The organism is Alcanivorax profundi, from assembly GCF_003597125.1.
Lineage (GTDB): Bacteria > Pseudomonadota > Gammaproteobacteria > Pseudomonadales > Alcanivoracaceae > Alcanivorax > Alcanivorax profundi.
Genome location: NZ_QYYA01000003.1, coordinates 517,940 through 575,610 on the forward strand (window position 1 = coordinate 517,940; position 57,671 = coordinate 575,610).

The window sequence follows — 57,671 nt, forward strand, 5'->3', positions numbered from 1 at the left end:
CAGTTCCTGGAAGAGTACCGGATGATCGTGTTTGGCCCGCTGCTGGTGGTGCTGGTGATCTTCTTCCCGCGTGGTGTGGTGGGGTCGTTCCTTGGCTGGCGTGCCCGCCGGATGGCGGCGGCACAGGATGCTGGAAAATCACAGGAAAACGCTAAAAAAAAATCCCCGACCAGCCCGGTAGCCACCAACAGGGAGGCAGGTAACCATGCTTAAGATCAATAACCTGACCAAGCGCTTTGGCGGGCTGGCGGCAGTGAACAACGTCAGCATTGAATTCGAAGCCAACAAGATCAACGCCATCATCGGTCCCAACGGGGCAGGCAAGAGTACGTTCTTCAATCTGGTGGCCGGCGCCATGCCTCCCACCGAGGGCACCATCGAATACCAGGGCATGAACATCACCGGCATGGCTTGTGATCGCATTGCCCGGCTTGGCATTGCCCGGACGTTTCAGACCACCATGTTGTTTGAAGAGTCCACGGTACTCGACAACCTGATCGTCGGTCATCGCCTGCGAACCCAGTCGCGCCTTTGGGATGTGATCATCAATTCCCGACGACTTCGTGATGAAGAGGCCAAGTGCCGTGCCCGCGCTCAGGAAGTGCTGGATTTCGTCGGTCTGTCTCACATTGGCCATCGCATCACGGCAGACATCAGCCAGGAAGAAAAGAAGCGGGTGGCGTTTGCGCTGGCGCTGGCGACCGATCCGGAACTGGTGTTGCTCGATGAACCTGCGGGCGGGATCAACCCGGAAGAAACCGAAAACCTGGCGGGCCTGATCCGCAAGATGGTGGACCACGGGGTCACCGTCTGCCTGATCGAACACAAGATGGACATGATCATGAGTCTCGCTGACAAGATCATGGTGCTTGATCACGGTGAAAAAATTGCCGAAGGCACCCCGGAAGAAGTCCGCAACAATCCGGTGGTCATCGAAGCCTATCTGGGGAGTGATGAAGATGCTGCAGCTTAATCAAGTCGAAGCCCGTTACGGCAGCTTCAAGGCCCTGGAAAATGTCTCCATGTCAGTGGAGCAGGGCGAACTGGTGGTTTTGCTGGGTGCCAACGGTGCCGGCAAATCGACCCTGTTCAACACCATCAGTGGCTTGCTGAAACCCACTGCCGGATCCATTGCCCTGAATGGCAAGGATGTGACAGGCCTGAAACCCTCTGCGCTGGTGCAGAGCGGGGTGGTGCAGTGTCCGGAAGGCCGCAAACTGTTCCCGGAAATGTCAGTGCTGAAGAATCTGATGCTCGGCGCCTATGTGCATCGTCGTGACAAGGCGGGCATGAAGAAAACGCTGGACCAGATCCTTGCCCTGTTCCCGATTCTTGATGAGAAGAAGGACGAAGCGGCGGGTTCCCTTAGTGGTGGCCAGCAACAAATGGTGGCTATTGGGCGAGCCATGATGGGGCGCCCCAAATTGCTGTTGCTCGATGAGCCCTCACTGGGCCTGGCACCGTTGGTGGTAAAGCAGATGTTCGAGACCATCAAGGGCATCAACGAGCAGGGCACCACGGTACTGCTGGCGGAGCAGAATGCCTTCGCCGCACTGAAGATTGCCCACCGTGCCTACGTGATCGAAAACGGTCGCCTGGTCATGGAGGGTGATAAGGACGCGATGCTGGGTAACGAAGAAATTCGCAAGGCTTACATCGGAGCCTGACCCACAGCGTGTGCGCTACGACGCTACAACACAACGACACGTTACAGACGCTACAACAGTGAAAACAATAATCGGGAGAGATTCATGAGCAAAGGAACCCTTAAACGCTTCTGCCGGCTGGCCTGTGCCAGCGCCATCGCCCTGGCGGCGACAGGCGCCCAGGCTGCAGAAACCCTGAATATCGGTTTCACCGGGCCATTGAGTGGCGGTGCGGCCCTGTACGGCCAGAACACGCTGGAAGGTCTGCAAATGGCGGCCGAAGAAATCAACAGTAGTGGCGGCTTTCAGGTCGATGGTGAGACCTACGAAATCAATGTGGTGTCTCTGGATGACAAGTACGCCCCCAGCCAGGCCGCGGTGAACGGCAAGCGCCTGGTGCAGCAGTACAATGCGCCGGTCATTTTCACGCCGCACTCCGGTGGCACTTTTGCGCTGCAAGCCTTTAATGAACGCGATGGCTTTGTGGTGATGTCCTACACCTCGGTGCCCACGGTTACCGAGAAGGGCAACGAGCTGACCGTGCGTATTCCGCCGACGTTTACTGGCTATATGAAGCCCTTCACCAAAATTGCCATGGCCCAGAACGGCAAGAAAGTGGCCATCGCCAACGCCACCCATGACTACGCCAAATACTGGACCAAAGCGTTTGTCCCCACCTGGGAAGCCATGGGCGGTACCGTGGTTGCTGATAACCCCATGGACTACAACAAGTCTGCGGACTTCTACACCGGTGTGAGCAAGGTGCTGGCAGAGAAGCCTGACGTGATGTTCATCGGCGGCGCTTCCGAGCCAACCGCATTGGTGGCCAAGCAGGCCCGTGAGCTTGGTTTCAAAGGCGGTTTCGTGATCATGGATCAGGCCAAGATGGGTGAAATGGCCAAGATCATCGGTGGTTACAAGATGCTGGAAGGTTCCGTGGGCGTAGTGCCGCTGACGCTGTACGAAGAGCCCGGTGCCAAGGCGTTTGTCGCCAAGTATCACCAGCAAAACGATGGCAAGGATCCGACCACGGAAGTGGCCTATAACTACTTTGCCCTCTATTCCGTTGTTCAGGCCATGCAGGAAGCCGGCACGGTAGAAGATGCCACGGCGATTCGTGCGGCCATGGGGCAGGCGCTGAAAAACCTGGCGCCGGAAAACAACCCCTACGGTGTGACCGAGATTGATGCTAATGGCGGCATGCAGGCCGACCCCAACATTGCCACCGTGAAGGATGGCAAAGTCGTGCTGCAGCGTATTTCGGAAGTGCTGGCGGACTGATTCTCTCCGGCCGGAAGCGGGGCGCCAGGCGCCCTGTTTTTCGGCCCTTTTTAAATAATGAAATTCAATTCCAAAATAATTGAAAGTTGTCGGTAATGGGCTATAGTGTAGGGCCTGCACCGGCAGCTCCGTTCCCGTACCGGAGACACACTGCCTTTGGCGTGGTGACACGTCGCAGTCAACGAGGAGAGTCGTTATGAGTAGCCCGGTTAGCCTCTGTCGTGACAATGACATTGGCGTTATCCGAATCCATTACCCCCCCGTCAATGCACTGGGGCAGGGTGTCCGTGAGGGCCTGCAGCGTTGCTTGCAGGAGGCCCTGGCAGATGACCAGATTAAGGCAGTGATCGTGACCGGTGAGGGCAAGACCTTTCCTGCCGGCGCGGATATCCGCGAATTCGGTAAACCGCCGCAACCGCCGGCCTTGCCCGATGTGATCAATGAATATGAAGCCAGCAGCAAGCCCGTGATTGCTGCCATTCATGGCACTGCGCTGGGTGGCGGACTGGAAGTCGCACTGGGTTGTGATTACCGGGTGGCGCTGGACAGTGCCCGTCTGGGATTGCCGGAAGTGAAACTGGGTTTGCTCCCCGGTGCGGGGGGCACCCAGCGGTTGCCACGGCTGGTGGGCATTGAAGCCGCTCTGGACATGATTGTCGGTGGCAACCCGGTGAAAGCGGCGGCGGCCAAGGCGCTTGGGCTCGTCGATGAGGTCGTCAGTGGCGATCTGCTGGAGGGCGCCCTGGCTTTTGCCCGCAACGTCATTGACGAAAAGGCGCCGCTGCGTCGTCTCTGTGATCTGCCCATTCCTGGCGACAGCGGGGCTGACGTTTTTGCCCGCTTTGAGCAATCCATCGCCCGTCGCCAACGGGGATTCAAAGCGCCTTTCCATTGCATCAAGGCGGTACAGGCTGCCGCTGAGCTGCCCTTCGAGCAAGGGTTGCAGCGCGAACGGGAGTTGTTTGTCGAGCTGTTGCTGTCACCGGAATCCGCTGCCCAGCGTCATGTTTTCTTCGCCGAGCGCGAAGTGGCCAAGGTGCCGGGGCTCGACAAGGATACTCCGCGTCGTGACATCAACACGGTGGCGGTGATTGGTGCGGGCACCATGGGTGGCGGCATCGCCATGAACTTCGCCAACGCCGGTATCCCGGTGAAGATGCTTGAGGTGAAGCAGGAGGCGCTGGAAAAGGGCTTGGCTGTGATTCGTAGAAACTACGAAAACACCGCTAAAAAAGGCCGTATTACGGCCGAACAGGTGGAACAGCGAATGGCGCTGATCCAGCCCACATTGAGCTATGACGAACTGGGGGATGTGGACCTGGTGATCGAAGCCGTGTTCGAGAATATGGACGTGAAAAAGGCCGTGTTCTCCGAGCTGGATCGGGTGTGTAAACCCGGCGCCATTCTCGCCACCAACACCTCGACCCTGGACGTGGACCGTATCGCCAGTTTTACCCAGCGCCCCCAGGACGTGATGGGCATGCATTTCTTCAGCCCGGCTAACGTCATGAAGTTGCTGGAGAACGTGCGCGGTGAAAAGACCGCCGATGATGTGATTGCCACCGTGATGGACCTGAGTCGTCGTATTGGCAAGGTCGGTGTTTTGGTTGGCGTCTGTCACGGTTTTGTGGGTAACCGCATGCTGCACAAGCGTCAGGCAGAAGCGATCAAACTGGTGAACGAAGGTGCCAGCCCGCAACAGGTGGACAAGGTACTGTTTGACCTTGGCTTCCCCATGGGGCCGTTTGCCATGTCAGACCTGGCAGGCATGGATGTGGGATACCGTATCCGTGAAGAATTGCGCAAAGAGGATCCCGCCAATGCGCCCGCCCGTAACTGGACCGACGAGCTGGTGGAAGCCGGTCGTCTTGGCCAGAAAACCCAGGCTGGCGTTTTTGACTATAAAGAGGGCGACCGCACCCCTGTCCCTTCACCGGATGTCGACGGCATTATTGAACAATACCGGAGTGATAACGGCATTACCCCTCGTGCCATCAGTGATCAGGAAATCCTTGAGCGTTGTATGTACGTGATGGTCAACGAAGGCGCCAAGATTCTGGAAGAAGGTATCGCGGCGCGTCCGCTGGACGTGGATGTGATCTGGATTTACGGCTACGGGTTCCCGGTGTATCGCGGCGGCGTGATGTTCTGGGCCGACCAGGTGGGCGTGAAAAAGATCCACGACAAGATCAGCGAGATTTATCAGCAGACTGGCGATCCAGTCTGGAAACCGTCCGCGCGGCTGGCTGAATTGGCCGAGCAGGGGAAGGGTTTTAACCGCTAAAAATGTGGCAACCCGCCGTCGGTGCTTTTCCTTAAAGAGCTAACGGCGGTTGCGTAGCAAAGAACAACCTTTGAAGAGGTTTGAAGATGGATATCAACTACACCCCGGAAGAACTGGCGTTTCGAGATGAAGTGCGTTCTTTCCTGGATAACAAGCTGCCCAAAGACATCGCCAGCAAGGTGAAGAACGGTCAGCACCTGGGTAAGGACGATACCGTCCGCTGGCAAAAAATTCTTAACGAGCAGGGCTGGATGGCCATGCACTGGCCGGTAGAGCACGGTGGCACCGGTTGGTCGCCGATCCAGAAGCATATCTTCGAGGAAGAGTGTGCCGAGTACGGAGCTCCGACTGTGCTGCCGTTCGGGGTGAACATGGTGGCGCCGGTCATTATCAAATTCGGCACCGAGGAACAGAAGCAAACCTACCTGCCGAAGATCCTTAACAGTGACGTATGGTGGTGTCAGGGTTATTCCGAGCCGGGTGCCGGGTCTGATCTGGCAGGCCTGAAAACCAAGGCCGTACGCGAGGGCGATCACTACATTGTGAATGGCCAGAAAACCTGGACCACGCTGGGTCAGCACGCCGACTGGATCTTCTGTCTGGTGCGCACCGACCCGAACGCCAAGAAACAGGAAGGTATTTCCTTCCTGCTGATCGACATGGAAACACCCGGAATCACCGTGCGTCCGCTGATCACCCTGGATGGCGAACACGAAGTGAACGAAGTGTTCTTCGACGATGTGAAAGTCCCGGTGGAAAACCTGGTTGGCGAAGAAAACAAGGGCTGGACCTGTGCCAAGTACCTGCTGACCTTTGAGCGTACCGGTATTGCCGGTGTGGGCCAGTCAAAGGCCGCCCTCAAGCATCTGAAAACCGTGGCGCGCCAGGTGCAGCAAAATGGCAAACCGCTGATCGAGGATCCGCTGTTTCGCAATCGTCTTGCCGACGTGGAAATGGAATTGATGGCGCTGGAAATGACTAACCTGCGCACCGTCGCGGCGGCGCAAGCCGGTGGCGTACCGGGGGCGGAAAGTTCCTTCCTCAAGATCATGGGCACCGAGCTGCGTCAGGAGATCACCGATCTGTTCCGCCGCGCGGCGGGTCCGTACGCGCAGCCCTTCCTGCCGGAAAGCTTTGAAGCCGATTACGACGGCGAGAGTGTCGGTCCGGACTTCGCCAATACCGTGTCTGCCAAGTACTTCAACATGCGCAAGCTGTCGATCTTCGGCGGTTCCAATGAAATTCAGAAGAACATCATCGCCAAGATGATTCTCGGTTTGTAAGAGGTGAATGAGCATGGATTTTAAACTGAACGACGAACAGCGCATGCTCGAAGAAACCGTGGGCCGTCTGGTTCGCGATGGTTATCCCTTCGATGCACGTGAAAAGGCCCGCACCAGCGAGCTGGGTTATTCAACGCAGATGTGGCAGCAGTTCGCCGAACTGGGCCTGCTGGGTGTACCGTTCGCCGAAGACTTCGGTGGCTTTAATGGTGGTGGCCCTGAGCTGATGGTCGTTGCCGAAGGCTTTGGCCGTGGCCTGGTACTGGAGCCCTACCTGGCGACCGTTGTACTCAGCGGCACACTGATCGATGCGCTGGGCAACGATGCCCAGAAAGAATCCCTGATCAGCGCCATCGTGGGTGGCGAGCTGCGTCTGGCCCTGGCTGCCTACGAGCCGGAGGGCCGCTACGACCACACCCATGTGGCCACCCAGGCGGAAAAACAGGGCGACAGCTATGTGATTTCCGGTCGCAAGGCGGTGGTATTGCACGGCGACAGCGCGGATAAACTGGTGGTGATTGCCCGCACTGGTGGCGAGACTCGCGGCCGTGAGGGTTTGTCGGCGTTTGTGGTGGACGCGGATGCCAGCGGCGTATCCCGTCGCGGTTATGAAACCATCGATGGTCTGCGTGCCGCAGAGATCCATTTTGACAATGCCAGCGGCGAGCTGCTGGGTGAAGAAGGGGGCGCAGCGGACGCACTGGAAGCCTCACTCGCCCTGGGCATTGTGGCGCTGTGTGCAGAAGCGGCCGGCGCCATGGAAGTGGCATGCGACCAGACCTTGGCGTACATCAAGGAGCGTCAGCAATTTGGCGTGGCCATCGGCAAGTTCCAGGCCTTGCAGCACCGCATGGTGGAAATGCGCATGGAACTGGAAAAGGCCCGCTCCATGACCATTCTGGCAGCCTGCTCGCTGGATGCTGCACCGCAGGTGCGCGCCAAGCGTTTGGCCGCGGCCAAGGCCATTATTGGCAAATCCGGTCGCAAGGTGGCAGAAGAAGCCATTCAGCTTCACGGTGGGATGGGCATGATGGAAGAAACGGCCGTATCTCATTACGCCAAGCGTATCGTGATGATTGATCATCAGTTGGGCGATCTGGGATACCACATGCAGATGCTGGAAAGTCTTCTGGATGTGGATGAAGACGCTGCGTAACCCTGCAGACAAACAAGGCGGCCTCGGCCGCCTTTTTTGACGCTATCCTTCTTCCGGCTCTGTATGGACCGGGGGGGCGGTTCAAATGCTGTTCCTGAAACAGGATACGGGCTGTAGGCGCCTTGCTTGCAAGGCGATACCAAGCCCGGGCGAGGATAAAAACACATTACCCAACAGGGCACGGGATTAACGGAGAGCATTTCTCTGTGCCGTGTGGCTGCTGAGGTGAAAACGAAACACGGGAGAGCATTATGACAAGTAATCGCCAGATTATTCTTGCGAATCACCCGGTGGGAATGCCCACGGCTGAGGATCTGCCCTTGCAGGAGTCGGCGTTGCCTGAACTTCAGGACGGGCAGCTGCTGATGAAAAATATCTATCTGTCACTGGACCCTTACATGCGTGGCCGCATGAGCAAGGCGAAATCCTATGCTGCCGGGGTGCCTTTGGGCACTGCCATGCAAGGCGGTACCGTGGGGCAGGTAGTGTCGTCAAAACTTGACGGCTTCGCTGAAGGGGATTTCGTGCTCGGCTTCGGTGGCTGGCAGGACTACGCAGTGCAGGATAAAACCACCCTGCGCAAACTGGACCCGAGCCAGGCACCGATCAGCACGGCGCTGGGGGTATTGGGCATGCCAGGGTTTACTGCCTACGCGGGGCTATTGGAAATCGGTCAGCCGAAAGAGGGCGAGACGGTGGTGGTCTCTGCTGCCAGTGGCGCGGTGGGTCAGGTGGTCGGGCAGATCGCCAAGTTAAAGGGCTGCCGCGTTGTGGGTGTCGCCGGAGCAGAAGACAAGTGTCGTCATGTGGTCGAGGCCTACGGTTTTGATGCGTGCGTCAACTACAAGGACGACGACTTTGAAACCCGGTTGGCCGAGGCGTGCCCCAACGGTATCGATATCTATTTTGAAAACGTGGGTGGCAAGGTCTTTGATGCGGTCATGAAGCTGGTGAATGATTTTGCGCGCATTCCCCTGTGCGGCCGTATCGCCCACTACAACGACACCGAGGCGCCACAGGGCCCGGATCAGCTGTCGGCCTTCCTGACCAAACTGTTGGTCAAACGAGTGCTGATCAAGGGCTTTATCCAGTTTGACTATGCCCACCTGATGAAAGACTTCGTCAAGGACATGAGCAGCTGGATGCAGGCGGGCAAGATTCAGTATCAGGAAGATGTGGTGGACGGACTGGAGAATGCCGTCGAGGCGTTTCAGGGGCTGCTGGAAGGCCGCAATCGCGGCAAGCTGCTGGTACGCATCAGTGAAGATCCCACCCGTTAATGACCCACGTTGAAGCCCAGGTCGAACAGCTGTTTGAGCGCCACGGCGCCCGTTATCGGTGGCTGGCCACCGTCACAGTGATGCTGGGCACCATGTCGGTGGTGCTGGCATCCACCATTATCAATGTGGCCATTCCTACCATCATGGTGGAGTTCCAGCTGGCTCAGGATCAGGTGCACTGGCTGGCCACCGGCTTTCTGGCGGCCATGACCGTGGGCATGCTCACCAATGCCTGGTGTACTCACCGCTTTGGTGCCCGTGGGGCCTACCTGCTCGCCATGGCGGCGTTCATTGTGGTGTCGGTGATCGGTGCGGTCAGTGAGCATTTTGTCACCCTGGTGGCGGCCAGGGTCGGGCAAGGGTTACTGGCCGGGTTGATCCAGCCGCTTGCCATGATCACCATTTTTCAGGTGTTCCCCCTGAACCGTCGGGGTCAGGCCATGGGGATCTATGGCCTGGGGGTGGTGTTGGGGCCGGCAGTGGCACCGGCCATTGGTGGGGTGTTGGTGGATACGCTGTCGTGGCGGGCGGTGTTTCTGGTGGTCTTGCCCGCTTGCGTTGTGGGGATGGTCATGGCTTGGCGATTTTTGCCCGGACGTGACGCCAAGGCCAGGTCGGTGACCCTGGACTGGATAGGTCTGCTGCAGTTGAGCGTGGGGATCACGGTGTTGCTCTGGGCGCTGGCCAATAGCCACCGGCGAGGGCTGGAGGATCCCGTGCTGTTGGCCGGTCTGTTCGTCGGCCCACTGCTGTTGGTGTGTTTTGTCGCATGGCAGCGCCGGGCTCGGCACCCGCTGATGGACTTGCGGGTGTTTCGTTATCGCGGCTTCACCGGCAGTTTCATCATGTCCATGGTGATCGGTGCGGGTGTGTTTGCCTCCACCTATGTGACGCCATTGTATTTCCAGCAGGTGCTGGGGGAGAGTGCCGCCAGTGCGGGGCTGATGCTGATGCCCGCCGGACTCGCCATGGCCTTTACCTTTCCCGTGGCCGGACACCTGACTGACCGACTGCCTGAAGCCCGACTCATCGTGGCCGGGCTGGTGTTGTTTGTGCTCAACATGGCCTTGATGGCCGGGGCCAGTCTGGCCACTTCTGCGGTGTGGCTGGTGTGGTGGACTTTGCTGGGACGTGTGGGCCTGGGGCTGATGATGCCGCCGTCGTCTACCGGGGCGTTGGGGTTGCTTCCCCCGGGGCTGATTCCCCAGGGCTCGGGGGTGTTCAATTTTGCCCGCCAGATCGGTGGTGCAGTGGGGGTGAATCTTTGCGCCCTGACCATTCAGTGGTTCAGTCACCAGCATGCGAATCGTTTCCCGTCGGCGGCTCTGGCGCAGCACTGGGAGTACGGATTCGATCGTGCCTTCGGGTTGTTATTAATAATTTTCCTGCTGTCGTTGATGCCGTTGTGGTACATGCATCGGGGGCTGACAGGTAAGGGAGAGAGAGGATGAACAGGTTTCCACGGGTACTGGTGATTGGCGCCGGTGCCATTGGCAGTTTTTACGGTGCGATTCTGAAACGGGCCGGTTGCGAAGTGGCTGTGGTGTTGCGGTCCGATTATGAGGCCGTCAACGCCAACGGTTTTCGCTTTACCAGCTCCCTTGGCGATTTGTCCTGGCGGCCGGATCAGGTCTATGGCCCGAACGATACTCCGGTGCAGACCGCTGATTACATCTTGCTGTGCGTCAAGGTGTTGCCGGGCGTGGATCGGGCAGCCCTGGTACGGCCCTGGATGGGCGAGCATACCGGGTTGGTGTTGATCGAAAACGGGCTGGATATTGAACGTGAGCTGGCCGACGCTTTCCCGACCAATCCTCTGGTCAGTTGTCTGGCCTTTATTGCCGTGAGCCGTACCGGGCCGGGGGAGGTGAATCATCAAGCCTACGGCCAGTTGGTGATGGGCAATTTCCCGCGTGGATTTGATGAACATTGCGCTCGCCTCAGTGAGCTCTTCCAACAGGGGGGTATCAAGGTGGATGAGACCGATGCGGTGGTGGGGGAGCGTTGGCGCAAGTGTGTCTGGAACACCCCGTTTAATCCCCTGAGTGTGCTGGCTAACGGTGCAGACACGCTCAGCATGCTGGATGCTCCTGGTGGCGAATCACTGATTCGCACGCTGATGGAAGAAGTCATCGCCGTGGCAGAAGCTGATGGTTACCCCATGCCAGACGGCATTATCGACAAGAACCTGGAGGGTACGCGCAAGATGGGCGCGTACAAGAATTCCATGGCACTGGATTATCTGCAGGGGCGTGCCATTGAACTGGATGCCATTCTGGGGAACGTGGTGGCGATAGCCCGGCAGCATCAGGTGCCGGTGCCCCATCTGCAGACGATTCTGGTGGCGTTGCGCATGCGTCAGGCGTAGCGTCTTGACACGTTCCTGAAAGCCGTTGGCGCCCGTCGCCCGCGGCGTGTTTTCTACTCCTCCCTGATCCGCACATTTCTCTCCTTAGCCTGCCCCTATCAAGTCACCATGATCGGATATTTGTCAGGTTTGTAATTGAATGTCATTCGCAACAAGCGTAGTATCGCGAACCATTCTCATTATTGATAGGGGAAGATAATGATCTTATCGGCTCGCCCGGCACGTGTCGGGTTGTTGGCAGGGGTGGTTTGCGTGGGGAGCACACTGCTGTCTCCTGTCGTGTTGGCACAGGCCGGTGACACCAGCGGTGCGCATCAACAACAGCGGGTGCGCATTGCGCTGCCTGCCCAGGCACTGGGACGCGCTCTGGCACAGTTTTCCCGACAGACCGGCATTCGTTTTGTCGAAGCGCCGGGGCTGGATGCGGGCGTCACCGTGAACGCCGTTAACGGCACCTTGCCGCTGGTGGAAGCGCTGGACAGCCTGCTGGCCGGCACCGGGGTGCCTTACTCCTTCACGGAAGCAGGCAGCGTGCTGGTGGGGGCCAAGGCTGGCGAGGTGGCCGATGCCAACACCCTGGAAGCGGTGGAAGTGTCTGCCCAGACCACTGTGGAAGAGTCCGCCTGGGGGGCGGCAAGCAACGGTTATATGGCGACACACAGTGCTTCCGGCACCAAGACGGATGCACGTATTGTGGAGATTCCTCAGTCCGTCTCTGTGGTTACCCGTCAAGAGATGGATGATCGGGGTTCTGAAACCGTCATGGATGCGGTGCGTTATACCTCGGGAGTGCAAACCGAAACCCAGGGGATCGATAGCCGTGTAGACGACATTCGTATTCGGGGTTTTGATGCGTCCAGCTGGAGTAACAACCTTTACCTGGACGGGCTGCGGATGCCGCGTGGCGGCCAGTGGACGACCCCCCAGGTTGACGCCTGGGGGCTGGAGCGCGTTGAAGTCGTGAAGGGCCCGGCTGCCGTGCTGTATGGCCAGGTAGCCCCAGGTGGCCTGGTAAACATGGTGGCCAAGCGCCCGACGTTTGAACAAACCAATGAAGTCGTTGTAGAAGCGGGCAGTTTCGACCAGTACGAAGCCTCCTTCGATGTGGGTGGTAATCTGGACAAGAACGGCAAGGTCATTGGCCGTCTCGTCGGTAGCTACAACGAAGGGGATTCCCAGGTCGACAAGACCGAGCTTAGCCGCACGTACCTTGCGCCCAGTGCCACGGTGCTCCTCAGCGATGACACCGAGATCACATTCCTCACCTACTACCAGAAGGACGACGGTGGCTCAACGTTCCAGTTCTCGCCGATCAAGGGCATGCTTGAGCCCACACCGTACGGCTACATTGACCGCAGTACTTTCCTCGGTGAGCCGGACTGGAATACCTATGATCGTGAACAGTGGGCCATCGGTTATGACCTGACCCATTACATCAATGATGCCTGGTCATTCCGCCAGAACGCCAAGTACAGCCATGTGGAATCCCTGTTCGATACGGTTGTTTCCAACCCTCGTGCCAACCCTAATGACGGCCTTCAGGCGGATAATCGCACCATGCTACGAAGGGCTGTTCGTGGCGAAGGGGAACTGGACAGTATCGCCGTGGATAACCAGTTCAAGGTGGTGTTCAACACAGGCGCCATGCGCCATAGCATGCTGATGGGGCTCGATTACTTGAGCACCGACTGGAACCATGATCGCTATCTGGTATGGCCCATGTCGCCAGACCCGGGAACCCCGGTAGCGCCGATTGATGTGTTTGATCCAGTGTACAGCGGCACGGCTGGTTTTGAGGATGCTCTGATACCGCAAATTCTCACCGATGTGAGTGATGAACAAATCGGGGTCTATCTGCAGGACATGATTTCCCTGGATAACTGGCGTTTCACTCTGGGCGCACGCCAGGACTTTTTTGACTATGAAGCCGATCAGGGCAGCATGAACCGGGCGGCACCGGGCACAGTGATCGCTTCTGAAGACAGTTCTGATGATCATGCTTTCACCTGGCGTGCCGGAGCCACTTACCTGTTTGATAACGGGGCGGCGCCTTATGCCAGCTATGCAACCTCCTTCGAGCCGCTGACCGGATTCGATTCCAGTGAGAGTGCTTTTGATCCTTCCGAGGGCGAGCAGTTCGAGCTGGGCATCAAATACCAGCCGCCGCGCCGCAACAGTTTGGTGACCCTGTCCGTGTTCGATCTCACCCAAACCAATCTGGTGGTGTCCGATCCTGCTCCACCTGCCGGCGCCGCCTGTACCGCAGATAACTCCTGTCAGCGTCAGACCGGCGAAACCCGTACTCGAGGCGTAGAGCTGGAAGGTAAGGCCTGGCAGGAAGATGGCCTGAGTGTCACGGTAAGCTACACCTACCTGGATGCCGAAATCAGCAAGGAAACGGACCCCGAACTGAAAGGCAACGTGAAAGAATTTGTGCCCGAAAACAGCGCAGCCCTGTGGCTGGATTATAAATGGCAAGAAGGGGTCTTGCGTGGTTTGGGCCTGGGTGCCGGTGCGCGCTTTACGGACAGTCTCTACGGTGATGCGGCCAACACCTACGAGGTAGATAGCTACACACTCTATGATGCTTCCCTTCGCTACGACATGCGCTACATAGGTTTGCAGGGTGTGATGTTCTCTCTGACCGGACGCAACCTGGCAGATGAAGAGTTTCTTAGCTCCTGCAGCGAGTACGGCTGCTCCTACGGCACGGCTCGTCATGTCACCGCTGGCGTTAGCTATCGCTGGTGATTGATCGCCGTTAACCGGCCCGCCTTGGCGGGCCGGCACGAAAGAATGGACAGGTTATGACATACCTTTTTACAGGCCTCGCCACGGTTGGCGCGGGCCTTTTGTTTTATCTGACCCTGAGCAATCAGCAGTGGTTGAAACAACCGTTGCCCGCCGGTCTTCGGCCGCTGGCGCTGATCGCTCTGGCGGCCAGTGTCGGGGCGTGGATGTGGGTCATGGATGACAAGGCAGGGTTCTTTGCTGCGCTGGTGATGTTGATGCTGGTGTTGGGCGTGTTGCCGTTGTTGTCCCTGTTGAAAAACGCGGAGGGTAAATAATGGCAAAGTCGAAAGCGGCGACCATCCAGCCGGACTGGATCAGTAAGACGTTGGCCGGTGCACTGCTCGGCCTCGGGCTGGCTGTGGCCATCAGCGGTCTGTTTGCCTGGTGGGGGCCGGGTGGGTTGGACGCCCCCAACAAGGTGCAGTTCAACATGTGGGTGATTCCGCTGTACTGGATGACCGTATGGAGTCTGGTCTATTTGTTCCGTACCGGGTTGCGAGCGTGGCTGGTGCTGGGTGCCGTCACCGCGGCGGCCCATGTTGCCTTGTTTGTGACACCGCAGATACTTGGAGCCAGCTAAATTGCGAGCCGATATTATCAAGACCTACAAGACCCTCCATACCTGGACGGGATTGATTGCCGGCATGGCACTGTTCATCGCGTTCTTTGCGGGCGCCATGACCATGTTCAAGGGCCCCCTGGATCGCTGGGCGACCCCGCCCGGGAATGACATCCAGTGGGTGGCTGAGGATCAGTGGTTGCCTCTGATGCAGCAGACATTGGCGGCTCATCCGGCGGCGGCCAAAGGGTTTACCTTGCATCTTCAGCCGGGAGAGAACGTAGGGGCACCGCTGGTCTGGGATGCCAATCCCGAGCGCTCCCGATTTGATCCCCAGGAGCCATGGGGCGCGACGCTGAATGAGCGGGGTGAGTTGGTTACCGCGCCTTTTGAAACGTCTCCCATGGCGAATCTGATTGATATGCTGCATCAGACCGCAGGCATCCCCGGGAATGGGCACCATCTTTTTGGTGTTTATGTGATGGGTGCGGTGTCCATCTTGTATGCGCTGGCCATCGTGTCTGGCTTGGTCGTGCTGTTACCGACCCTGGTAAAGGATTTTCTGATTGTCCGTCGTGGCAAAAACCTCAAACGCTTCTGGCTGGATGCCCACAATGTGGTGGGTCTGACCAGCTTGCCGTTTCATTTGATGATTGCGTTGACGGTGATTGTCTTCGCTTTCCATGACTTTCTGTACGACGCGCTTTCCGTCACCGTTTACAAGGAACGGCCGCTGTTCGAAATGCACGAGCACCATGACCGTGGCGTCGACACTGTGGCAGAAAATCTGTTACCGCCAGAGGCGCTGTTGGCCAACCTGAAAACCCAGGCCCCGGATTTTGTCCCCCGCGAAATGATGTACATGGGGCCGCTTGGCGAGCGAGCGGAAGTGCGCATTGCCGGTGAGAATCTGGAGCATATGGTGCGGGGTGCCGATCGGGGTTTTGCCGCCATGGATCCCTATACTGCCGAACTGGAAGGCACGGAGTACTTGCCGGGCCAGGAAGATCCCTGGACCGAGATTGTCATCAGTATCTTCGCGCTCCATTTTGGCAGTTATGGTGGCGACTTCATGCGTTGGGTTTATGTCTTCATGGGCCTGGCGGGGGCGTTCATTTTCTATTCGGGTAATCTGCTGTGGGTGGAAACCCGGCGTCGCAAACAGCGCCGCAACGGGGGGCCGGTAGAGCAAAAGCGCAACACCCGGTTGATGGCCAGTGCGACCGTTGGCGTGTGCTGGGGCTCCGTGGCCGGGATCGCCCTGTCGATGAGTGCCGGCAAATGGCTGCATGGCACCATGGCTGCGGACTCCCTTTACCTGTGGGCCTATTACCTGGTGTTTCTGGCGTCGGTCGGTTGGGCATTCTGGCGTGGGCCAGGCCGGGGGGCGGTGGAATTGATTGCCTTCGCCGGCCTGGCCTGGCTCACCGTGCCAATGACTGCCTTGTTGGCCTGGCTGATTCCCGCCGTGCCGGCCTGGGTGCAAACCGCCCCGGGCCCCCTGGCAGTAGACGGGAGTGCATTGCTGGCCGGGCTGTTGTTGCTGGAGATGGCCAGGCGTACGGCAAAACGGGTTTTCCATGGCAGCACAGACAGTGTCTGGTACGCCGGCGCCCAACCGATTGTGGACGAACAAGCGGTGGACATCAGGGAGAAACCGGCTTAACGCTTATTGAATACTCTTCAATCAGGCCGCGGCATGAAAAGAAACGTCATGCTGCGGTTTTTTTTGTCACTCTTTTGTTAAGCAATAAATTGATAAACGCATATTCACACCTGCTCAAGTGGGTGGAGGGAAACCCCTTAAAAGATAGCGTCTGGAAATGAGACAGAAACACTCGATCTGTCCGTGTATACGCCAAGTGTAGATAAAACGCTGATTTATGTGAACTTTTGAATTACAAACGCTAACGCCTGGATACCAGCGCACCATCGAACGCATGACCCGCTCTCCGTGACTATGTAGTCCGAAAACAAGAACAGGGTGACATGATGCGTACAATAAAATTCCCCGCGATCTCCTGCCTGCTGCTGCTGCCGCTGCTGCAAGCCTGTGAAGAAGACCCGGATGTCTTTGTTCCTCCTGAGCCAGGCAATGCACTGATCTACGCCTATCCATCAGATGGCATGGTGGATCTGCCGCTGGGTAGCAAGCTGCTGCTGACTTTCTCTAACCGGATTGATGAAGCCGCGGCTAAATCAGGGTGCCAGGCCGATGGTGATAGCTTCAGTGGGGCACTTTGTCTTGCGGATGATGAAGGCAATCTGGTCGATCTGAGCAGTGCGACGGTGTCGAACCGGGATCGCACGTTGACCTTTTCCATGGAAAATTTGCAAGCGGGGAAAGAATACAGTCTTTGGGTGTCTCCCGAGATTGCGCCGGGTGTGGTGAACCTGAAGCAGGAGGGCCCCCTGGTGACCTTCCGTACCCGTCAATACCATCCAGTGCCGAATCAGGCCCCTGCGGTGCTGTCCATCAATCAGGAAAAACCGGGCACTTACCTGCCGGAGGCGACAGCTTCCGCCCGTTTTCCATTCATGGATTTTTCGCCCGTACGGATTACCTTTACCGAGCCGCTGGTTGAAACCAGCGTCCGTTATGGTGACACCGTCAAACTTGAAAACAAGGCCTCAGGGGAATTGGTGGATGTGGCGATTCTTAACGAGCGTCACTACATCACTCTGGATCCAAAGGACGATTTGATTGGCGGTGAGACTTACACGTTGACTCTGGAAGGACTCGAAGATTTTGACGAGGATGTGATTGCCCCTGTGACCTTCGAGTTGACTGCCAGACAGTCAAAGGATGATGTAGCGGATCTGAATCCCCCAATCAAACAGTTGATGAAAGCCCAGCCCGCGCTGGGCGATCCTGGCTAACCGGAAATGTCCCGGCTTCATGGTTTGCCATTGAATCAATTCAATCTGGTCACTGAGGCGTTGGGGATAACCCAGGTGGATGCCCGTCCGCTGGTGTTGGAAGGCTGGATGGGCCGCCCGGACGAGCACGTGGAGGCCGTACCTGTGGTTGCCCGGGCAGGGCAACAGCTCCGCATTACCGGTATTGATCCGATCATGCTGGGAGGTGAGGTACGCACGCCCATGTTTACGGGCGACATCATTGGCACCTTCGTCACAGATGTTACCGGTTTTCTGACGACCAATCCTTATCGTCCGGAAGGTTTTCAGCCCGACGATGATTTTGCGCCAATGTATGTGCACATGAATTTTGATCTTGCCATGCATGCGGTGGAGCCACGCGGCAATGCTTCGGTGAACCAGAACCTGATGCATATCCAGGCCGTGGGTGTAGTCGATGTCAAAGACGGTGCGCTGACCTTCGAGGTGTTCCGGACGCTGGAGCTGGATGTGCTGAGCGGGGCCGCCAAGGTGAGCGCGGATTTTGCGTTGGGTGTGCGGGCCGACGTGGATTTCGAATTCGACCAGATCAATCGTGATCCGCTGCAAGCCACCGGGTCGTTCCCGGAACATAACCAGACACAGGTTGAACCCAGCAACAACATTATTGTTGTCTTCAATGAACCGGTCAGTGCGCAAGGCATGGAACAGGTGCAATTGTTCCGCCAGGACAGCAGCGAGCCCGTGCCTATACAGGTACGTAGCAGTGGCTCCAACCTGGTGATTACCCCGTTCAGTGAACTGGACGCCGGCGTGCGATATCAACTGGATCTGGGTGACGAGCTGAAGGACATGGATATCTATGAGCCATCCCATCTTCAGTTTGTCCCTGGTGATGCTACCGACGGCACTGGTCAGATTGTATTTGATACCGCGAGCTATGCTGCCAATGACGACGCTCCGGTATTGCCTCCGGTAGTGCTGGGGCTGTACCCAGGCATCGGCTGTGCACTCGAGGATCGCGGGGTCGAACAGCAGGATGCTCAGGGCAACACCTTGAAGATGGCCGGCCGTTGCGTCGGTGGTCTTGAAGACGATTCGTTGTACTACCCGTTTTTCTATGATCTCAGCCGTCCTATTGAAGTTAGCTTCAACATGCCCATGGACCTGACAACCATGACGTTCGGGCAGATTGCCGCTGATGGCCAGTCTTGCGATGGCGGTGCAATGTGTCTTGCCCAAGAGGTCAATGGCAACTGGCAGAACATTGACTTGTCAGCGCGGCGTAACAGCTTGCGCATTCGGGCTGTGCCTGCGCCGAATTCGATCGTGGCGGGTAATGATTACCGTCTGGTGATCAACGGAGGGGACGACGGCAAGCCGGTGTTCCGCAGTCATGAACGGTTCAATAATCTGGCCATCAATACTGACCCTCTCAATGGCATGGGGACTTGCGGACCGTTCAAGAACGAGCCCTGTGAAGGTGGACCATCGATCCTGATCGACTTTACGGCAACACCGGATGTCGGCGCCGCCTACGCTACAGTGCTGACACGTGAGTACACCGATGTGAATGGCAATGGGGTTTGGGATGACGATGAATTCGAAGCGGTCAACAATCATGCTCGGGGTCATGTCAAAAGCACCGGAGGGCTGATTGGCGGGGCCAATCTTGATGACGGTGACCAGATCTTTACTCATGCGGCCTTGCCGATGGCGTTCTTGCCAAAGGCACCGTTGGACCTCAGTTATATCGGTCTGGTGGAAGAAGAGCCGGGCCGCTGGTGTGCAACACAGGAAGATGCGGACGGTGATATCTATTGCATTACAACCCTGGGTGACACCGCCATCCCGGTTGAAATCAATGCCCAGCATGTAATGGGTACCTCCCTGATCGCCAATGCCACCTTGGCCATTCCGATCCTGGGTGATCTGATTCCGCTTCCGCTGGAAACTGGCGCATTGGTGTTACGTTTTCGGCCTTATGACGATATGGCTCCGCAACCGTTGCGAGGTTTCGTAATCAATGCCATCGACCCGGAAACCGGTGTAGAAACTGACGACCCTGTATTCATTACCCGTCTTGATGCGTGGCTGGACGCGCCGGATGTGCGTCTATTCTCCGCGTTGCTCCCTGGTGGCGAAGCACTGCCAAATGTGGCGGATGCCAATGTAAGAAGTCTGCCCGTGTCAGCTTACCTGACCGGTCCGGTGAAGTTCCTTCGCAATGGCCAAATTACGCTGGAATCCAGCAATGCTTCTGCAATTGCTGCATCCCTGAATTTGAGTGTGGATCTTGGAGCATTGATACCCGGTGTTGGAGATTTGCTTGATCTGATCCTTGGTGGCGTGTTGCCCCAAGAAGGAGTGGGATCACTTGAACTGGGGATCGACAAGGACGACTTTCGCATTCGCGTCGTCAATAACCCGACCCATGCTCGTTTGACCACTGCTGGCCAAGAAAACGCGGGGGAGCGTTAATCATGACAAAGAGTCGCTATAACAAGAAAGGGGTGGTGCTGGCCGGGTTGCTGGGCCTGTTCAGTGCCAACGCCAGTGCCAGCCAGGAAATGTATGGCCCGGATTATCCAGGAGTGAAATTCACCCAGGACATCTTTGGTGAAGATCGGCTGTATTTTCGATTGGGCGCGCTTTATATGAGCCCGGATGTTAAGACCAATTTCATCACGCTGAGCAACCTGTCAGATATTGCAGAGGTTGCCGTTGAGCCGGGCGAGCAGGAAGGGGAGGCCTTCAGTGATCCTCTGACTATCCCGGCTGCAACTATTGGCTATAAACTACGCTGGAAATTATGGGGCGGTGGCTGGTCAGTGGAAACTATGGCAGCGCTTCCTCCCACACTGGAGTTGAAAGCCAAGGGACGCCTTGCTGATGTGCCACTGGTCACGGAAGCCAATGGCATTCCCACCGGGGTGCCCGCACTGGGTGAGAAAGTAGCCGAGACCAAAGTGGCGCCCCCAATGGTTACCTTGGTGAAGCGGTTCCGTAATGATCGTGACTTTCGTCCCTATGCGGGTTTAGGTGTGGTCTACCTGTTCACCTATGACAGCCATGTCACTAACGCGACACTTACCGAAGTCGGCGAGCCTGAGCTCGACATTGAGGACAAGTTCGGTTGGGTGGGGCAACTTGGCGTGGACTGGCGTATCAGCGACTACTGGTGGTTGGCCGCAGATTTCAAGTACATCAGTGTTGAAGATGTCTCCGCGACCATGGAGCGCACCTTCATCCGGGCACCGGGCCTGCCCCAGTACCAGTACGCGGCGGTGGGAGATGCCGAATTCAACGCGGACATGAATGTGTACGCCTTCAGCCTTGGGGCCGGGTTTACGTTCTAATCCCGGAGTGTGCCCCCTTGTCTCAGGTTGCGGTTGAGTCTTTTGGTCATTGAGGCGGTGTTGCCCAACGTGAAATAGTGTTTTGAATACTGTTGCACGTTGGGCCCGATGCCGTTACTCGCCAACCACAATCACGCGTTTGCCACTGAAGGCGTTTCCGGCCATGTGTTCATGGGCGGCAATGGCGTTGTCGAAGGCAAAGCGTTCGAGTGGCAGAGGCAACAGTTTGCCGCTGGCAAACAGCGGAGCCAGTCGGTCGTTGAAGATCTGGCTCATCATGATCCGTTTTTCCAGCGGCTGGCTGCGCATGGTCATGCTTTTCAGGGTTTGCCGCTTCATCAACAGGGCGCCCAGATTCAGCTCGGTGCTCATGCCGCCGAGAATACCGATATTGACCAGTGTACCCTCGACACGCAGGCTGCCCAGCAGGGTATTCCACTGCGGCCCGACCATATCCAGAATCACCGCCACCCCCTCCCCATGGGTGACCGCATCCAGTTGCGCCTTGAGGGTGTCGTCGTCGCTGACCTGTGCGTCCAGCCCCATGTCGTTGGCGGTCTCAAGTTTGCTCAGGTCGCGGCTGCTGCCGATGGGGCGCGCGCCCAATGCGGCGGCGAGCTGGGTTGCGGCGAGTCCAACACCGGCGGTGGCCGGGCGAATCAGGCACCACTGGCCAGGTTGCAGTCCGCCTTCAAGAAACAGGGCGCGATACGCGGTGAGGAAAGCCTCGGGCAGTGTGGCAGCGCGGGCAAAGTCCATGCCGGCCGGCAGTGTCAGGGCCTCGCGTTCGTGGGTCACCAGTTGTTCCGCGTAGGCGCAGCCGGGCACCAGGCCCATGACATGATCCCCCTCGCGCCGCGATTGCACCCGTTCCCCCACGGCGATGACGACCCCGGCGTATTCCAGACCGGGGATACGGCTGTCGGTGCCGGGCGGGGCAGGGTAGCGACCCTGCACCTGCAGCAGATCGGCCCGGTTGACGCCGATGGCCTTAACCTGCACGACGACCTCTTCCGGCCCGGGGCTGGGATCCGGCAGGGTCGCCAGTTGCAGTTGCTTGTCTTCAATCATCCAGGCTCGCATGGGCGGGCTCCCTTTCAAAAAAACGACGTCCTTTGTGCAAGCGCGCCGCCTGTGACGTTCCTGCGCAAAGGTCTCTGTGAAAAACACAAGGTTGGTTATGTCTCTTCAGTATCCGTTCACTGATCTGCCGTCGGCAGGGACGCGATTCAAGGTCGCCGAGGGCGTGTATTGGTTGCGGTTTCCGTTGCCGTTCGCGCTGGACCATATCAACCTCTGGTTGCTGGAAGATGGCGACGGCTGGACGGTGGTGGATACCGGGCTTGGCGTACGTTCCAGCCAGAAGATCTGGGATACCTTGCTGAACGAACAGCTGGACGGCAAACCGCTGACCCGCATTGTGGTGACCCACTACCACCCTGATCACCTGGGGATGGCGGGCTGGTTGCAGCAGCGTTGCCAGGCCCCCGTGGTGACCAGTGCCGGCGAGTGGGCACTGGCCAGTATGATCTGTGCGTCTTCCGATGAGCAGTCCATCAGCGGCTTCAAGGCGTTTCTTGGCAGCCATGGGTTGGGGGGCGAGGTGCTGGATCAGGTGGCGGGCAAGGGCAACGGCTTTCGCCGGGTGGTACGGCCGATGCCGGAGAATCCGCAACTGATCGGCGCGGGGGACTCGCTGACCATCCATGGTGAGCGCTGGCAGGTGCACATTGGGCGAGGGCATTCCCCGGAGCATCTGTGCCTGTACCGCGACAGCGATCGCGTGTTGATCAGTGGCGATCAGGTGCTGCCGACCATTTCCAGTAACCTGATGGTGCGCCCGTCCGCACCGGAGGCGAACCCGGTCACCGCCTTTGTGGACAGCCTGACGGCGCTGCGTGATGCCTTGCCAGACGACACCCTGGTGTTGCCCGCCCACGGCTTGCCTTTTCGCGGCATGACGTCGCGTATCAATGATCTGGTGGCCCATCACCAACGGCAGCTGGAGGTGGTGTGGGAAGAGTGTCGCTCTCAGGCCCGTAGCGCCCATGACATTCTCCCGGTGATGTTTGATCGCAAACTGGATGTGCAGCAACTCATGTTTGCCATGGGGGAAAGCATTGCCCACCTCAATTGTTTGATGGAGCAGGGCCGGGTGCAGCGCCAGGACAAGGAAGGGGTTTGGCATTTTGCCGCCTGATTCGGCCATGGGGTGGCGGTTGCTGCGGGCGAAACCAATGTGCTCATAACCCCTGTCCCAGGACCATCATCCAGATCGCCAACATCGGCACCACCAGCACAAAAAACACCCCGTTCCAGCGCCAGGCAATCTGGTAAGGCGAACGCCGGATCAGCTGGCTGAGCACCAGCATTGAGGCCGTGAAAGGGGAAGAAATCATCGACAGGCTCCAGGCGCACATCATGCCCACCGCCAGCAAACGCGGGTCGGCCAGGCTGCCATCCCCCAGCAGGGTGGCCAGTAACGTGACCGACACGATGGGGTTGAGTCCCAGTTGTGCCAATGCCACGACCAGCAGCATGGCGGCAATGGCCATGGCGGCGCCGTGCAGGTGGGTGGAGATCAGCAGCGCGTGCAGGGCGTCCACGTCAATCAATGGCGTCAGCAGGACGCCGAGACAGGCAGAGCCACCGAGTACCGCGATTTCGCCCCGGCTTGCCCCGAATATCAGTCGTGAGTGGCGGCCCAGCAGTGTCAGGGCACGGGGCAGCCCGGTGCCGCCTCCCAGGCGTCGGCGCTGACAGGCCATCCAGATAATGGCGGCTGCGGGGCACGCTACCAGCACGGCCACAGGCAGCCGCAGTTCGCCCAGCCCGGCCACCGCAAACACGCTCAGGGTGATGGCCAGCGCCAGCAGACTGAAGTGCCATAGTGGGCGCAGGGACGGCGCCCGGGTTGCGGGTACCTTGCTGGCCAGGTGTTGTGGCCGCAGTCGCCAGTCCAGCCACCAGCCCAGCAGGAAGAACAGGGCTGCCGTCGGCAGTGCCACCGGTGCCAATGTTGCCCAGGTCAGGCTTGGCATGTTGGCGAGGATCACCGCCATGGTGACGCCCAGCGGGGAGACCAGCGGTGCCAGCGCAAAGCCGCGCAGAATCGACAGCATCATGCGCTGCTCGCGGGCGAGTTGAATATCGCTGTGCCCGCCGGCGGCCTTCAGGGTGTTGCTGCGCTGGACCATGGCCCCAAACAGATTGAGCACCCCAATATTGATGATCAAGCCGAACAGGGCGGTGCCCAGCGACAGGGTGGGGTAGCGTAACGCCGGTTTTTGCCGGATCAGGGTGTTGCCTGCCTCGCGGACCAGCCGCGAGCGCATGGCAGACACACGCAGCAGGCCCAGCGACGAGACGAAAGTGGCAAAGAAACAGAGCCGGTCCAGCGCCTGAAGCAATACCGGCACCGGCTCCGGCAGCCGCCAAACTACGATGCCCGCCAATAACAAGGTCACCAGCAGGATGCCTTTGGCCATGCGAGCCTGACGGGGCCATTGCACCAGCAGGTAGATGAGCAGCGCTACGCGTGCCAGCCACGCTCCGGTTTCCAGGTCGAACACCAGAAACAGCAGCGTGCCCAGCATGCAAAGCGGAAGCGTTGCGTTCAGCAGGGGCAAGAAAGGGCTCTCATGGCGTCACAGCGGGTGAGGATCCTGCCCTGTCAGGCATGGGCGGCCTGGCGGGCCAGCTCACGGGCAATGACAATCTGCTGGATCTGGGTGGTGCCTTCATAAATACGGAACAGGCGAACGTCCCGGTAAAACCGCTCCACCGCATATTCGGCAATGTAGCCTGCGCCGCCGTGAATCTGGACGGCTCGGTCGGCAACCCGCCCCACCATCTCCGAACAGAACAGTTTGCAGCAGGAGGCATCCAGACTCACTTTTTCGCCCCGGTCCTTGCTGCGAGCGGCTTCCAGCACCATGGCGCGGCCGGCGAAGGCTTCGGCACGGGAATCGGCCAGCATGGCCTGAATCAGCTGATGCTCGACAATGGGTTTGCCAAACTGGGTACGCTCCATGGCGAAGCTCAGGGCATCTTCAATCAGCCGCATGGCAACGCCGACACAGACCGCAGAGATATGCAGGCGGCCGCGGTCCAGCACTTTCATGGCGGTTTTGAAGCCTGCGCCTTCCTTGCCACCGATGATGTTCTCCGCCGGGACCCGGCAGTTGTCGAAAATGATGTCGCAGGTATGGGCCCCTTTTTGTCCCATCTTTACATCGGCCTTGCCGCGGCTGATACCGGGGGTATCGCCTTCCACAATAAAGGCTGTCACGCCGCCGGCGCCCTGAATGCTGGCGTCGGTGCGTGCCATCACGGTGAACAACCCGGCATGAGGACCATTGGTGATAAAGCGTTTGGTGCCGTTGAGGATGTAGTGATCCCCATCCTTGTCGGCGCGGGTTTTTACCGCACCGGAGTCTGATCCCACATCCGGTTCGGTCAGGCAGAACGCACCGATCACTTCGCCGGTGGCCAGCTTGGGGACGTATTGCTGTTTTTGTGCCTCGGTGCCATCAATCAGAATCCCCTGGGCGCCGATACCGTTGTTGGTGCCCATCAGAGAGCGAAACGCGGGGGAGGTCCGGCCCAGCTCGAAGGCCACCAGCACTTCTTCTTCCATGGTCAGACCCAGGCCGCCGTATTCTTCTGGAATCGACAGGCCAAACAGGCCCATGGCTTTCATTTCTTCAGCGATAGCCTCTGGTATGGCATCGTTTTCAGCCACGGACTGTTCTGCGGGCACCAGACGCTCGCGAACAAAGCGGGCGATGGTATCAACGAGCTGGTTGAGGGTTTCAGGATCACGAATCATGGTGGGGTCCGGTTGTCGTGTCGATCGGGTAGGAGATCGCTGTGGATCACTTGCACCGGACTCTGTCACGGCCTATGCTGCCCGTCAAGTTTTGGAATTGAATTCCGCATAGCGGACAATCTGTGCCGCCAATGCTGTGCTGCCAGTACGGAGAACAACAATGATTGATGCCTATATCTACGATGGTTTGAGGACCCCTTTTGGTCGTCACGGCGGTGCATTGGCACCGGTACGGCCGGATGATCTGCTGGCGGGCGTGGTTCGTACCCTCACTAACCGGAATCCTTTTGCGCTCACCGCGTATGAAGACATCGTCATCGGCAATACCAATCAGGCCGGTGAAGATGCCCGCAATGTGGCTCGCCATGCCGGTTTGCTGGCAGGGCTTCCGGAATCGGTGGCGGGCATTACCGTCAACCGTCTGTGTGGCAGTGGTCTGGCGGCGGTGCTGGATGCCGCCCGGGCCATTCGCTGTGGTGAAGGGCAGTTGCTGATTGCCGGTGGCACCGAGTCAATGAGCCGGGCTCCGTTCGTGATGGCCAAGGCCGAGGCGGCTTACAGCCGCGACCTGCGTATTTTCGACAGCACCATTGGCGCCCGTTTCCCGAACCCGAGAGTGGAAGCGGAATTCGGGGATGACAGCATGCCCGAAACCGCCCAGAACATTGCTGATGCGCTGGGAATCAGCCGGCAAGAGTCGGACGCCTTTGCGGCTCGCTCCCAGGCACGCTATGAAGCGGCACGGCAGCGGGGTTTTTTCGATAAGGAGCTGGCAGCGGTTTCTGTGCCTCAGGGGCGCAAGCAGCCGCCGCTGGACGTCACTGCCGATGAGCATCCCCGCCCCGCCGTGGTGCTCGACAAGCTGGCGGGCCTGCCGTCGATTGTGGAGGGCGGTATCATCACCGCCGGTAATGCGTCTGGTGTGAATGACGGCGCGGCGGCTTTGATTCTGGGGTCCCGTGAAGCGGGTGATGCCGCCGGTGTGGCGCCTCGAGCCCGTATCCTGGCCGGCGCGGTGGCCGGCGTGTCACCCCGCTTGATGGGGTTGGGCCCGGTGGAAGCCTGCCGCAAGGTGCTGGCCCGTGCTAGCCTCACCCTGGAACAGATGGATGTGATCGAAATCAACGAAGCCTTCGCCACCCAGGTGCTGGGTTGTTGCAAACAGCTGGGCATTGCCGGTGATGATGAGCGACTTAACCCCAACGGTGGGGCTATTGCGGTGGGGCACCCGTTGGGCGCCTCTGGTGCGAGACTGGCCTTGACAGCGCTGCGTCAGCTGGAAGCGTGTGGTGGCCGTTATGCCCTGGTCAGCCTGTGTATCGGCCTGGGCCAGGGGGTCGCCATGGTGATTGAGAGGCAATGAATAATTAATAGTTAATAATGAATAACGAAACCCGCAGGTCGGAAACTTCCGCCCTGCGGAATGAAACGAACGGGATTAGTAATGCAACGATTTGATTGGAAAGATCCGCTATTGCTGGAAGGCCAGCTGAGCGAAGACGAGCGCATGATTCGTGATGCTGCCCATGATTATTGCCAGAGCAAGTTGATGACGCGGGTGCTGGAGGCGAACCGGCATGAGGTGTTTGATCGCGAGATCATGAACGAAATGGGGGCGCTCGGTTTTCTGGGCCCGACCATTCCCGAGGAATACGGTGGAGCTGGCGTCAACCATGTGAGCTATGGGCTGGTGGCCCGGGAAGTAGAGCGGGTGGATTCCGGTTACCGTTCTGCCATGAGCGTGCAATCATCCTTGGTGATGTTTCCGATCCATGCTTTTGGCAGTGAAAGCATCAAGCGCAAGACCCTGCCAAAACTGGCCAGCGGCGAATGGGTTGGCTGTTTTGGGCTGACCGAGCCGGATCATGGCTCGGATCCCGGCTCCATGAGTACCCGTGCCAAAAAGGTCGATGGCGGTTATCTGCTGAATGGCGCCAAGACCTGGATCACCAATTCGCCCATTGCCGATGTGGCGGTGGTGTGGGCCAACCTGGAGGGCAAGATCCACGGTTTCGTGGTCGAGCGCGGTGCCGAGGGTTTCACCACGCCGAAAATTGAAGGCAAGTTTTCCCTGCGTGCGTCGATTACCGGCCAAATCATGTTGGATGACTGTTTCGTGCCGGAAGAAAATCATCTCGATGTGGAAGGACTGAAAGGTCCGTTCAGCTGCCTTAACAAGGCCCGTTACGGCATCAGCTGGGGCGCCATGGGGGCGGCGGAATTTTGCTGGCAGGCGGCGCGCCAGTACACCCTGGACCGCAAACAGTTTGGACGCCCGCTGGCCCATACCCAGTTGATCCAGAAAAAACTGGCAGACATGCAGACCGAAATCACCCTGGGTCTGCAGGGGGCATTGCAGCTGGGGCGTTTGATGGATGCCGGGCAGTGGGCGCCAGAGATGGTTTCACTGATGAAACGGAACAACTGTGGCAAGGCCATCGACATTGCCCGCCAGGCCCGTGATATGCACGGCGGTAACGGTATCAGCGATGAATACCATGTGATTCGCCATGTCATGAACCTGGAAGCGGTGAATACCTATGAAGGGACCCACGACGTGCACGCCCTGATTCTTGGCCGTGCTCAGACCGGACTGGCCGCCTTCGGGTAAACCCGGCGCGACATCCTGATCGACCGAGAAGGCAGCCATCTGGCTGCCTTTCTTGTTATTGGGGTACCCTGATGAGCACAGCCGGGCAAGGGAACCGTCGCGGCGGGTCTGGGGAACCTCTGAATAACTCCTTGCATGCTCAGCGTGTCCTGAAGCGTGCAGCTGTTGTGTATTGCCTCGACGGTAAGGGTGGTTCCCTTTCTTAAAGGCAAGGCGCAGCAGATGTGGGCTTCAGGCCGCGCCTTTATGCTCGTCAGGGTACGTAGGGTCTTCCAGGCTGGCCCGCACTCGTTGTTGCGCTTCCTTCGAAGGTGAAGAGCCGATGGATGGACATACACCTTCAAAATCGCGCCCCTCTTTACCTTTTGACCCATAGAGGGGGCGAACCAGCCTGAAAAACTGAGCATGCAAGGAATTATTCAGAGGTTCCCTCGGTCCATATTTCATTCGAACTTTTGAAGGTGCTGTCATGATGGGATCTCATTCGGGTATCACTCTGGGCTGGATGTCCCTGCTGCTTTTGACCATGGGATTGCTGGCGGGGTGTGATAATGACCCTCGCGCAACAGGGGAGGCGCCTGCAGTAAAAGGCGAACAGCGGGTTCTCTCTGGCAAGGTCATGTACCGGGAAAAAATCGCCATGCCGGAAGGGGCGACCTTGACGGTTTCCCTCGCTGATGTATCGCGGATGGATGCGCCTGCCGACATCATTGCCGAGCAGCATATTGATGCCCCTGGCCAGGTGCCGGTGCCTTTTGCGTTACGCTACCAGGCGGATGCCGTTGATCCAGAACGGGCCATGACGTACGCGGTGCGGGCGGAAATTCGTGGCGCAGGGGGTGAGTTGCTATGGACAACCACCCAGCGCAACGACGTGGATTTCAGTGCCGGAGTGCCGGCCGATATGACCCTGATGCTGGAGAAAGTCGGCTCGGTCAAGCGCGGCGCAGTGATCATGAACCGGGAACAGGCCCGCAAGCGTGGGGCCGATTTCTGGGCCCAAGGCAATGAGCCGGGCTGGCATTTGGTCATCGTACCCGAAGAGGTACTGGTGTTTGTCGGGGATTATGGGCAACGAACCGTCACCGTTCCTAACGCTGGTGCTCTTACTGAAGATACCGTGACATTGTACGAATCTACCTCGGAGTCAGCCGCCCTGCGTGTGGAGATAGAGAAGGGCGGTTGTGAGGATGGAATGAGCGGAGCGGAGTTTGCGTATCAGGTCTCGGTAACGCTGAATCAGAAGCTTTACCGCGGTTGCGGTGAAGATCTTTAATTGTGTCACCCTTTCCTGTGAAGGTTTTCTGGTAGCATGAGGGCAGATTGCGGGAACGCTTTGCTTTACTACACCAAGGAATCTCCATGCTTGATTATATTGCTCTTGGGCTACTGCTGTTTGTGGCGCTGGTGCTGTTTTACGGCGTCATTGTCATTCACGACATCCCATACGATATCGCCAAACACCGTGACCACCCCCATCAGGATGCAATTCATGTTGCCGGTTGGGTAAGCCTCTTTACCCTGCATGTCTTATGGCCGTTCCTCTGGATCTGGGCCACCCTGTATCGCCCCGAGCGGGGTTGGGGGTTCCAGCAAATACAGGAACAGCAGAAGAGCGATGAGGCATTATTACTGTCTATGCAGCAAACTCTCGATGCCCAGGCACAGCGAATTGATGCCCTGGAGCGCAAGCTGGAGGGGAATGCCTGATGGAAACGCTGATTCTCCTGACTTATGCCGCCATCTGTGTCTTTATCTTCAAGGTCTTCAAGATTCCGTTGAACAAATGGACGGTGCCCACCGCCATTCTGGGAGGTATCGTACTGATTGGTGCCATTATTCTGGCGATGAACTACAACCACCCCTACACCGATAAGGTGCGCCAGATCTATGTGGTGACTCCTATCGTGTCAGAGGTGCGGGCGCGGGTCCTGGAAGTTCCGGTGAAGCCTAACACCCCTGTCAAGAAGGGGGACCCTCTGGTCATTCTGGATAGCACCCGTTTCGAGGCGCGTGTGGCACAGCTCGAAGCGCAACTGGCGGATACCGGACAATTGGCCGAAGGCAATGTGGCCTCGGTGGCGGAAGCCCGCGCCAAAGTGATGCAAGCCACTGCCAAGCGCGACCAGGCGGTGCGGACCCTGCGCCGGTACCAAGGCGCGCCAGATGCTTTCAGCCGACAGCAAATCGATACCCAAACAGAGCGAGTTGCTGCCAGCCGGGCGGATCTTGATGCCGCACAGGCTGCACTGGCTAAAGCCGAGACCCAGCTTGATGGTTCAGTGGATGGGGACGACCCTGCCGTGGCAGCAGTGAAGGCGCAGCTTGAGGAGGCTCGCTTCGATCTGGAGAACACCGTAATCCGTGCGCCAATGGACGGGTTTGTCACCCAGCTGGCGGTGCGCCCAGGCATGATGGCTGTACCCTTGCCCCTCAAGCCTGTTGCCAATTTTATCAACCAGGAAGAGCGGCTCTACGTTGCCGCATTCCGTCAGCAATCCTTGTTGCGGCTGGAGCCGGGCGCAGAGGTTGAGATGGCTTTCACATCACTGCCGGGCCAGGTTTTCAGCGGTAAGCTGGTGCAAGTGATGCCGACCATTGCCGAAGCTCAGCTGGCTGCCGGTCAGGCGCTGGTAGGTGGCGCGGCTTTCCAGAAGATGGATAACGAGGCCATGGTGATTATCGAGCTGGAAGGGAATGACGAAGTACAGTCCCTGCCCATGGGGGTCAGTGCCCAGGCAGCGGTGTACACAGAACATCTGCACCATGTAGCGATCATCCGCCGGATCCTGCTACGGATGATGAGCTGGCGACATTACCTCTACCTGGATCACTGATCCTGGGTGTGAGTATCATCACGGGCGGCCTTGGGTCGCCCGTTTTGTTTTGGGCTGCCGGGGGAAAGCAGGTGAAAGACAAATCGGCCACAGGCCAGCCACAGCAGTAGAACCAGCAAGAGAAAAAAGACACTGCCGTCCTGGTAAAGCGCCAGGCTTAACGGCAGAAACAGCACGCCACTGAACAACAGCGCCATGATCACCGTAAGTTGGCGCCGGCGTTTGAGACTGGCAGAAGAGGGTTTCGGGTTCATGCTGTGGAGTTTAGCATAGCGAGTGTCATGCCCCAGCCGGAGCCATTGTCATCCACGGTTATCCTGTTCCTGCCGGTCCTGTAGACCGGGAAATCACCATCAACAAAAGCCGTTTTATCACCTGGCTCAGACCGGTGTGCGACCGTGATGAGGCCATGGCTATCGTTGAACAGGCACGTCAACGCTACCCGGATGCTTCGCACCATTGTTATGCCTACCTGCTGGGTAACCCCGCCTCAGCCCAGGCAGCCATGAACGATGATGGCGAGCCCTCTGGCACGGCAGGCAAACCCATTTTTAACGTCATTCAGCACAAGGGTATGAGTGATGTGCTGGTCGTGGTGACCCGTTATTTTGGCGGCGTGAAACTGGGGGCAGGGGGGCTGGTACGCGCCTACGCGGCAGCGGCGGAGTCGGTGCTGGCGGAGGCCGAAAAGGTAGAGAGTGTGCCGCAAGTACTGTGTCGGCTTGAGATGGGCTTTGCGCAGGAACAGCGGCTCAGGCATTGGGCTGCATGTCATGATGGGCAGGTGGAAGAGGTTAGCTATGGCCAATCCGTGGTCATGACATTGCGTTTTCCCCGTGATTGGATGGGGGAGCTGGAGCAGCTCTGCGCGGCCGAACAGATTCAGATTACTCTGCCATGAGCGGCCCGTTTGTCTGGCTCGATGTCGTAATTGGCTCTTCTCTTGCCTTTGCATCTGGCCCATGGTGATCTGATAGGACAATAACGACAACTGAGACTCTGGAGCGTTCATGGCTGACCGTCCCGTTATCGACCCCAATCCGAAGACCCTGCCCGACATCCTGGCCTCGCTACCGGATGACACTCCTATCGTTATGCTCAACCTGCTGCGCTTTCGCGACAAAGCGCAGTACAAAGATGGCGAAGCCGATTACAGCGGCCGCGAGGCCTACCAGAAGTATTCCGAAGTGGCCTTTGGCAAGGTCAAGGGGGTAGGCGGCGAGATGGTCTGGAAAGGGCGCGCCCTGGCGGGTGTCATTGCGCCGGAAGGGGAAACTTGGCACAGCGTCCTGCTGGTTCGCTATCCCTCCAAGCAGGCCTTCGCCTTGATGCTGGCCGACCCCGAATACCGCGAAGCCACCCGGCACCGTACAGCCGCGTTGGAAGAGGCGAGATTGGTGGCGATGCAGGAGTGATAGGCAGTTAACAGTGAATAGTGAACAGTTAACAGCGGCGCGGTTGCGCGTTATGTGATCTGAAAGGCATGAGGCCGCGCCCAGAATTTGGACGCGGCCTCATGCCTTTAAATAAAAAGAAAAAGCCTAATAAAGCTTGACAGGGTATGTCGGTCGGGCAGCCTGTTCACTGTTCACTGTTCACTGTTCACTGTTCACTGTTCACTGTTCACTGTTCACTGTTCACTGTTCACTGTTCACTGTTCACTGTTCACTGTTCACTGTTCACTGTTCACTGTTCACTGTTCACTGTTCACTGTCACTGTTCACTGTTCACTGTTCACTGTTCACTGTTCACTGTTCACTGTTCACTGTTCACTGTTCATGGCGATCTCATTATGACAAACCAACCTGTAGGCATTCCCCTCCCCAGTGGTCATACCATGCGAGCGCGCTGGTTGCGGCCGGCGTCGGCGCAGCCGCATAAGGCGGCGGTGATCGCGATTCACGATATTTTTGGTTATACCGATGATATTGAGCGCATTGCGCAGCGGCTGGCCGATAACGGTTATCCGGTGTTGGTGCCGGATTTATATGATTTGCCGGGCAGCAAGGCGTTGTGTGTCGTGAAGACATTGAAGGCCCATGAAACCGGGAAAGGGCCTGCGTTCGAGCAGCTTGAAGCCTGCCGGCTCTGGTTACTGGCGCAGTCGGATGAGCCGGTGGAGCAGGTGGGGGTGATGGGCTTTTGCATGGGCGGTCGTTTTGCTGTGCTGTATGCCAGCCAGGCCCCGGTGCAAGTGGTGGCGCCATTTTATGGCGGGATCCCGAAGAAGGCGGAGTCCCTGCAGGGGATCTGCCCGGCGGTGGGTGGCTGGGGGCGTCAGGATATGCTGTATGGCGATCATGGCGAGCGATTGGCCAGCCATCTTGATCGTCTGGGGGTTCCCCATGATGTGAAGACGTACGACGATGTGGGCCATTCTTTCATGAATGACCACCAGACCTTCACATTCAAGAAACTCGGCCCGCTGCCGCCGCTGCGCTCAAAGTTTGACGCGGGGGCTTCGGAAGACAGCTGGCAGCGGGTGTTGGTTTTCTTCGAAAAGGTGTTTTCAGGGGAGATCGGTTCTCGCTAGAGTCGGAGCAACGTGGTCATGTCGGTTGCCATTCGCACTACGAATTCATCGCCATGCAAGCATGGCGATGAATTACGGATTTCGCTGATTTTTCAGGTATACCACAAAGGCAATGCTGGCGATGACCAGCAGAAAAATCACGAAAGCAGTCAATAGTTCTGACAGGGTCAGGTTGGCCAGCATCCGGGCTCTCCAGGCAGACAGATCAATTCAGAATAGCAGAACCGTGGAAGGTAAGCGCCTGCCACGGTTGCCATTGTGCATTAGATTTCCTGCAACAGGTCACAGGTCTTCTCCCATCCCAGACAGCCGTCGGTAATCGAGACCCCGTACGCTAGCGGTTTGTCCTGCCCCTGGCGCCCATCTTCAAGATGACTTTCCAGCATCACGCCGACGATGTGCTGCCGGGACGGGTCACGCTGCTGTTGACGCTGGGCCAGCAAGTCACGAAGTACATGGGGCTGGCGTAGCGGGTCTTTACCGCTGTTGGCGTGGCTGCAGTCCACGATCAGGCGAGGGTTTTGGCCCTTTGCCTGCAGGGCTGTAACCGCCTGGCGAACACTGTTGGCGTCGTAGTTCGGGCCATCGTGCCCGCCTCGTAATACCAGATGGGTATCCGCATTGCCTGCGGTCTGTATCAGCGCGTTACGGCCATCGTCATCCATACCCAGATGCGTGTGCGGATGACTGGCGGAGCCCATGGCGTCGCAGGCAATGTCGATGCTGCCATCGGTACCGTTCTTGAAGCCCACCGGCATCGCAAGGCCGCTGACCATCTCACGGTGAATCTGCGATTCGGTGGTGCGCGCTCCGATCGCCGCCCAGCTGAGCAGGTCACCCAGGTAATCCGCCGCCATGGGGTGGAGCAGTTCCGTGGCCAGAGGCAGGCCAAGCTTGGCCAGGTCTCGCAGCAGGTGGCGGGCGACGGTCAGGCCGGTGCCGATGTCGTTGCTGCCGTCCAGATGGGGATCGTAGAGCATGCCTTTCCAGCCTACGGTAGTACGGGGTTTTTCCACGTAGGCGCGCATCACGATGAATGCCTTGTCTCGCAATTGCTCAGCCAGTGCGGCCAGCCGGTGACCGTATTCCAGTGCGGATTTCGGATCATGGAGCGAGCACGGGCCGGTGATGATCAACAGGCGATTGTCCTCACCGTTGAGAATATTGCGAACAGTCTGTCGATGGCGATCGATCTGTTCGGCCAGGGCGCGATCCACGGGCAGGCGCTCTCGCAGCAGGGCGGGAGTGGGCAGTGGCAGGCTACGGCGGCTGGCAGTCGTCAGATTCCGGGCTGTGGTGTCGTGAAGCTGTTGCATGGTCGTTCCTTGTATCGGGTGCGCCTGCGGGGCGCTGAAATTCATCGTCGTAATCGCAAAACCGGCGGCTGCCAGTGGCTAAATAGTGTGCTGGACGCTGTCAGGCAATATCGGTACATGGTGTTGCTCCTTGATGATGTTGGCGTTGTTGGCGCCAATAAAAAACCCCGGGCGGGATACCGACCGGGGTTTTTGAGGTTTCGGCAGGCGTCCCTTGCGGGCGCGCCTGGATACGGGATCAGGCGCGCAAGCGGCTAAACCAATACCCAAAATAGAAGGTGCCAGACACAACACGACCCACTACCGCGCGAGCGGTCAGGTGTGAGTTGTGGGAGGTTGGCGCTTTCATCATTTAATCTCTGTCTGTTGCGTTCGATGTGAACGTGCAGTGTCTCAATGATTCAAGACTAGCCCGCAGCTACCGTCGCTGCAAGCGGAAAAGGTCTAGGGAGCTATTCAGAGGCTCCCTGGCAGTTATAGCGAAATGCTATGCCGCTGCAGGCTCGCTTCCGCGCGGCCCTTTGGCTAGTCTTTGTTTTCCTGCTGCGAGCCACCATGTCCATGCCTCATCTCACGAAAAAGACCGCGCTGCGCTGGTTCTCTATTCCGGCTTTGGGGCTCTTGCTACTGGCCGCCTTGCTGCACTACTGGCCACTTCCTGAACGGCTGACCAGTATGCCTTACGCTACCTTGATGCTGGACCGGGAGGGTCGATTGCTCAATGCCCGCATCGCCAGTGATCAGCAATGGCGATTCGTGCCGGTGGCGAAGCTTCCGCCAAAATACCAGCAGGCGCTGTTGAGCTTTGAGGATCAACGGTTTTTCGCCCACCCGGGAATTGACCCGCTGGCGATTGGCCGTGCCCTGTGGCTCAACCTGGAGGCGGGCAGGGTGGTGAGCGGGGGCTCGACCCTGACCATGCAGCTGGCGCGGTTGCTAAGAGAAGACCCGCCCCGCACGCTGCCCGAGAAAGCCCGTGAAGCCTGGCTGGCACTCCAGCTGGAGTGGCACCTGAGCAAGGAGGACGTGCTGGTGCAGTATGCCAGCCGGGCGCCGTTTGGTGGCAACATCGTTGGGTTGCGGGCAGCCTCCTGGCGTTACTTTGGCCGTGAGCCTGCGGCGCTGAGTTGGGCAGAAGCCGCCTTGTTGGCGGTGTTGCCCAATGCGCCTTCCTGGATTCACCCGGGCCGTAATCGTGACCGACTGCGGGCCAAACGGGACCGGTTACTGCAGGCGCTCCATGACAGTGGAGCCATGGAGCTGCGTGACTTGCAACTGGCGCTGCTGGAGCCGCTACCGGCGGCCCCGGCGCCCTTGCCACGGCTGGCCAGCCATTTGATGCAAACCCTCGAGCAGCAACAGCACAGTAAACTGTTGCGGACCACCCTGGATGCGGACCTGCAGCGGCGGGTTCAGTCCCTTGCTGCTCAGCATGGGCAGCGCCTGTCGCGGGAGGGGGTGCACAATGTGGCGGTGGTGGTCATTGATCACCGTGAAGGAGAGACCCGGGCCTATGTGGGCAACACCACCGAGGGGGATCCGCAGGAATACGGTGCCGCTGTAGACATTGCCAGCGCTGCGCGTTCGACCGGCAGCGTACTCAAGCCCTTGTTGTATGGGTTGATGCTGGATGGGGGGCTGCTCCTGCCCGATACCCTGGTCGCAGACCTGCCTACCAATTACGCCGGCTTCAGCCCGGAGAATTACGATCACGCCTACCGCGGTGCAGTGCCGGCGCACCAGGCGTTGAGTCAATCGTTGAACATTCCGGCGGTGCGCATGTTGCGGGAATACGGCATTGGCCGTTTCCACAGTGAGTTGCAGCGTATGGGAATGAGCACCCTGTTTCGCCGTGCCGAGGACTACGGGCTGACCCTGATTCTCGGGGGGGCAGAAGGGCGGCTGGATGAATTGACCGGTATTTATGCCCGCCTTATGCGTGCCGCCACCGGCCTTACCCCCGGCACGATTCGTACCCTGCAACAGGACGAGGAAGACAACTCGCCGTTGATGCTGTCCCCCGGGGCGGCATGGTTGACCCAGCAGGCACTGCGAGAGGTGGCTCGTCCGGGCACCGCGCGGCAGTGGCGCCAGTTCAGTTCCAGCCAACCGATCGCCTGGAAAACCGGTACCAGCTACGGGTTGCGGGATGCCTGGGCAATCGGCAGTAATGGCCGCTATACCGTCGGTGTCTGGGCTGGCAATGGCAATGGAGAGCCCGCCCCGTCATTGGGCGGTGCCGCCACGGCGGCTCCTGTGATGCTGGATGTGTTCAGCCTGCTGGGCCCATCGCCCTGGCCTGCAGCTCCCCTGGATGAACTCAATACGGTGCAGGTGTGTGTCGACGACGGCTATCTGGCCGGCGGGCAATGCCAGACCCGCACCGGTTATGCGCCACGGTTGAGTCATTTCCAGTCCGTTACGCCGCATCATTTACGGATTCATCTGGATGCCAACGGGCAGCGAGTGCATGGCAACTGTGAAGCGGTGGCGAACATGCAACACCGGGACTGGTTTGTGTTGCCGCCGGCTCAGGCCTGGTTTTATCAGCGGCAGCACCCTGATTATCGGCCGTTACCGGCATGGCGCGAGGATTGTGTAGCCGGTGCCCTGGCCCTGCAGAGCGAGCCGCCCATGGCCATCGTGTACCCGCATGTGGGGAGTGAGATCTACATTCCCACCGAGCTGGACGGGCGGGCCGGGCGGGCGATTTTCCGTGCCGTGCATCAGCGCAAGGGGGCGAGACTCTACTGGCATCTCGACGCGGAGTTTCTTGGCGAGACACGGCATTTTCATGAGCGGACGATCCTTGCCGAGCCCGGCTGGCATACGCTGACGCTGGTGGATGATCAGGGGTTCCGCCTGCGTCAGCGTATCCGGATTCTGGGGCGTTAGCTGACCTTGCCAGTGGTGCGTACCCGACGGCTCACTTTGGGCTCGTCGCTGGCCTTGGCCTTCTGGATGGCTTTCAGCCGTTTATCGATTACGTTTTTGCCGGCGATGATCAGGCCCAGGCCGAGGAAGGCGCCGGGGGGCAGAATCGCAAGCAGGAAGCCGCCGTAGTTGTCGATCACATTCAGCTGCCAGTGGGCAGCCATGGGGCCGAACAACAGCTGCATGTTGGTAAACAGCGTGCCCTGGCCGACCAGTTCGCGCATGCCACCGAGAATCAGCAGGATCACCAGAAAGCCAAGGCCCATCATGAAACCGTCCACGGCTGACGGCAGGATGCCATTCTTGCTGGCAAAGGCGTCGGCGCGGCCGAGCACAGTACAGTTGGTCACGATCAGTGGAATGAAGATGCCGAGGATTTCATAGAGCTCGAAGGTGTAGGCCTGCATCAGCATTTCGATCACGGTGGTCATAGCCGCGATGATCATCACAAAAGCCGGCAGGCGAACTGCATCGGTGACGTAATGGCGAATCAGGGACACGCACACGTTCGAGCCTACCAGTACCACCAGGGTGGCAAGGCCAAGCCCCAATGCGTTGACCACGGATCCGGTGACGGCGAGCAAGGGGCAGAGTCCAAGAATCTGCACGGTGGCCGGGTTGTTGTTCCACAGCCCGTCCATGCTGATTTTCTTGTAGTTCACATCACTCATCACACACCTCCGCGGCGACGGCTTCGGCATCCGCAGCAAAGAGTTGCTCGCGGTTGGCATCAAAATACTGCAAGGCACGGTATACCGCACCCACGACGGCCCGGGGAGTAATGGTGGCGCCGGTAAAGCTGTCGAATTCGCCGCCATCTTTCTTCACTGCCCAGCCGCTGGCCTGCGGGTTTTCCAGTGAGCGGCCGTTGAAACCATAGATCCAGTCGGATTTTTTGGTTTCGATATTGTCGCCCAGCCCGGGGGTTTCGTTGTGCGGGGGAACCACGCGAACGCCCTGAACCGTCCCGCTGTTATTGATGCCAATGATCACGGCAATATTGCCGCCGTAGCCATCCGGGGCTGTGGCTTCCAGTACGGCGCCGTTGGGCTGGCCATTGAGGCGGGCGCGATAGATATGATGTTCGCTGCGCCCCAGCAGCGGATCACGGCGGGTAACGCGGTCGGCAAGCAGGTCATTGTCGTGCTGGTCGTGGGGCATCACTTCGTTCAGCGAGGTCATCAGCGCCTGCTGACGATTGCACTGCACCTGGTCAATGGTCAGGGCATTGGTGATGGCCAGGGCCGCAGCAGTGCCGATAGCGAACAGGCTCAGGATGACGGCGTTTTTGGTGATGGCATACCGCATCATGAGCCGGTCCCTCTATTGGGCTTGTTATGGCCGTAGGTACGCGGCTGGGTGTAGTAATCGATAAAGGGGGCGCTGAGGTTGAGTAACAGTACCGAGAAAGCGACCGCGTCCGGATAGCCTCCAAAGCTGCGGATAACCCAGATCAGCACACCGATCAGCAGGGCATACACCAGGCGACCGTTACGGCTGGTGGCGGCACTGACCGGGTCGGTGGCGATGAAGAACGCACCGAGCATGGCGCCGCCAGACAGCATATGGAACAGCGGGTCGGCAAAACGGACCGGATCGATGAGCCATGCCACCAGTGCCGGCGCTGCAAGGCCCGCCAGAAAACCGGCGGGGATATGCCAGGTGATGATCTTGCGGCTGATCAGATACAGCCCGCCCAGCAGGAACGCCAGGTTGACCCATTCCCAGCCTTGCCCGGCCAGTTCGCCGTGCAGGATCGGGTGGCTGGCCAGGGCCGCTTCGTCGCCTGCCCAGGTGCGGAAGGTGTCCAGCGGTGTCGCCCCACTCAAACCATCAACCGGCAACTGACCGGCAAACAGTTGCAGGCTTTGCTGCAGGCTGGGGGCGTCACCGGGGCTGATCCACTGGGTCATGGCCACCGGAAAGGAAATCAGCAAGAGCACATAGCCGACCATGGCCGGGTTGAACGGATTCATGCCCAGGCCGCCATAGAGTTGCTTGGCGACGATAATGGCAAAACTCACGCCCACCAGTGTCAGCCACCAGGGGGCGGTGGGGGGCAGAGCCAGACCCAACAGCACCGCGGTGACCACGGCGCTGTAGTCTTTCAGATAGAACCCGATGCTGCGGCCACGGGCTTTCAGGAACAGGGCTTCGCTGACCAGGGCCACGACCACCGCCCACAGCACATTGATCACCGTGCCCCAACCAAACTGCCATGTCAGTACTGCCAGGCCGGGCAGGGTGGCGTAGATCACCTGGCGCATGAAGGCGCCGGTGTTGTTCTTCACGGAGGCATGGGGCGAGGAGGACGTAATCAGGCTCATGTCGATTCAGGCCTTGCCGTTCAGGTAGGGGGCGACGCGACCGGGCATGGCTGGCGTCGCGCTTGCAGGTTGTAAGGTCGTCAGGGCGGCTTTCATCATTCCACCAGCCCCTGTTCTTCCACGGCTTGTTTCAGTGCCTTTCGGGCAATCTGGGCTTCGGCTTCCAGGGCTTTCAGTTCAGAGTTGAGCGCTTCCAGTGACTCTTCGCTGCTGCTGTCACGCAGGCGCTGCAGTTCGATCGCCTTGTCGGCCAGGGCGCTTTCGGCCCGTGCGGCTTCCAGTTTCAGCGTTTTCAGATCCTTGCCGGTGTGGGCACGAATGTCTGCCTTGGCTTCTTCTACCAGGGCATCCAGCGCATCACGGGCGATGTCGGCCTTGTTCTTGAGTTTGTCCACCCGGCGCTGCATGTCGTTGAGTTCGTCGGCGGTGACGTCCTCCTTGCGCTCGGCCCGTTCAAGGGCGGCGTGGGCTTCCTTGTACTGCTTGTGGGCCATGTTATAGGCGGTTTTGAGGCCTTTGAGACGCTTTTGCCGCTTGGCGGCTTCTTCCGGATCCACGGCGGCCAGCGATTGCGGGGCAGTGGCTTCAGGGATACGCGGTTGGTCGGTGGTGGCCGGTGCCGCCTTGGGGGTGGCAGGTGCGCTTGCCTTGGCCTCGCGCAATTCTGCCTTCCAGTGATCTGCATCGGCTTTCAGCTTGTCGGCTTCGGCACGCAGGGCCGCCGCGTTCTCCGCGCGATTTTCTTCCGCTTCTTTGGCGGCTTTGACCGCGGCCTTGTAGGCAGCAGAGGCTTCACCCACTTTGGCCTTCAGCTCGACGAGCGGATCGGCCGGCGGCGGGGTGGCGGGCGCCGGGGTCGCCGCTGGCGCATTGGCCTTGGCCTCACGCAACTCGGCTTTCAGTGTGTCGGCTTCGGCCTTGAGGGTGTCGGCACTGGCCCGTAGCTCGGCGGCATTGTCATCGCCGTTGGCCTCGGCCTCTTTGGCCGCTTTGACCGCAGCCTTGTAAGCAGACGATGCTTCGCCCACCTTTTGTTTCAGTTCAGCGACGGGGTCGACTTGTGGCGCCGCTGCAGGGGCGGCTGGGGCATTGGCCTTGGCCTCGCGCAACTCGGCTTTCAGTTTGTCGGCTTCGGCCTTGAGGGTGTCGGCACTGGCCCGTAGCTCGGCGGCATTGTCATCGCCGTTGGCTTCCGCCTCTTTGGCGGCTTTGACCGCGTTCTTGTAGGCAGACGAGGCGTCACCCACCTGTTTCTTGAGTGTGGCCACCCGATCCTCTGCCGGTGCGGCGGCAGGGGCGGCGTTTTTGGCGTCACGCACGGCGGCCTTGGCCTTGTCGGCCACGGCTTTCAGGCGCTCGGCTTCGGCCTTCAATTCCGCACTGTTCTCTGCCTCGTTGGCTTCTGCTTCCTTGGCCGCCTTGACTGCCGCTTTGTAGGCCTTGGATGCTTCCAGAGAGGCCTGTTTGAGGGCGGCGGTGTCCACGGCCGGGGCGGCAGCAGTGTCGGTTTTCTTCTTGCGGTTGGCTTCCAGGCGGGCCTGGCGACGGGCTTCCTTCTCGGCCTTCTCGGCGTCGATACGGGCTTGGCGCGCCTCGAAACGTTCCCGGGCCTTGTCCGCTTTCAATTGGTCGGCGGCCTGCTGGCGCACGGCACCCTTGGCGTAGCGGTAGTACTGCACCAGCGGAATGTGGCTGGGGCAGACGTAGGCACAGGCGCCACATTCGATGCAATCCATCAGGTTGTGGTGCTGGGCCTTTTCCAGATCGTCATTCTTGGCATGCCAGTAGAGCTGCTGGGGTAGCAGGTTGGCCGGGCAGACTTCGGCACAGGAACCGCAACGGATACAGGGCTGTTCCTCTGGGGGTTCAGGCAGCTCTTCCGGGGTGGCGGCAATGATGCAGTTGGTGGTTTTGACGACCGGCACGGCCGGGTTATGCAGGGTGAACCCCATCATCGGGCCGCCCATGACCAGCCGTTCGAGTGCATCCGGATTGACGCCGCCATGGCTTAGCAGGTCGCGTACGGGCGTGCCCAGCAGCACCTCGTAGTTACCCGGTCGTGCGACGCCATCGCCGGTCAGGGTGGTGACCCGGCTGATCAGGGGCTGGCCGTCTACCACGGCCCGCTTGATGGCGTGGGCGGTGCCGACGTTCTGGCACACCACTCCCACATGGGCGGGCAGCTGGCCGCTCTGGACTTCCTTGCCGGTCAGCAACTGGATGATCTGCTTCTCGCCACCGGACGGGTATTTGGTCGGCACCACACGGACTTCGATATCGCAGCCCTTGCAGGCCCGCTTGATTGCGGAAATGGCCTCGGGCTTGTTGTCCTCGATCCCAATCAGGGTGCGGCGTGGGTTGAGCAGGTACTGGAGGATGTGGATGCCGGTGATGATCTCGTCGGCATGTTCACGCATCAGTCGGTCATCGGCGGTGATGTACGGCTCGCACTCCACCGCATTGATGATCAGCTCTTCTACTCGCTGATGGTCGCCGAGGTTCACCTTGATGCTGGTGGGGAAACCCGCGCCCCCCATTCCGGCAATACCGGCATGGCGGATGGTGTCGACCAGCTCGCCGGGGCTCAGCTCGGTGTAATCAGTCACGCCACTGTGGGTGACCCATTCATCCTTGCCATCGGTGTCGAGCACCAGGCAGATGGCATCCATGCCAGATGGATGCTGGATCGGGCGGGGGCCAATGGCACTGATGGTGCCGGAAGTCGGCGCATGAATCGCGGCACTAACGGCGCCGCCGGGTTCGGCAATCATTTGCCCCTTGAGGACCCGGTCGCCGGGGGCCACCAATGGCTTGGCCGGTGCCCCGATATGCATGTTCAGTGGCAGCACCAGCTGGGCCGGCAGAGGGCCGGGCGCAATGGGGGTGCTGTTGGACAGGTGCTTCATTTCCGGTGGGTGAATGCCGCCGTGGAAATCAAACACCTTCGGGCTGCGCGAACGGAACAGGGTACGAATCACAGGTTGACCACCTCAATACGGCTGTCCGGGCGCTGACCAATGCCGGCAGGGCGGTGCCAGCCCCAGGTCTGCAGGGTAGGTTTGACCTCTACCATATCAATGCAGTCCACCGGGCAGGGCTCCACGCACAGGTCGCAGCCGGTGCATTCGTCCACCATCACGGTGTGCATCAGCTTGGCAGCGCCGACAATGGCGTCCACCGGGCAGGCCTGGATGCACTTGGTGCAGCCGATACATTCATCCTCGCGGATGTAGGCGACTTTGGGGATGTTGGCGTCTTCGGCGCCTTCATCGTCCAGGGTCAGCTCATCACGGCCAAGCAGGTCAGTGAGGGCATCCACGGTATCCTGACCGCCGGGAGGGCAGCGATTGTGTTCTTCCCCTTCGGCAATGGCCTCGGCATAGGGGCGACAGCCGGGGTGGCCGCACTGGCCGCATTGGGTCTGTGGCAGCAGGTCGTCGATCTGGTCGACAATGGGATCGCCCTCCACCTTGAATTTTTCCGAGGCGAAACCGAGCACCGCTCCGAACACCGCTGCCAGTCCCAGCAGGGCGGCAATCGCAATCAGTACGGCACTCATAGCTTGATCAACCCGGAAAAGCCCATGAAGGCCAGCGACATCAGGCCGGCGGTGATCAGGCCGATGCTGGGACCGCGGAACGCTTCCGGTACATCCGCAACGGCGATGCGCTCACGCATGGCGGCAAACAGGATCAGCACGAGGGAGAATCCCAGCGCGGCGCCAAAGCCGTAGGTCAGTGATGACATGAAAGTGGCATCTTCCTGGCGTACATTCAGCAGGGCGACACCCAGCACGGCGCAGTTGGAGGTAATCAACGGCAGGAACACCCCCAGTACCCGATAGAGCAGGGGGCTGGCTTTCTTGACGAACATTTCAGTGAACTGCACTGCCACGGCGATCACCAGAATAAAGCTGATGGTGCGCAGGTACTCCAGCTCGAAGGGCACCAGAATGTAGGCCCAGGTCAGGTAGGCGAGTACGGAGGAGAGGGTGAGCACAAAGGTGGTGGCCAGTGACATGCCCATGGCGGTCTCGATCTTGTTGGAGACACCCATGAACGGACACAGCCCCAGAAACTGCACCAGAACAAAGTTGTTAACCAGCACTGCGCTGATCAGTATCAGGACGTACTCTGCCATGAATTCCCGGCTCGCGAAATAAACACAGTGTTTATGGGGTTTAAGGGGCGCATAGTATGCGTGAGCGCCCTGGCTGGCTCAAGAATGATAATAGCTTAATGGTTTGCTGCGCCCCCCGCATTGACTGCAGACACGGCTTGCCTGTGCATTTTGCCACCAATCACACCCCCAAAGGTTGCGTTGGCAGGGGCAATCCAGTATCCAGAGAGACCACGATAAACGCCGTAGCTACCGCAAGGAGATCCCCCCTGTGACCGACCTGCCCCGTGACTTTGATCGAGACGGCCTGCTGGAATACTCCGTCGTCTTTACGGATCGTTCCCTGAATCACATGTCCCAGCGTTTTCAGCAGGTGATGCGTGATATCTCCAGTAATCTGAAGCAGGTCTACAACGCCCATTGTGTTGCAGTGGTGCCCGGTGGTGGCAGTTTTGGTATGGAAGCGGTGGCACGCCAGTTTGCCACCGACCAGCATTGCCTGGTGATCCGGAACGGGTTTTTCAGTTTCCGTTGGAGCCAGATTTTTGACATGGGCGGAATTCCGTCAAAAGAAACGGTGCTGAAAGCCGCTCCGGTCAGTGACCAGCCCAGGGCGCCGTTTGCGCCCGCCCCGATTGAAACGGTGGTGGCCACCATCAAGGCTGAAAAGCCCGGGCTGGTGTTTGCGCCCCATGTGGAAACGGCCTCCGGGATCATTCTTCCCGATGATTACCTGAAACAGGTTGCCGAGGCGGTGCACAGCGTGGGTGGGCTGTTCGTGCTGGACTGTATTGCATCCGGGGCGATCTGGGTGGATATGAAGGCCATCGGGGTGGATGTGCTGATCAGTGCGCCGCAGAAAGGCTGGAGTGCCTCACCCTGCAGCGCTCTGGTGATGATGAGCGAGGCGGCAGAACAGCGATTACAGGTCACCACATCCACCAGTTTTGCGGCTGACCTGAAAAAGTGGCGAGACATCATGATCGCCTATGAAAAGGGTGGGCATGCCTACCACGCCACCATGCCGACGGATGCCTTGCGCGGGTTCCGCGATGCCATGCTGGAAACCCTGGGTGAGGGCCTCACGGCAGTGAAGGAGCGCCAGTGGAAACTGGGCATGGCCGTGCGCGAGCTGCTGGCAGAGCAGGGCTATGAAAGTGTGGCGGCGCCAGGTTTCGAAGCGCCGGGTGTGGTGGTGTCTTACACCGACAACGATGCCATCAAGAGTGGTGCGGCCTTTGTGCAGCTGGGTTTGCAAACCGCGGGCGGCGTGCCGCTGATGTGTGATGAACCTGCGGATTTCAAGACCTTTCGGGTCGGGCTGTTTGGTCTCGACAAGTTGGGGGACACTGATGCCGCTGTTGCTCGGTTGAAACAGGCCCTGGCTCAGATCAAATGATCCTGCACAGCCTTGGAGCTGTGCTGCCCGGTTTTCTCTGCGCTGCCATACGGTTCATCCGATGGATATCAGGTCCTGCCATCGCGTGGTGTAGGCGGGAGAAAGCCGCTGTCTTTTCATTCCCCACTCAGGCTGATGTGCTTCCATACCCTGGGCCGCCAGCCATACCTTGCCGATCCCTTGCTGATTGATGTTGTCGAGTGTGGCCATGAGGGTGTCGGTTCGCTCGCGGGCAGGAGAGTCGAGCAAGCTCTCCTGCTGGCAACCGGGGGCGGCAATATCGTGTATCAGGATGCCGGCCTTGGCATAGCGGTAGCCGTCTTGCCAGATGCAGTCCAGCAACCTGCGAGCCATGGCCAGCAGGTCCCGGGCATCGGCGGTGAGTGTCGGGAAGTGGCCTGTTGCCTGATTGCTGTAGCGGGCTTCACCGGGGGTAAAGGGGCTGGTCTGGATAAAGAGGCTGAGCTGGGAGGCCAGGCTGTTCTGGCCGCGCAGTTTTTCACCGGCACGCCAGGCGTGGGTGGTGATGGCGTGCTGCATGACGGTCTTGTCGGTCACCCGCTCCCCGAATGAGCGCGAACAGATGATCTGTTGACGTGGCGCCGGGATGCTCTCCAGTGACAGACAGGCATTACCGTTGAGCTCCCGCACGGTACGCGCCAGTACAACACTGAACTGTTTCTGTATCCGTTCAGGTGGGCACCGGGCCAGATCCAGGGCAGTGCGAATCCCTTGTTCCGCAAGACGTTTTCCGAGTCGCCGGCCAACTCCCCAGATGTCGGTTACTGGCACCAACTGCATCAGTTTCTGTTGCCGGGCCCGTTCGTTAAGCACGACCACGCCGCCTGTGGCGGGCCATCGTTTGGCAGCATGGTTGGCCAGTTTGGCCAGGGTCTTGGTGGGGGCAATTCCGACGCAGACGCTCAATCCCTGATGGCGACCAATGGTGTGACGAATCCGTTCGCCGAGCGGTTGCAGTTGTGGCAGGGGGATACCGCTCAGTTCCAGGAAGGCCTCATCAATGGAATACACCTCCACCGCGGGGGCCAGTTGTTCGAGGGTGGCCATGACCCGTGCAGACATGTCTGCGTACAAGGCATAGTTGGATGAAAACACGATGATGCCGTGTTGTTGCACGGCATGGCGAATTTTGAATGCCGGAATGCCCATACGAATGCCGAGGCGTTTGGCTTCTGCGGAGCGAGCGATGACACAGCCATCGTTGTTGGACAGAACCACCACCGGTTTGCCGCGCAGATCCGGGCGGAACAGGGTTTCGCAGGAGGCGTAGAAGTTATTGCAGTCTACCAGGGCGTACATATCACTTGCGCCGGGTCTGGTGGATGACAAATGTGACCACGCCAAAGAGATCGAGTTGGCTGTTGTCATCCAGAATCAGGGAAGGGTAGGCCGGGTTGTGGGCTTTCAGGCAGGGGGAGGGGTGCAGGCACAGCTCCTTGACGGTGAATTCGCCATCCAGGGCTGCGACAACAATATCCCCGTGGCGGGCCTCCAGCGCTCGATCGATGACCAGTATGTCACCGGAGGAAATACTCGCCCCGAGCATGGAGTCGCCACTGGCCCGGGCAAAGAAAGTGGCATTGGGGTGCTCGATGCACAAGGTGTTCAGATCCAGCCGCTGTTCAATATGGTCCTGGGCAGGAGAGGGAAAGCCTGCCGGGATGCGAGAGGCATACAGGGGGCGCTCGAGGGGTGGCATCTCGTGGGCGGGGCAAAGCAGAGTGACAGGCATGGCGGGGCTCCGGATATACTGTTCTTATGGTCAGTATATCCGAAAAAGCCCCGAGCCGAGCAAGGGGGCAGTGATGGGCGAGGATGAGGCCTGCGGTCTGTTTAGACCGGGACGGTGAGATAGCGGCGACCCAGCTCGAACAGGGCACGAATCTCCAGCATTGTGTCGTGGCTGCGTAGGGCGTCACTGGCCATACGGATTAACGGGTAGCGGTGAGCCCACGCGCAACTTTCCACATAATGGCTGCGGGCGCGCTCCGGGGCGAGGGTGTTGATGGCCAGAAAGCGTTCTTGTTCATCGTTGTACAGAACGTAGCCGCGGAACACCGCATGCTGGGGTAGCCCTACTTCATCGAGGAAATCAGGAAGCCAGTTCTCGGTCGTATCTGTATTCATGTTGCCCTCAAGCATATCAAGGCCATCTGCGGATATGACTCTACGATAGGGGAGAAGTTGCACAGGGTCGGTCGGTTTTGGTTGCTGAATTGTCAGCGCTTTGTGACGGGGTTCAGGTTCTTGGTAAACAGGAAGAATCAGGAGCGAGGAGAGAGCTGCTGCAGGCACTGAATCAGGGTATTGCGGCGCAGGGGTTTGTTGAGCACCTGGTCAATGCCTGCGTCTCGAATCAGGCTGGCATCGTTATCCAGCGTATGTGCGGTCAGCGCGATCACCGGGCAAGGGGAGAGTCCCGTTTGCTGTTCAAACTGGCGAATGGCACGGGTGGCACCAAGACCATCCAGGCCCGGCATTTCAACGTCCATGAGAATGACATCAAATTGCCCTTGCTGTTGCTGATAAGCCTCCAGCGCGGTGTGTCCATCGTCGCAGATAGTGGCCTCAGGAAGAGACAGCGAGTTTAGCAAGGCCTGCAGGACGGAGCGATTGACCGGGTTGTCCTCTGCTACGAGGATGCGAAGTGATGGTAAATCCGATGAAGGCGGGGGTTCCGTGGAGCCCGGCTTGGTATGGGGGGGGTGGGCCAACAGTTTGAACAGGGCCGTGCGAGTGACCGGTTCTCGCAGATAGCGACAGGAGGGGGAGTCCATGTCTTCGTGGCCAATCAAAATGGTCCTGTGCTGCCATTCCGGGGCAAGGGTCAGGTCAGCTGTTTTCGGGCTGAGCAGGTCGGCGTCTATCAACGCAATCGCGGAAGACGAAGCACTATCGAGCATGGACAGTGCCGTTCCGCGCAAGGGGCGCCCATTGGCCAGATTGAGCATGCGTGTCAGTGGTTGCAGCAAAGCGTCCTGCTCACTGATCACCAGTAGGGGTTGCCCGTCGAGATCTGGCAAGGCGGGCTGGTTGGGGGTGGCCGCAAGCGGCAGGAACAGGGTGAAGGTACTGCCATGACCGGGTGTGCTATGGACAGACAGCGAGCCCTGCATGATGGTGCTCAGTGATCGGCATACACTCAGGCCCAGCCCTGTGCCGCCGAAGCGGCGTGCGGTGCTTTGGTCTGCCTGGGCAAACGCCTCGAAAATGCTCTCCTGCTGTCGCGGGGTGATGCCAATGCCCGTATCTTCGATTTCAATACGGACCCCGTTGGGGTGGTCCAGTGCGCGGACAATAATGTGTCCGCGCTCAGTGAACTTGATGGCGTTGCTGATCAGGTTCATGAGAATCTGGCGCAAACGCACTTCATCTCCGCGGATGATCTGGTGTTCCTTGAGAAGCAGCTCACAGGCCAGCAACAAGTGCTTCTTTTCGGCGAGTCCGGCGTAGGCGCACAGGGTGTCTTCGATAAGCGTCACCAGATTGAGAGCGCGGTTTTCGAGCTTCAGCTCACCTGCTTCGATCTTTGAGAAATCGAGTATGTCATTGATGATGGCCAGCAGGTTCTCGCTGGATTGCTGCATCAGCTTCAAATAGTGCGCCTGGCGGGGGGTGAGTCGCGAACTCTGTAACAGGTCAAGCAGCCCGATGATGCCGTTGAGAGGCGTGCGGATTTCGTGACTCATGGTGGCCATGAATGTGTTTTTGGCATCGTTGGCGCTTTCAGCCCGAATACGTCGCTCTTCATTATCCAGTCGCAATTCACGTTCTTTCAGAAGCGCCTGGTCTGCGTTCTGCCGAGCCTGAATATCTTCCAGTAATCGCAAGCGCATGGTATCGAGGGCCGCGGCAATGTTATCCAGCTCATCGTTGACCGGCCCGTTCTGGCGCGGGATGGGATGATGCAGGGAAGACAGGGTCAGTTGCCGGGTGGCATCCGCCAGCTTGCCCAGTCGAAGGGTTAACAACTGGCGTAACAGAATGATAATGAGCAAGGCGCTGATGAGGGCTTGTGTGGCCAGAAACGTTACCAGGAAAATGGTTTGCTGGCCGAGTTGTTGATAAAGGCTGTGCTGGGAAATGCCCAACTCCAGTGTACCGAGGGCTTCGACTTCGCCGCTACGGCGCTGATACGTCAACGGAAAGCGATGGCGCTCCTGAGGTGGATGTGAGGTACTGTCACTGGCGCTGAGCATTTTGCTGTTGCCGTTCCAGTCCTGCCAACGGATCACGGCATATTCCACATCAGGCAGGCTGACCAGAGCGTTAAGCTGCACTTTCAGCTGTTCTTCATCAAAATTCCACAGCGACCGAGACAGGCCTGGCAATGTGGTCAGCTCGATTTGGGCGAGATTCTGTGCGAGCCGTTGGGTGCCCTGGTGATATTCACGAATCACAAAAAGCGCAATGCTAATCAGCGTGACCAGTAAACTTACCAGCAGAACAGCGCCCGCCAGCCGCAGGGCCAGTGGGTTTTGTCTGGAAAAAGGTATCAGCAAACCGCGCAAGCACTCTCTCCCTGAAGCGGTTCCGACGCTGCGCGGTGTCAGGCCGGTTACACGGCAGTCATCGGTACTTGATCCAGCATACGCTCTTCAATGCGATCGAGGCGAGCACGACAATCGCGGAAGGTACGGCTGATGGCGGTCGTGTTGGCAACCATATCTACTTTCGGCCAGGTGGCTTTTTCACCTCGGCGAATGAACGTTCGCACGTCTTCCAGGGTTGCGTTGCTCAGCACCTTCAAGGCGTTGAGAGGCTGGCGAGGCGGAATCATGTTGATGTCGCCCATGTATTTCTGACCGACCATGCTTCTGGCCTTGTCGATAATCAGGCCCAGGTCGTTGGAGGCGACCCGCTTCTGCACCACATCCAGTCCATAGCGAACATTCATGGATACGTTTTTGAGTGCCCAGTCGCCGACCATGCGCAGGGTGCTCTCTGCGTGCTCGTTACGTGACAGGAAGGGCACAACGTGAGGATTCGTCTGGCTGACAATGGAGTGGTTCACTCCATACAGGCGTGCCAGTCGCTGGATGGGCAGATCGTCAACGATGGAGCCATCAACAAACTTCCGGCCCGGAATATAGGGAACACGCTCACCGTCGATATTCTTGGCCCACAGGGAAACGGGTGGGTAGATACCGGGGATGGCGCAGGACGCCAGCGACGCCTTGCGAATCAACACATTGGGCGAGGTACGCCAGTTGAGCAAGCGAGCGTGCTGGTTGCGGTCGTAGGGGCTGACAGTGATATTGATCTCGCGGCCGGTGTGGCGGTAGGCCTCCTCGAAGGTCATATCAAAGATGTTTTCTTCAAGGCAGCCTTCCAGATGGTCGCCGTCCAGCACCGGAGTGCCGCGCAGCAGCCCTTTCCAGCCGATGACCTTAAACGCTTCCAGATAGATATTTTCCGGCTCGAGTTTGGTTTTCAGTTCGTCATCATTGTGGGTGCCGACCACGGACGCAATGATACTGCCGGCACTGGAGCCAGAAATGACCGAGGGCAGCAAACCTTGCTCCCATAGACAGCGCGCGACCCCGATGTGGAACAGCCCGAGGGCCGCGCCGCCGGACAGCATCAGGCAGCTCTGGCCAAAGGCTTGGCCGGTGGTCTCGAAGAAATCCAGTTTTTCCTTGAGCCCGAATTCCTTGAAGTTGCTGTCGCAAAGGTAATTAAGAGCGGTGGTGACTTCGGTGAGATAGTTGTCGATCAGGCGTTTGGTGCCAACCCGGCTGTGCTGATACAGCTTGGGATTGGAGATGTTCCCCAGGTTGCCATGCAGGCCTTCATGGAGATGGAAGACCAGCTTGTTGACGTCGTTACGCTCCCGGGCCTGGCGGATTTGCCACAACCGGTTACGGATCAGTTCGTAGTCGTAGTGGGGGGAACGGTCAATTTCCTTCCATTCGTCTGCACCGGACAGACGGTCGTGTTCCTGGCTGGCCTCGTACCATTCTTCATAAGTCTGGGCGTGCTCGATGGCGCGCTCCAGCTGCTTGAGTGTGCCCTTCATGCCGGCTCTCTCCGCGATATTTGTTGTCATTGTCTGATGTCAGTATAGCCATGGGGGGCGAAGAGAATGAAGCTTTTGTCAGACAAAAGTCCGATGAAGGGCAAACAGACGTGCGAGTTATGAGTAAATTTGCGTTTTGGCTGTGGTCACTCTCAGTCTTGCAGCTCTTGTTGCCGGTACTGGCCTGGTGTCATGCCGGTGTGGCGTTTGAAGCTGCGTTGAAAAGAGCGAATGTCGGAGTAACCCAGTGCTTCAGCAATTTCTGCCTGGGGTTTACGGGCTTGTCTGAGCTGATGGCGGGCTTCCTGAAGACGAACCTCGTCCAGCAGTTTTTGCCAGCTGTGGCCTTCGTCTGCCAGGTGACGATGCAAGGTGCGCACATTCATGCCGAGACGCTCGGCAATGTTCTCCTTGCGGGGAAGGGTATGGCCAATGGCATCGTGAATACATTGGCGTACCCGGCGTGCCAAACCGGTTTCCACGCCTAGCTTGTCCAGCTGGGCGATGGCGTGAGATTCCAGAGTAGAAAGTAGTAGCGGATCAGGCTGGCGGATCGGCAAATCCAGCAACTGAGCCGGACCGATCAGCGCGGACACCGGTTTATTGAAACAAACTTCGCACTGGAAGATGTCGTGATAGGCCGCTTTGCTGGCATTGTCCGGGGCAGCATGCTCCAGCCAAACCTGATGAGGGGCAAGCTGCTGATTGCCGGTGAGCCAGCGGGCGTAGCACAGCCAGGAGCTGAGGACGTTATCAATCAGGTGCTGGCGGGCGGGCTGGCGTGTGTAACGGCAGTTCCAGCGGATTTGAGCCTGTTCCGGGGTAAGGGCGATATCCGTGGTGCCCATGTCGCCCACCAGCTTTTCATACAGGGTGACCTTGTCCAGCGCTTCGTGCAGGGTGCCGACGCTCATGGCGATATAGCCGATCACATTGTAGGAACCCGGTTGAATGAAGGCTGAGGTGCGCAAGCCAAACAGGGGATCATTGGCTTGCAGGATAAGATGATGAAGCAATGCCTCAAAATCTTCCCCATCGATCCGGGCGTCGGGCTGCGAAAGGGTGTCCCGGGACAATCCAGCAATGGTCATGGCGGCATCAATATCCAGCCCACGGTCTTCTCCGTGCGCCAGATATTGTTGTAGTGCCGCCGCACTGATTTGCCCCAGGTCATTCACGGAGAGGATTACTCCAGTTCGAAAGTGATGCTGACCTGGGCACTGATTTCTGTTTCACCCGGTCGGTAGCTGCCGCCAGCCGCGTCTTCTTTGACACGAGCCATCATCATGACCGGGCGCGGCACCTGTACATTCTGGGCTTCGATGCGAATCGCTTCACCGACACTGCGATCGGCGGCGTCGGCGATCCGTTCAGCGCGACGGCGGGCATCGTCCACAGCTTTTTCCAGCGCGCGATCGGTGTGGATGTCCACATTGCTGATCTCGGTGCCGGCGGGATGCAGGTCTTGCACATTCTGGCTGGCAAGGCCGTCGAGAAGGCGAGTGTAGACGCTCATGCCGCTTACCCGGAAGGTGACATCACGGCTGACCTGATGGCCAAGCAATTTTCGCTCGGGCTGGTATTGCCACTGCGGGCTAATGCGAAGGTCGCTGGCGCGGACCTGTTTTTCGGGAATATCCAGATCGTCTGCCAGTTCCAGCATGTCGCTGACAGCATCATCGACACGATCTTTCAGGGCATCAATGTCGTCCCCTTCCTCACGTGCGGTGGCAGAGACGAGAAAAATGTCGGGCTCTGCATGGGCTTCACCGGTGCCGGTGACACTGATGGTGTCGCGGTCGATTGCCGTCCCCTGGCCGCAAGCCGTCAGGGTAAAAAGGCTGGCGCCCGCCAGCAGAATGAGGGTCATACGTTTCATGATGTCTCCTTGTCCCGCAATGCAAACCGGAAAGTGGGTTGCACCTATTTTGCGCATTTGGTGAAAGATGGCCAGAGGCAAACGCCATCGGTTGTATTGTGATGGGGATATTCCTGGGCACCGTTACTTGGTTGTGACGCGAGTAGCCTCTATCATCGCAGCTCGAAATACGGAGGCCACCATGCATTCAGCCGAGCAACGCATTCGACAGCAACTGGGTCATTTCATTCCCGAGGATCTGGGCGTCAGCCTGGAGAGTATCGGTGCAGTTTCCAACGTGTCGGTGTCGGAATCGCAAGTGAGTGCAGAGGTGGTGCTGGGCTATCCTCTGGAGGGCGTGAAAGCGTCGTTGGAGGCCAAAATTGGAGAGCATTTGGCGGATGCCCTGGAGGGGCGGGCGCTGTCGTTGAGCCTGCGTAGTCAGGTTGTTCCGCACCGGGCACAGAGTAGTCTTCCTGCCCTGGATCAGGTTGCCAATGTGATTGCGGTGGCATCGGGCAAGGGCGGTGTGGGTAAATCCACCACGGCGGTGAATCTGGCCCTGGCGCTGCAGGCAGAAGGGGCCCGCGTGGGTTTGCTGGATGCAGATGTATTTGGTCCGAGTCAGCCGTTGATGCTTGGCAAGCCGGACGGCACGCGCCCTGAGGTGCTGGATGGCAAGGTCTTTGTTCCCGTAGAAGCCTATGGCTTGCAGACCATGTCCATGGGGTATCTGACGACAAAACAGACGCCGGTGGTATGGCGTGGCCCGAAAGCCAGTGGTGCGCTGGTGCAGATGATGGAGCAGACCCGGTGGAAGCAGCTGGATTATCTGCTGGTGGATCTGCCGCCGGGGACCGGTGACATCCAGCTGACCCTGGCACAGAAAATTCCGGTCGCCGGGGCGGTCGTTATCACGACACCGCAGGACATTGCCCTGCTGGATGCGATCAAGGGTGTGGAAATGTTCCGCAAGGTGGACATCCGGGTATTGGGGATTGTGGAGAACATGGCGGTGCATATTTGCTCGCACTGTGGCCATCAGGAGCATGTGTTCGGCCAGGGGGGCGGCCAGCGCATGGCCCAGGATTACGATACCGAGGTGCTGGCAGCGTTGCCGCTTTCACTAAAGATTCGTGAGCAGGCCGACAGCGGTGAACCGGTGGTGGCCGCTTGCCCGGACAGCGAGGAAGCCGGGCTCTATCGCCAGGCAGCCCGACGGATGGCGGCGAGATTGTCGTTGACCGAGGCGGGCAAGCGGGCTTTCCCCAAGATTACCCAGCACTGACGCCGTTACAAAGAAGGCTCATGCCGATGATGGGCTGTCTCTGGCATCCGGCGTTCCGCGTCTATACCATTGAGCGCTTCATCACACTGGCCCCAACCATTTCGGAATCGAGAGGCAGCAATGACTATTAAATCGGATCGCTGGATTACCCGTATGTCCAATGAGCACGGCATGATCGAGCCGTTTCAGTCCGAACAGGTGCGGGCCGATGCCGAAGGCAACAAACTGATTTCCTATGGGGTCTCCAGCTACGGGTACGATGTTCGCTGTGCCGATGAGTTCAAGGTGTTTACCAACATCCACTCAGCCACAGTCGACCCGAAGCACTTTGATGAACGCAGCTTTGTGGACATCAAGGGGGAGTACTGCATTATCCCGCCAAACTCCTTTGCCTTGGCGCGAACGGTGGAATACTTCCGCATTCCGAGGAATGTGCTGACGGTGTGTCTTGGGAAATCCACGTACGCTCGCTGCGGGATTATCGTCAACGTAACGCCGCTGGAACCGGAGTGGGAAGGGCATGTCACCCTGGAGTTTTCCAACACCACCACCTTGCCGGCAAAAATTTATGCCAACGAAGGGGTGGCGCAGATGCTGTTCTTCGAATCCGACGAGGTTTGCGAAACCTCTTATGGAGATCGTGGCGGCAAATACCAGGGGCAGCGCGGGGTTACCCTGCCTCGGGCGTAACCGTCTTTGCCGGCTCGGCGGGTGTTTCCGGTTCGCTGTAATCGATCATGATCATGTCGGCTTTCAGGAAGGTGCTTTCGATGTGCCTTGCCTTCACCACCATGTAATCCAGTGACGGCGCAACCCAGAACAGGGTGCGCCGTTTTTTCTTGCTGTCGCCATCACGTTTTTTCTCTACCAACAGGGTGTCCAGTTTACCCAATGGGGTATCGATGGTTTCTTCGTCGATAACCACGAAATGATGGGTGCGAAGCCGGTCACCATACACACTGGTGACGGTATAGTTTCTCTCGCCGCTGGCGAAGACACAGCGCCCACGCAGCAAAATGGTTAGCTCGTCGAGGGTGTTGTCGGGGATGTCCAGACTCTCTTGGTCATCTTCCGATTCGTTATGCACCTTGGGAGGGTTCCACTGAAAGTCCATGCGGTGAAACCGGTGCTTGCCGAAGCCTTCGAATTCGTGCAGGTATTTTTGCGTGCGCGGCTGGCAGTCACGCCATTGAAAGAAGCTCTCTTCGGTGTTGGTCAGCATGAAAGATTTGGCTTTCAAAAGCATGTGGTAGTTATCGTTACCATGAGCTGGTTTTAGCACCAGATCCGCTTTCACCGGGGTGGGCAGCTTGTTCACATAAATACGAAATTCTGCCGCGAATGGTGCAAGACTGCCGGCCAGCAGTAATGGGCTGTACGACAGTAGCAGAGCAAGGAGAAAAGCGCGCACGGTTAGAGCCCTTCCAGAGATTGCAGTGTCATGACATGTTCGCCATCGTTGTTTTTCTGCAGCAACTGTACCAGAAGAAAGTTATGGGAAGGTGCAAACCACATGAAGGTTTGTCGTTCACTGTCTTCAGCGCGGATACGTTGAACCTTGACGGTTTTGAGTCGCTTGCCGTCCACGTTCAGAGACTCTTGTCCTACCACCTTGAAATGCTGCTGTTCCAGTTTCTTTTCATCGGCCACGTCAAGGCGGATATCTTGCTTGCCTTCGGCAAGGGCGCACTGCAGTGCCAGGCTGACTGACAGCTCATCGGTGGCGGCATCGGAGATAGGATAGCTCAGCATGTCTTTGCCGGTACGTTCACTGGCAGCAATGCCTGCTTCATGGTCCAGATGAAGCTTTGCTTCCTTGACTCGTCCGAGTCCTTTACGCATGTAGCCGTAATAGCTGCTTTGTGGTGTGCAGGACTGCCAGTTGAACAGGGCGGTTTCGCGAATCTCTCCGAGCCAGTTACGGGCACTGACTTCCATCTTCCAGAGCCCGCCTTGCACTTGATGCAGGCTTCGTGTGGCAGTGATGGAAAAGGGGATGCCTTCGCTTTTGAGCCGGTAGTCCAGGTTGAAAGGTGCAACAGGGGGCTGTGCAAGCGCGCTACTAGCGGCCACCAGCAAAGCGGCCGCCAGGATTAGCCTGGGAAGATTGATAACCCTGCGCAGGGAGAGGCTTGCCATCCAGTGTGACTCCATTGTCTGTCAGTACCAGGCGCTGCTGGGCGCGCCATTGCAGCACCATTGGATAAAGCTGGTGCTCACACAGTTGTACCCGTTTTGACAGGGAATCGGCAGTATCGTTCGCATTGATGGTAACGCTGGCCTGGGCAATCAGCGGGCCGCCATCCAATTCTTCCGTGACAAAATGGATGGAGCAGCCGTGGCGCTCATCCCCTGCCTCCAACGCGCGGGCATGAGTGTTGAGGCCGCGGTACTTGGGTAGCAGGGAGGGGTGGATATTGATGAGCCGGCCAGCGTAATAAGCCACGAAGACCGGTGACAGAATGCGCATGAACCCTGCAAGCACAACGGTATCCGGCTGGTAGGGCTCCAGTGCGTCCACCATGGCCTGGTCAAAGGATTCGCGGTCCTCGAACTGGCGATGATCCAGGGTCAATGTCGGGATGCCGGCCTGTTTGGCTCGCGTCAAGCCTCCGGCATCCGCGCGGTTGGAGAGCACAGCGCAGATGCGGGCTTTCAGTTGCCCGGCCTCAATCGCATCCAGAATGGCCTGCAGGTTGGTGCCGGAGCC

The 57,671-nt window shown here is 58.7% G+C and carries 51 protein-coding genes (2 of these 51 running past the window's edge); 30 read left to right on the forward strand and 21 right to left on the reverse strand.

What is annotated here, in order from left to right; translation table 11 throughout:
* The 17 genes from D4A39_RS12225 to D4A39_RS12305 all read left to right on the forward strand — a co-directional run.
* Window positions 1-213, forward strand: partial view of a branched-chain amino acid ABC transporter permease gene (locus D4A39_RS12225; RefSeq protein WP_022985133.1) — the 3' portion only. The gene continues 846 nt to the left of window position 1, outside the view; the window shows 213 of its 1,059 coding nt (coding positions 847-1,059); the start codon falls outside the window, past its left edge; it ends in the stop codon at window positions 211-213.
* Entirely contained in the window at window positions 206-973 is a 768-nt protein-coding gene (locus tag D4A39_RS12230; RefSeq protein ID WP_022985132.1) for an ABC transporter ATP-binding protein, read from the forward strand. Before D4A39_RS12225 ends, D4A39_RS12230 begins: the two co-directional genes overlap by 8 nt.
* Complete coding sequence (locus D4A39_RS12235) at window positions 960-1,667, forward strand: ABC transporter ATP-binding protein (RefSeq protein WP_022985131.1); 708 nt, start codon at window positions 960-962, stop codon at window positions 1,665-1,667. The genes D4A39_RS12230 and D4A39_RS12235 overlap by 14 nt, the downstream gene beginning before the upstream one ends.
* Before the next feature lie 84 nt (window positions 1,668-1,751).
* Complete coding sequence (locus tag D4A39_RS12240) at window positions 1,752-2,927, forward strand: ABC transporter substrate-binding protein (RefSeq protein WP_022985130.1); 1,176 nt, start codon at window positions 1,752-1,754, stop codon at window positions 2,925-2,927.
* A gap of 196 nt (window positions 2,928-3,123) precedes the next feature.
* The gene (locus D4A39_RS12245) at window positions 3,124-5,211 is read left to right on the forward strand and encodes a 3-hydroxyacyl-CoA dehydrogenase NAD-binding domain-containing protein (protein WP_119918215.1); all 2,088 of its coding nucleotides are present in this window, start codon (window positions 3,124-3,126) and stop codon (window positions 5,209-5,211) included.
* 86 nt (window positions 5,212-5,297) lie between these two features.
* Entirely contained in the window at window positions 5,298-6,494 is a 1,197-nt protein-coding gene (locus D4A39_RS12250) for an acyl-CoA dehydrogenase family protein (RefSeq protein ID WP_022985128.1), read from the forward strand.
* Window positions 6,495-6,507: 13 nt separating this feature from the next.
* Window positions 6,508-7,650: an acyl-CoA dehydrogenase family protein gene (locus tag D4A39_RS12255; protein ID WP_022985127.1), complete on the forward strand. Its 1,143-nt coding sequence runs from the start codon at window positions 6,508-6,510 to the stop codon at window positions 7,648-7,650.
* A 251-nt stretch (window positions 7,651-7,901) separates the two neighbouring features.
* Window positions 7,902-8,930, forward strand: coding sequence for an NADPH-dependent curcumin/dihydrocurcumin reductase (curA, locus tag D4A39_RS12260; protein ID WP_022985126.1), 1,029 nt, complete (start codon window positions 7,902-7,904; stop codon window positions 8,928-8,930).
* Complete coding sequence (locus D4A39_RS12265) at window positions 8,930-10,381, forward strand: DHA2 family efflux MFS transporter permease subunit (RefSeq protein ID WP_022985125.1); 1,452 nt, start codon at window positions 8,930-8,932, stop codon at window positions 10,379-10,381. The genes curA and D4A39_RS12265 overlap by 1 nt, the downstream gene beginning before the upstream one ends.
* Window positions 10,378-11,298 (forward strand): ketopantoate reductase family protein, encoded by a 921-nt coding sequence (locus D4A39_RS12270; RefSeq protein WP_022985124.1) that lies wholly within the window; start codon window positions 10,378-10,380, stop codon window positions 11,296-11,298. Before D4A39_RS12265 ends, D4A39_RS12270 begins: the two co-directional genes overlap by 4 nt.
* A 198-nt stretch (window positions 11,299-11,496) precedes the next feature.
* The gene (locus tag D4A39_RS12275; protein WP_022985123.1) at window positions 11,497-14,049 is read left to right on the forward strand and encodes a TonB-dependent siderophore receptor; all 2,553 of its coding nucleotides are present in this window, start codon (window positions 11,497-11,499) and stop codon (window positions 14,047-14,049) included.
* 56 nt (window positions 14,050-14,105) lie between these two features.
* On the forward strand, window positions 14,106-14,366 hold the full coding sequence (locus D4A39_RS12280; protein WP_022985122.1) for a hypothetical protein: 261 nt from the start codon (window positions 14,106-14,108) through the stop codon (window positions 14,364-14,366).
* Window positions 14,366-14,671: a hypothetical protein gene (locus D4A39_RS12285; RefSeq protein WP_022985121.1), complete on the forward strand. Its 306-nt coding sequence runs from the start codon at window positions 14,366-14,368 to the stop codon at window positions 14,669-14,671. Before D4A39_RS12280 ends, D4A39_RS12285 begins: the two co-directional genes overlap by 1 nt.
* A 1-nt stretch (window position 14,672) precedes the next feature.
* Window positions 14,673-16,316, forward strand: coding sequence for a PepSY-associated TM helix domain-containing protein (locus D4A39_RS12290; RefSeq protein ID WP_022985120.1), 1,644 nt, complete (start codon window positions 14,673-14,675; stop codon window positions 16,314-16,316).
* Window positions 16,317-16,642: 326 nt separating this feature from the next.
* The gene (locus D4A39_RS12295; RefSeq protein WP_158586936.1) at window positions 16,643-17,530 is read left to right on the forward strand and encodes an Ig-like domain-containing domain; all 888 of its coding nucleotides are present in this window, start codon (window positions 16,643-16,645) and stop codon (window positions 17,528-17,530) included.
* A gap of 6 nt (window positions 17,531-17,536) precedes the next feature.
* Window positions 17,537-19,990, forward strand: a complete 2,454-nt coding sequence (locus D4A39_RS12300; protein WP_119918216.1) for an Ig-like domain-containing domain — start codon at window positions 17,537-17,539, stop codon at window positions 19,988-19,990.
* Between the two features lie 2 nt (window positions 19,991-19,992).
* Window positions 19,993-20,868 carry an OmpW/AlkL family protein gene (locus D4A39_RS12305; RefSeq protein WP_022985116.1) on the forward strand — a complete coding sequence of 292 codons (876 nt, stop codon included), beginning with the start codon at window positions 19,993-19,995 and terminating at the stop codon, window positions 20,866-20,868.
* Window positions 20,869-20,982: 114 nt separating this feature from the next.
* Here D4A39_RS12305 and D4A39_RS12310 read toward each other — a convergent pair whose 3' ends face one another.
* Window positions 20,983-21,951: a zinc-binding dehydrogenase gene (locus D4A39_RS12310; RefSeq protein WP_022985115.1), complete on the reverse strand. Its 969-nt coding sequence runs from the start codon at window positions 21,949-21,951 to the stop codon at window positions 20,983-20,985.
* A 97-nt stretch (window positions 21,952-22,048) separates the two neighbouring features.
* Here D4A39_RS12310 and D4A39_RS12315 point away from each other — a divergent pair, with 97 nt between their 5' ends.
* Window positions 22,049-23,068: an MBL fold metallo-hydrolase gene (locus D4A39_RS12315; RefSeq protein ID WP_022985114.1), complete on the forward strand. Its 1,020-nt coding sequence runs from the start codon at window positions 22,049-22,051 to the stop codon at window positions 23,066-23,068.
* A gap of 43 nt (window positions 23,069-23,111) precedes the next feature.
* On the opposite strand, the gene D4A39_RS12320 is transcribed toward D4A39_RS12315, so the two are convergent.
* On the reverse strand, window positions 23,112-24,497 hold the full coding sequence (locus D4A39_RS12320) for a hypothetical protein (RefSeq protein WP_022985113.1): 1,386 nt from the start codon (window positions 24,495-24,497) through the stop codon (window positions 23,112-23,114).
* 44 nt (window positions 24,498-24,541) lie between these two features.
* Window positions 24,542-25,699 carry an acyl-CoA dehydrogenase family protein gene (locus D4A39_RS12325; protein ID WP_022985112.1) on the reverse strand — a complete coding sequence of 386 codons (1,158 nt, stop codon included), beginning with the start codon at window positions 25,697-25,699 and terminating at the stop codon, window positions 24,542-24,544.
* 160 nt (window positions 25,700-25,859) lie between these two features.
* Here D4A39_RS12325 and D4A39_RS12330 point away from each other — a divergent pair, with 160 nt between their 5' ends.
* The 5 genes from D4A39_RS12330 (at window position 25,860) to D4A39_RS12350 (ending at window position 31,147) form a co-directional block, all read left to right on the forward strand.
* Window positions 25,860-27,062 (forward strand): 3-oxoadipyl-CoA thiolase, encoded by a 1,203-nt coding sequence (locus tag D4A39_RS12330; RefSeq protein WP_022985111.1) that lies wholly within the window; start codon window positions 25,860-25,862, stop codon window positions 27,060-27,062.
* An 81-nt stretch (window positions 27,063-27,143) separates the two neighbouring features.
* Window positions 27,144-28,310, forward strand: a complete 1,167-nt coding sequence (locus tag D4A39_RS12335) for an acyl-CoA dehydrogenase (protein WP_022985110.1) — start codon at window positions 27,144-27,146, stop codon at window positions 28,308-28,310.
* A 469-nt stretch (window positions 28,311-28,779) separates the two neighbouring features.
* Window positions 28,780-29,586 (forward strand): YbaY family lipoprotein, encoded by an 807-nt coding sequence (locus D4A39_RS12340; RefSeq protein ID WP_022986771.1) that lies wholly within the window; start codon window positions 28,780-28,782, stop codon window positions 29,584-29,586.
* Window positions 29,587-29,672: 86 nt separating this feature from the next.
* Window positions 29,673-30,020, forward strand: a complete 348-nt coding sequence (locus tag D4A39_RS18210) for a DUF3302 domain-containing protein (protein WP_022986770.1) — start codon at window positions 29,673-29,675, stop codon at window positions 30,018-30,020.
* The gene (locus D4A39_RS12350; protein ID WP_022986769.1) at window positions 30,020-31,147 is read left to right on the forward strand and encodes an HlyD family secretion protein; all 1,128 of its coding nucleotides are present in this window, start codon (window positions 30,020-30,022) and stop codon (window positions 31,145-31,147) included. Before D4A39_RS18210 ends, D4A39_RS12350 begins: the two co-directional genes overlap by 1 nt.
* Here D4A39_RS12350 and D4A39_RS12355 read toward each other — a convergent pair.
* Window positions 31,141-31,401, reverse strand: a complete 261-nt coding sequence (locus tag D4A39_RS12355; protein WP_022986768.1) for a hypothetical protein — start codon at window positions 31,399-31,401, stop codon at window positions 31,141-31,143. The genes D4A39_RS12350 and D4A39_RS12355 overlap by 7 nt on opposite strands.
* A 92-nt stretch (window positions 31,402-31,493) precedes the next feature.
* Between D4A39_RS12355 and D4A39_RS12360 the strand changes: the two genes are divergently transcribed.
* The 3 genes from D4A39_RS12360 (at window position 31,494) to D4A39_RS12370 (ending at window position 33,680) form a co-directional block, all read left to right on the forward strand.
* Window positions 31,494-32,048, forward strand: coding sequence for an IMPACT family protein (locus D4A39_RS12360; protein WP_081703704.1), 555 nt, complete (start codon window positions 31,494-31,496; stop codon window positions 32,046-32,048).
* Window positions 32,049-32,157: 109 nt separating this feature from the next.
* Window positions 32,158-32,562 (forward strand): DUF1330 domain-containing protein, encoded by a 405-nt coding sequence (locus D4A39_RS12365; protein WP_119918217.1) that lies wholly within the window; start codon window positions 32,158-32,160, stop codon window positions 32,560-32,562.
* Window positions 32,563-32,939: 377 nt separating this feature from the next.
* A complete protein-coding gene (locus tag D4A39_RS12370) occupies window positions 32,940-33,680 on the forward strand; it encodes a dienelactone hydrolase family protein (RefSeq protein ID WP_031227104.1) in 741 nt (246 codons plus the stop codon).
* 263 nt (window positions 33,681-33,943) lie between these two features.
* Here D4A39_RS12370 and D4A39_RS12375 read toward each other — a convergent pair whose 3' ends face one another.
* Window positions 33,944-34,996, reverse strand: a complete 1,053-nt coding sequence (locus D4A39_RS12375; RefSeq protein WP_022986759.1) for a 3-deoxy-7-phosphoheptulonate synthase — start codon at window positions 34,994-34,996, stop codon at window positions 33,944-33,946.
* Window positions 34,997-35,557: 561 nt separating this feature from the next.
* Between D4A39_RS12375 and pbpC the strand changes: the two genes are divergently transcribed.
* A complete protein-coding gene (gene pbpC / locus D4A39_RS12380; RefSeq protein WP_438502576.1) occupies window positions 35,558-37,891 on the forward strand; it encodes a penicillin-binding protein 1C in 2,334 nt (777 codons plus the stop codon).
* Here the strand turns inward: pbpC and D4A39_RS12385 are convergent.
* The 6 genes from D4A39_RS12385 to rsxA form a co-directional block, all read right to left on the reverse strand.
* Entirely contained in the window at window positions 37,888-38,601 is a 714-nt protein-coding gene (locus tag D4A39_RS12385) for an electron transport complex subunit E (RefSeq protein WP_022986757.1), read from the reverse strand. The two genes, pbpC and D4A39_RS12385, sit on opposite strands and share 4 nt — an antisense overlap.
* Window positions 38,594-39,241: an electron transport complex subunit RsxG gene (gene rsxG / locus D4A39_RS12390; RefSeq protein WP_022986756.1), complete on the reverse strand. Its 648-nt coding sequence runs from the start codon at window positions 39,239-39,241 to the stop codon at window positions 38,594-38,596. Before rsxG ends, D4A39_RS12385 begins: the two co-directional genes overlap by 8 nt.
* Entirely contained in the window at window positions 39,238-40,257 is a 1,020-nt protein-coding gene (gene rsxD / locus D4A39_RS12395) for an electron transport complex subunit RsxD (protein WP_022986755.1), read from the reverse strand. Before rsxD ends, rsxG begins: the two co-directional genes overlap by 4 nt.
* Window positions 40,258-40,352: 95 nt before the next feature.
* Window positions 40,353-43,235, reverse strand: a complete 2,883-nt coding sequence (gene rsxC / locus D4A39_RS12400) for an electron transport complex subunit RsxC (protein WP_022986754.1) — start codon at window positions 43,233-43,235, stop codon at window positions 40,353-40,355.
* Window positions 43,232-43,816, reverse strand: a complete 585-nt coding sequence (gene rsxB, locus D4A39_RS12405) for an electron transport complex subunit RsxB (RefSeq protein WP_022986753.1) — start codon at window positions 43,814-43,816, stop codon at window positions 43,232-43,234. Before rsxB ends, rsxC begins: the two co-directional genes overlap by 4 nt.
* Window positions 43,813-44,397, reverse strand: coding sequence for an electron transport complex subunit RsxA (gene rsxA / locus D4A39_RS12410; protein ID WP_022986752.1), 585 nt, complete (start codon window positions 44,395-44,397; stop codon window positions 43,813-43,815). Before rsxA ends, rsxB begins: the two co-directional genes overlap by 4 nt.
* Window positions 44,398-44,647: 250 nt before the next feature.
* Between rsxA and D4A39_RS12415 the strand changes: the two genes are divergently transcribed.
* Complete coding sequence (locus D4A39_RS12415) at window positions 44,648-45,775, forward strand: aminotransferase class V-fold PLP-dependent enzyme (RefSeq protein WP_022986751.1); 1,128 nt, start codon at window positions 44,648-44,650, stop codon at window positions 45,773-45,775.
* Window positions 45,776-45,829: 54 nt separating this feature from the next.
* On the opposite strand, the gene umuC is transcribed toward D4A39_RS12415, so the two are convergent.
* The 7 genes from umuC to D4A39_RS12450 form a co-directional block, all read right to left on the reverse strand.
* Window positions 45,830-47,095 (reverse strand): translesion error-prone DNA polymerase V subunit UmuC, encoded by a 1,266-nt coding sequence (gene umuC, locus D4A39_RS12420; RefSeq protein WP_022986750.1) that lies wholly within the window; start codon window positions 47,093-47,095, stop codon window positions 45,830-45,832.
* Between the two features lies 1 nt (window position 47,096).
* Window positions 47,097-47,528, reverse strand: a complete 432-nt coding sequence (umuD, locus tag D4A39_RS12425; protein ID WP_022986749.1) for a translesion error-prone DNA polymerase V autoproteolytic subunit — start codon at window positions 47,526-47,528, stop codon at window positions 47,097-47,099.
* Between the two features lie 101 nt (window positions 47,529-47,629).
* Window positions 47,630-47,923: a hypothetical protein gene (locus tag D4A39_RS12430; RefSeq protein ID WP_031227098.1), complete on the reverse strand. Its 294-nt coding sequence runs from the start codon at window positions 47,921-47,923 to the stop codon at window positions 47,630-47,632.
* Window positions 47,924-48,060: 137 nt separating this feature from the next.
* A complete protein-coding gene (locus D4A39_RS12435; protein ID WP_022986747.1) occupies window positions 48,061-50,307 on the reverse strand; it encodes an ATP-binding protein in 2,247 nt (748 codons plus the stop codon).
* 47 nt (window positions 50,308-50,354) lie between these two features.
* A complete protein-coding gene (locus D4A39_RS12440) occupies window positions 50,355-51,815 on the reverse strand; it encodes a DUF3336 domain-containing protein (RefSeq protein ID WP_119918218.1) in 1,461 nt (486 codons plus the stop codon).
* Between the two features lie 152 nt (window positions 51,816-51,967).
* Complete coding sequence (locus tag D4A39_RS12445) at window positions 51,968-52,993, reverse strand: AraC family transcriptional regulator (RefSeq protein WP_022986745.1); 1,026 nt, start codon at window positions 52,991-52,993, stop codon at window positions 51,968-51,970.
* An 8-nt stretch (window positions 52,994-53,001) separates the two neighbouring features.
* Window positions 53,002-53,694, reverse strand: coding sequence for an SIMPL domain-containing protein (locus D4A39_RS12450; RefSeq protein ID WP_022986744.1), 693 nt, complete (start codon window positions 53,692-53,694; stop codon window positions 53,002-53,004).
* 181 nt (window positions 53,695-53,875) lie between these two features.
* On the opposite strand from D4A39_RS12450, the gene apbC reads away from it, so the two are divergent.
* Complete coding sequence (apbC, locus tag D4A39_RS12455; protein ID WP_022986743.1) at window positions 53,876-54,961, forward strand: iron-sulfur cluster carrier protein ApbC; 1,086 nt, start codon at window positions 53,876-53,878, stop codon at window positions 54,959-54,961.
* Window positions 54,962-55,081: 120 nt separating this feature from the next.
* A complete protein-coding gene (gene dcd, locus D4A39_RS12460) occupies window positions 55,082-55,651 on the forward strand; it encodes a dCTP deaminase (RefSeq protein ID WP_031227096.1) in 570 nt (189 codons plus the stop codon).
* Here dcd and D4A39_RS12465 read toward each other — a convergent pair.
* The 3 genes in view from D4A39_RS12465 to purN are tightly spaced (at most 2 nt apart) and all read right to left on the reverse strand, a layout consistent with a single transcriptional unit that may run on beyond the window.
* Window positions 55,632-56,372, reverse strand: a complete 741-nt coding sequence (locus tag D4A39_RS12465; RefSeq protein ID WP_022986740.1) for a DUF3108 domain-containing protein — start codon at window positions 56,370-56,372, stop codon at window positions 55,632-55,634. The genes dcd and D4A39_RS12465 overlap by 20 nt on opposite strands.
* A 2-nt stretch (window positions 56,373-56,374) precedes the next feature.
* Window positions 56,375-57,100 (reverse strand): DUF3108 domain-containing protein, encoded by a 726-nt coding sequence (locus tag D4A39_RS12470; RefSeq protein WP_119918219.1) that lies wholly within the window; start codon window positions 57,098-57,100, stop codon window positions 56,375-56,377.
* Window positions 57,024-57,671, reverse strand: the 3' portion of a protein-coding gene (purN, locus tag D4A39_RS12475) for a phosphoribosylglycinamide formyltransferase (RefSeq protein WP_119918255.1). It continues 42 nt past the right edge of the window; 648 of the gene's 690 nt are visible here — the last part of the coding sequence; its start codon lies off the right edge, out of view; it ends in the stop codon at window positions 57,024-57,026. Before purN ends, D4A39_RS12470 begins: the two co-directional genes overlap by 77 nt.

What these genes read in the sequence shown, in the direction of transcription:
- D4A39_RS12230 (WP_022985132.1), top strand. Translation starts at nt 206, where the DNA reads ATGCTTAAGATCAATAACCTGACCAAGCGCTTTGGCGGGCTGGCGGCA.
- D4A39_RS12235 (WP_022985131.1), top strand. Translation starts at nt 960, where the DNA reads ATGCTGCAGCTTAATCAAGTCGAAGCCCGTTACGGCAGCTTCAAGGCC.
- D4A39_RS12240 (WP_022985130.1), top strand. Translation starts at nt 1,752, where the DNA reads ATGAGCAAAGGAACCCTTAAACGCTTCTGCCGGCTGGCCTGTGCCAGC.
- D4A39_RS12245 (WP_119918215.1), top strand. Translation starts at nt 3,124, where the DNA reads ATGAGTAGCCCGGTTAGCCTCTGTCGTGACAATGACATTGGCGTTATC.
- D4A39_RS12250 (WP_022985128.1), top strand. Translation starts at nt 5,298, where the DNA reads ATGGATATCAACTACACCCCGGAAGAACTGGCGTTTCGAGATGAAGTG.
- D4A39_RS12255 (WP_022985127.1), top strand. Translation starts at nt 6,508, where the DNA reads ATGGATTTTAAACTGAACGACGAACAGCGCATGCTCGAAGAAACCGTG.
- curA (WP_022985126.1), top strand. Translation starts at nt 7,902, where the DNA reads ATGACAAGTAATCGCCAGATTATTCTTGCGAATCACCCGGTGGGAATG.
- D4A39_RS12265 (WP_022985125.1), top strand. Translation starts at nt 8,930, where the DNA reads ATGACCCACGTTGAAGCCCAGGTCGAACAGCTGTTTGAGCGCCACGGC.
- D4A39_RS12270 (WP_022985124.1), top strand. Translation starts at nt 10,378, where the DNA reads ATGAACAGGTTTCCACGGGTACTGGTGATTGGCGCCGGTGCCATTGGC.
- D4A39_RS12275 (WP_022985123.1), top strand. Translation starts at nt 11,497, where the DNA reads ATGATCTTATCGGCTCGCCCGGCACGTGTCGGGTTGTTGGCAGGGGTG.
- D4A39_RS12280 (WP_022985122.1), top strand. Translation starts at nt 14,106, where the DNA reads ATGACATACCTTTTTACAGGCCTCGCCACGGTTGGCGCGGGCCTTTTG.
- D4A39_RS12285 (WP_022985121.1), top strand. Translation starts at nt 14,366, where the DNA reads ATGGCAAAGTCGAAAGCGGCGACCATCCAGCCGGACTGGATCAGTAAG.
- D4A39_RS12295 (WP_158586936.1), top strand. Translation starts at nt 16,643, where the DNA reads ATGCGTACAATAAAATTCCCCGCGATCTCCTGCCTGCTGCTGCTGCCG.
- D4A39_RS12300 (WP_119918216.1), top strand. Translation starts at nt 17,537, where the DNA reads ATGTCCCGGCTTCATGGTTTGCCATTGAATCAATTCAATCTGGTCACT.
- D4A39_RS12305 (WP_022985116.1), top strand. Translation starts at nt 19,993, where the DNA reads ATGACAAAGAGTCGCTATAACAAGAAAGGGGTGGTGCTGGCCGGGTTG.
- D4A39_RS12310 (WP_022985115.1), bottom strand. Translation starts at nt 21,951, where the DNA reads ATGCGAGCCTGGATGATTGAAGACAAGCAACTGCAACTGGCGACCCTG.
- D4A39_RS12315 (WP_022985114.1), top strand. Translation starts at nt 22,049, where the DNA reads ATGTCTCTTCAGTATCCGTTCACTGATCTGCCGTCGGCAGGGACGCGA.
- D4A39_RS12325 (WP_022985112.1), bottom strand. Translation starts at nt 25,699, where the DNA reads ATGATTCGTGATCCTGAAACCCTCAACCAGCTCGTTGATACCATCGCC.
- D4A39_RS12330 (WP_022985111.1), top strand. Translation starts at nt 25,860, where the DNA reads ATGATTGATGCCTATATCTACGATGGTTTGAGGACCCCTTTTGGTCGT.
- D4A39_RS12335 (WP_022985110.1), top strand. Translation starts at nt 27,144, where the DNA reads ATGCAACGATTTGATTGGAAAGATCCGCTATTGCTGGAAGGCCAGCTG.
- D4A39_RS12340 (WP_022986771.1), top strand. Translation starts at nt 28,780, where the DNA reads ATGATGGGATCTCATTCGGGTATCACTCTGGGCTGGATGTCCCTGCTG.
- D4A39_RS18210 (WP_022986770.1), top strand. Translation starts at nt 29,673, where the DNA reads ATGCTTGATTATATTGCTCTTGGGCTACTGCTGTTTGTGGCGCTGGTG.
- D4A39_RS12350 (WP_022986769.1), top strand. Translation starts at nt 30,020, where the DNA reads ATGGAAACGCTGATTCTCCTGACTTATGCCGCCATCTGTGTCTTTATC.
- D4A39_RS12355 (WP_022986768.1), bottom strand. Translation starts at nt 31,401, where the DNA reads ATGAACCCGAAACCCTCTTCTGCCAGTCTCAAACGCCGGCGCCAACTT.
- D4A39_RS12365 (WP_119918217.1), top strand. Translation starts at nt 32,158, where the DNA reads ATGGCTGACCGTCCCGTTATCGACCCCAATCCGAAGACCCTGCCCGAC.
- D4A39_RS12370 (WP_031227104.1), top strand. Translation starts at nt 32,940, where the DNA reads ATGACAAACCAACCTGTAGGCATTCCCCTCCCCAGTGGTCATACCATG.
- D4A39_RS12375 (WP_022986759.1), bottom strand. Translation starts at nt 34,996, where the DNA reads ATGCAACAGCTTCACGACACCACAGCCCGGAATCTGACGACTGCCAGC.
- pbpC (WP_438502576.1), top strand. Translation starts at nt 35,558, where the DNA reads ATGCCTCATCTCACGAAAAAGACCGCGCTGCGCTGGTTCTCTATTCCG.
- D4A39_RS12385 (WP_022986757.1), bottom strand. Translation starts at nt 38,601, where the DNA reads ATGAGTGATGTGAACTACAAGAAAATCAGCATGGACGGGCTGTGGAAC.
- rsxG (WP_022986756.1), bottom strand. Translation starts at nt 39,241, where the DNA reads ATGATGCGGTATGCCATCACCAAAAACGCCGTCATCCTGAGCCTGTTC.
- rsxD (WP_022986755.1), bottom strand. Translation starts at nt 40,257, where the DNA reads ATGAGCCTGATTACGTCCTCCTCGCCCCATGCCTCCGTGAAGAACAAC.
- rsxB (WP_022986753.1), bottom strand. Translation starts at nt 43,816, where the DNA reads ATGAGTGCCGTACTGATTGCGATTGCCGCCCTGCTGGGACTGGCAGCG.
- rsxA (WP_022986752.1), bottom strand. Translation starts at nt 44,397, where the DNA reads ATGGCAGAGTACGTCCTGATACTGATCAGCGCAGTGCTGGTTAACAAC.
- umuC (WP_022986750.1), bottom strand. Translation starts at nt 47,095, where the DNA reads ATGTACGCCCTGGTAGACTGCAATAACTTCTACGCCTCCTGCGAAACC.
- umuD (WP_022986749.1), bottom strand. Translation starts at nt 47,528, where the DNA reads ATGCCTGTCACTCTGCTTTGCCCCGCCCACGAGATGCCACCCCTCGAG.
- D4A39_RS12430 (WP_031227098.1), bottom strand. Translation starts at nt 47,923, where the DNA reads ATGAATACAGATACGACCGAGAACTGGCTTCCTGATTTCCTCGATGAA.
- D4A39_RS12440 (WP_119918218.1), bottom strand. Translation starts at nt 51,815, where the DNA reads ATGAAGGGCACACTCAAGCAGCTGGAGCGCGCCATCGAGCACGCCCAG.
- D4A39_RS12450 (WP_022986744.1), bottom strand. Translation starts at nt 53,694, where the DNA reads ATGAAACGTATGACCCTCATTCTGCTGGCGGGCGCCAGCCTTTTTACC.
- apbC (WP_022986743.1), top strand. Translation starts at nt 53,876, where the DNA reads ATGCATTCAGCCGAGCAACGCATTCGACAGCAACTGGGTCATTTCATT.
- dcd (WP_031227096.1), top strand. Translation starts at nt 55,082, where the DNA reads ATGACTATTAAATCGGATCGCTGGATTACCCGTATGTCCAATGAGCAC.
- D4A39_RS12470 (WP_119918219.1), bottom strand. Translation starts at nt 57,100, where the DNA reads ATGGCAAGCCTCTCCCTGCGCAGGGTTATCAATCTTCCCAGGCTAATC.